This is a genomic window from Pseudomonas sp. GW821-FHT03A09 (genome assembly GCF_059421065.1).
Window position 1 is genome coordinate 56,288 of record NZ_JBWKUX010000011.1, and the last position, 57,671, is coordinate 113,958.

At 59.9% G+C, this 57,671-nt stretch carries 39 protein-coding genes (2 of these 39 running past the window's edge); 22 read left to right on the forward strand and 17 right to left on the reverse strand.

Annotated features, from left to right (window positions below; genetic code table 11):
- Window positions 1-978 carry the 3' portion of a CDP-diacylglycerol--serine O-phosphatidyltransferase gene (gene pssA / locus AC07V4_RS20010; RefSeq protein ID WP_492636638.1) on the forward strand. Its footprint begins 366 nt before the window's first position, so 978 of the gene's 1,344 nt are visible here — the last part of the coding sequence; the start codon falls outside the window, past its left edge; its stop codon occupies window positions 976-978.
- A 69-nt stretch (window positions 979-1,047) separates the two neighbouring features.
- Here pssA and efeO (AC07V4_RS20015) read toward each other — a convergent pair whose 3' ends face one another.
- From efeO (AC07V4_RS20015) to efeU, 4 genes are read right to left on the reverse strand one after another with little or no spacing between them, the layout of a single operon-like run.
- On the reverse strand, window positions 1,048-1,866 hold the full coding sequence (efeO, locus tag AC07V4_RS20015; RefSeq protein ID WP_492636639.1) for an iron uptake system protein EfeO: 819 nt from the start codon (window positions 1,864-1,866) through the stop codon (window positions 1,048-1,050).
- A gap of 30 nt (window positions 1,867-1,896) precedes the next feature.
- Window positions 1,897-3,201 (reverse strand): iron uptake transporter deferrochelatase/peroxidase subunit, encoded by a 1,305-nt coding sequence (gene efeB, locus AC07V4_RS20020; RefSeq protein ID WP_492636640.1) that lies wholly within the window; start codon window positions 3,199-3,201, stop codon window positions 1,897-1,899.
- A 14-nt stretch (window positions 3,202-3,215) separates the two neighbouring features.
- On the reverse strand, window positions 3,216-4,418 hold the full coding sequence (efeO, locus tag AC07V4_RS20025; RefSeq protein ID WP_492636641.1) for an iron uptake system protein EfeO: 1,203 nt from the start codon (window positions 4,416-4,418) through the stop codon (window positions 3,216-3,218).
- A gap of 10 nt (window positions 4,419-4,428) precedes the next feature.
- A complete protein-coding gene (gene efeU / locus AC07V4_RS20030; protein ID WP_492636642.1) occupies window positions 4,429-5,274 on the reverse strand; it encodes an iron uptake transporter permease EfeU in 846 nt (281 codons plus the stop codon).
- 167 nt (window positions 5,275-5,441) lie between these two features.
- On the opposite strand from efeU, the gene AC07V4_RS20035 reads away from it, so the two are divergent.
- The 3 genes from AC07V4_RS20035 (at window position 5,442) to AC07V4_RS20045 (ending at window position 11,941) form a co-directional block, all read left to right on the forward strand.
- Complete coding sequence (locus AC07V4_RS20035; protein ID WP_492636643.1) at window positions 5,442-6,458, forward strand: AraC family transcriptional regulator; 1,017 nt, start codon at window positions 5,442-5,444, stop codon at window positions 6,456-6,458.
- 93 nt (window positions 6,459-6,551) lie between these two features.
- Window positions 6,552-8,990: a hypothetical protein gene (locus tag AC07V4_RS20040; protein ID WP_492636644.1), complete on the forward strand. Its 2,439-nt coding sequence runs from the start codon at window positions 6,552-6,554 to the stop codon at window positions 8,988-8,990.
- The gene (locus tag AC07V4_RS20045) at window positions 8,969-11,941 is read left to right on the forward strand and encodes a hypothetical protein (protein WP_492636645.1); all 2,973 of its coding nucleotides are present in this window, start codon (window positions 8,969-8,971) and stop codon (window positions 11,939-11,941) included. The genes AC07V4_RS20040 and AC07V4_RS20045 overlap by 22 nt, the downstream gene beginning before the upstream one ends.
- 103 nt (window positions 11,942-12,044) lie before the next feature.
- Here the strand turns inward: AC07V4_RS20045 and AC07V4_RS20050 are convergent, their stop codons facing one another.
- The 10 genes from AC07V4_RS20050 to AC07V4_RS20095 form a co-directional block, all read right to left on the reverse strand.
- Complete coding sequence (locus tag AC07V4_RS20050; RefSeq protein WP_431750016.1) at window positions 12,045-13,460, reverse strand: efflux transporter outer membrane subunit; 1,416 nt, start codon at window positions 13,458-13,460, stop codon at window positions 12,045-12,047.
- A complete protein-coding gene (locus AC07V4_RS20055) occupies window positions 13,457-16,636 on the reverse strand; it encodes an efflux RND transporter permease subunit (RefSeq protein WP_492636646.1) in 3,180 nt (1,059 codons plus the stop codon). The genes AC07V4_RS20050 and AC07V4_RS20055 overlap by 4 nt, the downstream gene beginning before the upstream one ends.
- Window positions 16,637-16,651: 15 nt before the next feature.
- Window positions 16,652-17,896, reverse strand: a complete 1,245-nt coding sequence (mexE, locus tag AC07V4_RS20060; RefSeq protein ID WP_492636647.1) for a multidrug efflux RND transporter periplasmic adaptor subunit MexE — start codon at window positions 17,894-17,896, stop codon at window positions 16,652-16,654.
- A 231-nt stretch (window positions 17,897-18,127) separates the two neighbouring features.
- Window positions 18,128-19,759, reverse strand: coding sequence for a dipeptide ABC transporter ATP-binding protein (locus tag AC07V4_RS20065; RefSeq protein WP_492636648.1), 1,632 nt, complete (start codon window positions 19,757-19,759; stop codon window positions 18,128-18,130).
- The gene (locus tag AC07V4_RS20070; RefSeq protein WP_492636649.1) at window positions 19,756-20,646 is read right to left on the reverse strand and encodes an ABC transporter permease; all 891 of its coding nucleotides are present in this window, start codon (window positions 20,644-20,646) and stop codon (window positions 19,756-19,758) included. The genes AC07V4_RS20065 and AC07V4_RS20070 overlap by 4 nt, the downstream gene beginning before the upstream one ends.
- A 3-nt stretch (window positions 20,647-20,649) precedes the next feature.
- Window positions 20,650-21,600, reverse strand: coding sequence for an ABC transporter permease (locus AC07V4_RS20075; RefSeq protein WP_492636650.1), 951 nt, complete (start codon window positions 21,598-21,600; stop codon window positions 20,650-20,652).
- A complete protein-coding gene (locus AC07V4_RS20080; protein WP_492636723.1) occupies window positions 21,597-23,207 on the reverse strand; it encodes an ABC transporter substrate-binding protein in 1,611 nt (536 codons plus the stop codon). The genes AC07V4_RS20075 and AC07V4_RS20080 overlap by 4 nt, the downstream gene beginning before the upstream one ends.
- A gap of 61 nt (window positions 23,208-23,268) precedes the next feature.
- Entirely contained in the window at window positions 23,269-25,683 is a 2,415-nt protein-coding gene (locus tag AC07V4_RS20085; protein ID WP_492636651.1) for a TonB-dependent receptor plug domain-containing protein, read from the reverse strand.
- 150 nt (window positions 25,684-25,833) lie between these two features.
- Window positions 25,834-26,388, reverse strand: a complete 555-nt coding sequence (locus AC07V4_RS20090; protein WP_492636652.1) for a sterol desaturase family protein — start codon at window positions 26,386-26,388, stop codon at window positions 25,834-25,836.
- Window positions 26,389-26,449: 61 nt separating this feature from the next.
- A complete protein-coding gene (locus AC07V4_RS20095; RefSeq protein ID WP_492636653.1) occupies window positions 26,450-27,364 on the reverse strand; it encodes a LysR family transcriptional regulator in 915 nt (304 codons plus the stop codon).
- 247 nt (window positions 27,365-27,611) lie between these two features.
- Here AC07V4_RS20095 and AC07V4_RS20100 point away from each other — a divergent pair, with 247 nt between their 5' ends.
- The 4 genes from AC07V4_RS20100 to pgm all read left to right on the forward strand — a co-directional run bounded on the left by AC07V4_RS20100 (window position 27,612) and on the right by pgm (window position 33,948).
- Window positions 27,612-28,634, forward strand: coding sequence for a zinc-dependent alcohol dehydrogenase family protein (locus AC07V4_RS20100; RefSeq protein WP_492636654.1), 1,023 nt, complete (start codon window positions 27,612-27,614; stop codon window positions 28,632-28,634).
- Window positions 28,635-29,338: 704 nt separating this feature from the next.
- Entirely contained in the window at window positions 29,339-30,757 is a 1,419-nt protein-coding gene (locus AC07V4_RS20105; RefSeq protein ID WP_492636655.1) for a hypothetical protein, read from the forward strand.
- Window positions 30,758-30,793: 36 nt separating this feature from the next.
- The gene (locus AC07V4_RS20110) at window positions 30,794-32,200 is read left to right on the forward strand and encodes an aminotransferase-like domain-containing protein (protein ID WP_492636656.1); all 1,407 of its coding nucleotides are present in this window, start codon (window positions 30,794-30,796) and stop codon (window positions 32,198-32,200) included.
- 104 nt (window positions 32,201-32,304) lie between these two features.
- Window positions 32,305-33,948: a phosphoglucomutase (alpha-D-glucose-1,6-bisphosphate-dependent) gene (gene pgm / locus AC07V4_RS20115; RefSeq protein WP_492636657.1), complete on the forward strand. Its 1,644-nt coding sequence runs from the start codon at window positions 32,305-32,307 to the stop codon at window positions 33,946-33,948.
- A 289-nt stretch (window positions 33,949-34,237) separates the two neighbouring features.
- Here pgm and AC07V4_RS20120 read toward each other — a convergent pair whose 3' ends face one another.
- Complete coding sequence (locus AC07V4_RS20120; protein ID WP_492636658.1) at window positions 34,238-34,933, reverse strand: pirin family protein; 696 nt, start codon at window positions 34,931-34,933, stop codon at window positions 34,238-34,240.
- A 219-nt stretch (window positions 34,934-35,152) separates the two neighbouring features.
- On the opposite strand from AC07V4_RS20120, the gene AC07V4_RS20125 reads away from it, so the two are divergent.
- A complete protein-coding gene (locus AC07V4_RS20125; protein ID WP_492636659.1) occupies window positions 35,153-37,600 on the forward strand; it encodes a UvrD-helicase domain-containing protein in 2,448 nt (815 codons plus the stop codon).
- Window positions 37,601-37,714: 114 nt separating this feature from the next.
- Here AC07V4_RS20125 and AC07V4_RS20130 read toward each other — a convergent pair whose 3' ends face one another.
- Entirely contained in the window at window positions 37,715-37,999 is a 285-nt protein-coding gene (locus AC07V4_RS20130; protein ID WP_431753224.1) for a DUF1652 domain-containing protein, read from the reverse strand.
- 256 nt (window positions 38,000-38,255) lie between these two features.
- Here AC07V4_RS20130 and AC07V4_RS20135 point away from each other — a divergent pair, with 256 nt between their 5' ends.
- The 4 genes from AC07V4_RS20135 to AC07V4_RS20150 are packed head-to-tail and all read left to right on the forward strand — an operon-like array spanning window position 38,256 to window position 42,028.
- Window positions 38,256-39,065 carry a helix-turn-helix transcriptional regulator gene (locus AC07V4_RS20135; RefSeq protein ID WP_492636660.1) on the forward strand — a complete coding sequence of 270 codons (810 nt, stop codon included), beginning with the start codon at window positions 38,256-38,258 and terminating at the stop codon, window positions 39,063-39,065.
- A gap of 49 nt (window positions 39,066-39,114) precedes the next feature.
- Window positions 39,115-40,521: an NAD(P)/FAD-dependent oxidoreductase gene (locus AC07V4_RS20140; protein WP_492636661.1), complete on the forward strand. Its 1,407-nt coding sequence runs from the start codon at window positions 39,115-39,117 to the stop codon at window positions 40,519-40,521.
- Between the two features lie 25 nt (window positions 40,522-40,546).
- On the forward strand, window positions 40,547-40,888 hold the full coding sequence (locus tag AC07V4_RS20145; protein WP_431753227.1) for a cupin domain-containing protein: 342 nt from the start codon (window positions 40,547-40,549) through the stop codon (window positions 40,886-40,888).
- A gap of 60 nt (window positions 40,889-40,948) precedes the next feature.
- Complete coding sequence (locus AC07V4_RS20150; RefSeq protein WP_431753228.1) at window positions 40,949-42,028, forward strand: polyamine ABC transporter substrate-binding protein; 1,080 nt, start codon at window positions 40,949-40,951, stop codon at window positions 42,026-42,028.
- A 200-nt stretch (window positions 42,029-42,228) separates the two neighbouring features.
- Here the strand turns inward: AC07V4_RS20150 and AC07V4_RS20155 are convergent, their stop codons facing one another.
- The gene (locus tag AC07V4_RS20155; protein WP_431750743.1) at window positions 42,229-43,014 is read right to left on the reverse strand and encodes a helix-turn-helix transcriptional regulator; all 786 of its coding nucleotides are present in this window, start codon (window positions 43,012-43,014) and stop codon (window positions 42,229-42,231) included.
- Window positions 43,015-43,215: 201 nt separating this feature from the next.
- On the opposite strand from AC07V4_RS20155, the gene AC07V4_RS20160 reads away from it, so the two are divergent.
- From AC07V4_RS20160 to AC07V4_RS20200, 9 genes are all read left to right on the forward strand, one after another.
- A complete protein-coding gene (locus AC07V4_RS20160; protein WP_431750744.1) occupies window positions 43,216-44,580 on the forward strand; it encodes an APC family permease in 1,365 nt (454 codons plus the stop codon).
- Between the two features lie 9 nt (window positions 44,581-44,589).
- Window positions 44,590-45,693, forward strand: coding sequence for a DmpA family aminopeptidase (locus AC07V4_RS20165; RefSeq protein WP_492636662.1), 1,104 nt, complete (start codon window positions 44,590-44,592; stop codon window positions 45,691-45,693).
- Between the two features lie 367 nt (window positions 45,694-46,060).
- Entirely contained in the window at window positions 46,061-47,494 is a 1,434-nt protein-coding gene (locus AC07V4_RS20170; protein ID WP_492636663.1) for a serralysin family metalloprotease, read from the forward strand.
- A gap of 48 nt (window positions 47,495-47,542) precedes the next feature.
- The gene (locus tag AC07V4_RS20175; RefSeq protein WP_431750747.1) at window positions 47,543-47,911 is read left to right on the forward strand and encodes a protease inhibitor Inh/omp19 family protein; all 369 of its coding nucleotides are present in this window, start codon (window positions 47,543-47,545) and stop codon (window positions 47,909-47,911) included.
- Window positions 47,912-48,015: 104 nt separating this feature from the next.
- Window positions 48,016-49,767: a type I secretion system permease/ATPase gene (locus AC07V4_RS20180; RefSeq protein WP_431750748.1), complete on the forward strand. Its 1,752-nt coding sequence runs from the start codon at window positions 48,016-48,018 to the stop codon at window positions 49,765-49,767.
- Entirely contained in the window at window positions 49,764-51,077 is a 1,314-nt protein-coding gene (locus AC07V4_RS20185; protein ID WP_492636664.1) for an HlyD family type I secretion periplasmic adaptor subunit, read from the forward strand. The genes AC07V4_RS20180 and AC07V4_RS20185 overlap by 4 nt, the downstream gene beginning before the upstream one ends.
- 2 nt (window positions 51,078-51,079) lie before the next feature.
- On the forward strand, window positions 51,080-52,414 hold the full coding sequence (locus AC07V4_RS20190; protein WP_492636665.1) for a TolC family outer membrane protein: 1,335 nt from the start codon (window positions 51,080-51,082) through the stop codon (window positions 52,412-52,414).
- Window positions 52,415-52,444: 30 nt separating this feature from the next.
- The gene (gene eprS / locus AC07V4_RS20195) at window positions 52,445-55,402 is read left to right on the forward strand and encodes an autotransporter serine peptidase EprS (protein ID WP_492636666.1); all 2,958 of its coding nucleotides are present in this window, start codon (window positions 52,445-52,447) and stop codon (window positions 55,400-55,402) included.
- Window positions 55,403-55,595: 193 nt separating this feature from the next.
- On the forward strand, window positions 55,596-57,671 hold the 5' portion of the coding sequence (locus AC07V4_RS20200) for an autotransporter outer membrane beta-barrel domain-containing protein (protein ID WP_492636724.1). It continues 1,005 nt past the right edge of the window; only the first 2,076 of its 3,081 coding nucleotides appear in the window; the start codon lies at window positions 55,596-55,598; its stop codon lies beyond the right edge, outside the window.

Consider the following 57,671-nt stretch of genomic DNA (forward strand, 5'->3'; position numbering starts at 1 on the left):
GTGCAAACCCGTGAACTGTTCGGCGTGCTGCACCTCAAGGGCTTTGTGATCGATGACAGTGTGCTGTACAGCGGCGCGAGCCTGAACAATGTGTACCTGCACAAGTTCGACAAGTACCGTTTCGATCGTTATCACCTGATCCACAGCAAGCCGCTGGCGGATTCGATGCAACACTTGGTCGAGCATGGATTGGTGGCTTCCAAGGCCGTGCACCGCCTGGACCTGCCCAACCCGCCGACCACCCGCAGCCTGCGTAACGATATCGGTGACTTGCGCAGTCGTTTGAAGCACGCGGCGTATGACACCACTGCCGGGCAACTGCCCAACGGCCATCTGTCGGTGAGCCCTCTGCTGGGCGTTGGCAAGAACAACCCCTTGAGTCGAGTGATCCTGGAGTTGATCGCCAGTGCCCAGCATCATCTGACCATCTGCACACCGTATTTCAACCTGCCGCTGCCGGTCACCCGGGAAATCAATCGCGCCCTGGCGCGGGGCGTGAAGATCGACATCATTGTCGGTGACAAAACCGCCAACGACTTCTACATCCCGCCCAGCGAACCGTTCAAGGTGATCGCAGCACTGCCGTATCTGTACGAAATCAGCCTGCGCCGCTTTGCCAAGCGCCATCAGCCGATGATCGACAGCGGCCAGTTGAACCTGCACCTGTGGCGCGACGGCGATAACACCTACCACCTCAAGGGGATGTGGGTCGATCAGCGCTACACCTTGCTGACGGGGAATAATCTCAACCCGCGGGCGTTTCGTCTCGATTTGGAAAACGGCTTGCTGATTGATGACCCGCAGGGTCAATGGCTGGCGCCACGAGGTGCGGAGTTGGCGCAGATTTTCCAGCACACCACGCGAATCGAACGTTATCAGGCTCTGCAAAGCCTGGTGGATTACCCGCAAGCCGTGGGCAAGTTCCTGCGGCGGGTCAGCCGTGTGCGGATTGAACGGTTGCTCTACCGAATCCTGTAATCGAACTGAGTCAACAGGCAAAAAAAGACCCGGGCACCTGCAAAGGCCCCGGGTCTTTTTATGCGCGTTTTAGTTCAGGCCCAGCTTGCCACGCAGGGTAGACAGGTCTTCGGCCAATGTATTGACCGGCCCCACCAAGGCCTTGCGGTCGTTTTCCTTGACCTTGTCGTAGGTCTCAAAGCCGCCATCCTGAGTCTTGTACTTGGCCAGGATCTTGTCCACGGTGGCAAAGTTTTTGTCGACCTTGGTCAGGAACGCCTTGTCTTGCTTCTCGATCTGGCCACGGAACAGGTCGACGATTTTCTTAGCGCCGTCGACGTTGCCCTGGAAGTCATACAGGTCAGTGTGGCTGTAGCGGTCTTCCTCGCCGGAGATCTTGGTGGCCGCAACTTCTTCGAGCAGCGCGGCGGCGCCGCCAACGACTTTCTCTGGTGGGAAGGTCAGGCCCGCGACACGGGTCTGCAGGTCCTTGACGTCGCTATTCAGCTTGTCGGCGAGGGTACCCAGGCCTTCAGTGGTGTTCTTGGAGAACAGCGCGTATTCAATGCGGTGGAAGCCGGTGAAGTCCTCGGCTTCAACACCTTTCTCGTGGTCGTCGACGCGGGAGTCGATGGACGCGTCGAGGTCGCTGAACAGCTCCGCGATCGGCTCGATGGACTCGTAGTGCACACGGGTCGGCGCGTAGAGCTTCTTGGCGGTGGCCAGGTCGCCTTTCTTCACGGCGTCGGTGAACGCCTGGGTTTGGGTGACCAGTTCACCGATTTCTTCGGTGACGTAGATTTTGTAGTCCGATACCGGGCCTACCAAGTCCAGCGGCGCGGTGGCGGCGAAGGCTGCCAGCGGCGAAAGGGTCATTAACAACGACAACGCGATAGACGACTTCTTCATGGGGCTTATCCGCTCTTGGGTTTGTTTTATTCAGGTATTGGCAGTGGTTTGAAGGTGCGAAGCCGTGAGCAGCGTGCGCCCGAGGAAATCCTTGGGCCCGGTGACGCCCGGCAAGGTGAAGAAGTACCCGCCGCCGACCGGCTTGAGGTATTCCTCCAGGGGCTCGCCATTGAGCCGGGTTTGCACGCTGATAAAGCCTTTCTCCAGGTCAGCCTGGTAGCAGATGAACAACAGCCCCATGTCCAGCTGACCGTTTTTATTGACGCCGTTGGAGTAGTTGAACGGCCGGCGCAGGATCAGGTTGGCCTGAGTCTGCGGGGTGCGTGGGTTGGCCAGGCGGATGTGGGCATCGAGCTTGGTCAACTTGCCTTCCGGGTCTTTGCTGTAGTCCGGGACCTGGGTTTCGTGTTGGCCGCCCATGGGTGCGCCGGTGGGTTTGACGCGGCCGATGATGCTCTCTTGCTCTTGCAGCGGGGTGCGGTCCCAGCGCTCGACGAAGTTGCGGATGATCCGCACCGCCTGGTAGCTGCCATTGACGGCCCAGGTGGGTTCGTCGCTGGCGGGCTGCACCCACACGATCTGGTCCATGGCTTTGTCATCGTTGGAGTTCGGGTTGGCCGAGCCATCCCGAAAGCCGAGGAAGTTGCGTGCACTCTGCGCCGGTTCCCCGGGTTTGGCGGGCGCTTGGGGCGGCACGCTGCCTTCCTGTTTCCAGCGCACCAGCAGCAGGTCAGGCAGGTTCTTCACGATGTCGCGCAAGGCGTGGATATTGGTGTCCGGGGTGTTGGAGGAAAACTGCAGGCTCAAATCGCCATGACACTGCGCCGGTTCCAATGCATCGTTGGGGAAACCGACCATGCGGCTCAGGCGCTTGGGCTTTACCGCTGTGAGGCCGAAGCGCTCATCGAACAGTGATTCACCCACCGACACGGTGATGGTCAGGTTGTCTGGTGTCACCACCGGGCCGAGAATGCCGGAGTCTGTCGGCGGCAATTTCGGGTCGACTTGCGGCACCGTGCCGCCGGTCATCAGAAAATGGATGCGCTCGTTCAAGGTGCGGAACAGCCGTTCCAGGTCTTCACGGTCGCTGGCCAGCACGTCAAACGCCACCAGCATGCCGCAGGCCGGGCGCGGGGTGACAATACCGGTCTGGTGCTTGCCGAAGAAATCGTGGTGGTCCTGGGTCTTGTCGCTGCGCGGTGCGGTGGTGACTTGCTCCGCCGCAGCGGCCATGGCCGGGCAGGCCAGGCTGCTGCCGGCAATGGCTGCGCCAGTGGCCGCCATGCCCAACAGAACGCGGCGACGCTGAAGGTTGGTGTGTTCTTTATCACTCATGTGTGCGGTCGTCTTCACTGCAGGCCGGAGAGGCCAAGGGCGGGGTCGATTCCATCGAGTGCAACGGCCAGAGCCTTGGCCTTGTCGGCGATCTGCTTGCGCTGATCGGCCGTGACGCTGTCGTAGCGGCTGAATTGGCCGTCGACTTTGAAACCATTGAGTTCGGTATCGAACGCATCGAGCGCGCTATCGACCTTGGGCAACAGGTCGGGGGCGGACTTGGTCAGCAGTGGGCGCATCAGGTCGGTCACCTTGCGGGCGACCTCCAGGTTGGCGGCAAAGCCGTTCAAATCGACATGGCTGTAGCGTTCTTCCTCACCGCTCAGCGCGCGTACATCCGCCAGGCTGTTGAGGTTGCGCACCACGATGCTCACCAGTTGCTCCGGCGGCAGCGATTGGGCCAGCAATTGTTGCTTGAGGCCGGTGACGTCAGTGACCAGGCGTTGGGCGACCGGAGCCAGCCCATCCAGGCTGCGCTGTTGGAACAGGCTGTACTCCAGGCGGTGGAAGCCGCTGAATGCTGGATCTTGCTCACGCTTTTCAAAGTAATCGGCGCGGGCGTTGATGGCGTTGTCCAGTTCGGCCAGGCGCTGGGAGGCTGGCGCCAGTCGTTGGTAAGCCTCGCGGGCTGGCACATAGAGCGCTTGTGCCTGGGCCAGGTCGCCGGCCTCAATGGCTTGCTGCAGGGCGGTCACGGCCTTGACCAGCGCGCTGCCTTGGCCGCTGAGGTACACGCGGAACTCCGACAGCGGGCCGATAAACGCCACCATCGACGGCTTGGCCTTGGCTTGGGCGTCGGACTCGGCCGTGGGCGTTACGTGCAAGATGCCGCGTGGGTTGCTCAGCAGGCCACAGGTGATCGCGTAGTCACCGGGCAACAGGTTGGCGTTGATCACCTGGCTCAAGCCGGGCGCGATGTTTTCCCGCTCCTCGATCACCAGCACACCGTCGAGGATTTCCCATTCCACCGCCCGGTCGGAACGGTTGATGATACGAAAGCTCGCGCGCCCGGCGGGTACGGTCAGCTCGTTGGGTTCGCAAGCGTGCCCGTGGATAGTCACGGCGATTTCGTTGTGGTTGATCTGGCGCTTGGCAGCGGCCAGCTGTGAGGCGTAGTAGAACAGGCCACCGGCGGCGATCATCACGACCACCGAGCCGGCCACCGCCCAGCGCAAGGCGCGGGAGGGCGGGGTCGGTTGAGGGGTTGGGTTGGACAAGATTGGGCCCTTACTGACTGGAGGCGGAAGAAGGTTTGGCAACAGGTTTGGCGGGGGGCGAGGGCAGGAAGAACATCACTAGGGCCACCACCAGATAAATCAGGTAAGCGCCCAGGGTGCTGACCGTCGGTGCCTCCTGGTAACCGAACATGCCCGCCAGTACCGAGCCCAGCGGGCTGTCCATCGGCAGCGCGGCGCTGAAGTCAAACAGCACGGTTTGCAGGTGGTTCCACACACCGGCTTCATGCAGCGCCTGCACCGAGTTGGCGAGGATGCCAGCGGCGACCACGAGGATGAACAGGCCGGTCCAGCGGAAGAACGCGCCGAGGTTCAGGCGCATGCTGCCGGAATAGATCAGGAAGCCGACCACAATCGCCAGGATCAGGCCGAGCAGGGCACCGATCGGCGCACCGGGGTCTTCGCTCTGCTGGAACACGGCCAGCAGGAAGAACACTGTTTCCAGGCCTTCACGGGCGACTGCGAAAAACACCATGGCGATCAGCGCGAACACCTGGTGTTTGGAGCCGGCCAGTGCATGGTCGAGGGATTCATGCAGGCTGTGCTTGATGGAGCGCGCCACCTTGCGCATCCAGAACACCATGGAACTGAGGATACCCACGGCGATCAGGCCGACGACGCCTTCGAAGAGTTCCTGTTGTTTTTGCGGGAATTCCGCGCTGACCAGCTCCAGGCCACCGCCCACCAGCAGGGCCAGGGCCGCCGCGAGAAACACGCCGATCCATACGGCGGGCATCCATTGGCCTCTACCGGTCTGTTGCAGGTAACTGGCGATGATGCCAACGATCAATGCGGCTTCAATGCCTTCGCGCAGCATGATTAAAAAGGGAACAAGCATTCGGCACCGCATCAAGACTGGAGAGGGTGCTAATTTGTAACATAATGATACTCATTGCTAAACAAGAAATATTGACCTTTGCTGAACTACGGCTGAACGGTGGTGGCGAAGCGCAACCGCCTTTATGATGCTCGCCTCGTTCATGCACAGTTGAATAGCCCATTCCCATGGCGGAAAAAGACACCATCTCCATCCATCTCGTGCGTGAGGCATTGCTGCAGAGCTACGTGCCCGGCATGGCGATTGCCGAAGTATTGAGCAAGGTCGGTATCGATCCGGCATGGCTGGAGCAACCCGATGCCCGTGTGCCAGCGATGGCGTACGCACGGTTGTGGCGATGGCTGGCGAGGTGCATGGACGATGAGTTTTTTGGCATGGACCCGCGCACGCTCAAGTCCGGCAGCCTGGCGTTTCTCTGCCGCGCCGCCATGGCGCAACCGACGCTGGCCGGTGGTCTGGAAACCGGGTTGGGGTTTCTGTCGCTGATGTTGCAGCGCATGCCGGCGCAACTGGTGCGCCAGCAAAGCCTGGCGGAGATTGTGTTGCTTGAGCCCGACGCTGAACCCAATCGAGCGTTCACCTACTTTACCTATTGGATGATTGTCCACGGCGTGGCGTGCTGGCTGGCGGGGCGACGCATTCCGATCCTGGCGATTGAGTTGCGTTGTTCGCAGCCGGATTTTTGCGACGATTACCGGGTGATGTTTTCCGACAACCTGCGTTTTGATCGGCCACGCACGCGCATGATCTTTTCTGCCGACTGCCTCGACCTGCTGATCAAGCGTACCCCGGAAGAACTCAAGCGTTTCCTGGCCCACGCACCTGCCAATATCCTGGTCAAGTACCGCGATCCCGACAGCCTCGCCACCCGCGTCAAGCACGACCTGCGCCAACTTCCCCCCGATACCTGGCCGGAAACCGAAGGCCTCGCCGTCAGCCTGTGCATCTCTGCCTCAACCTTGCGTCGCCGACTGGCAGAAGAAGGGCAGACCTACCAAGGCCTCAAGGACAGCGTGCGCAAGGAGTTGGCGATTATCTGGCTGGCTGAACCGCAGATCAGTTTTGCCGAGATCGCCGCGCGGCTTGGATTCGCCGATACCAGTTCGTTCTACAAAGCCTTTCGTAAGTGGGCTGGTTCCAACCCCGGGCACTACCGTAGCCTGATTTTGGATGGCACTGATTGAGGGAGGGCCCACAAGGCACTGCGACTAATCCGATAGGAGCCAAGCGCTCAATCCGCAATCCTCAGACTCCTTCCTTGCTGAAGAGCCTGTCAGATGCCGCAGTTGATAACCTCTCAAGTCCTCACCGCCGGTGAACAACAGCCAAGTAATGTTGCCGTGGCGCAGTCGCCGGTGACCCCGAATGCAACGCCTCGCAAGGAAAGCGAAACACTCGGCAACGAGCTCAAGCAATTACGCACCCAGATAAAACGTGAGTTCGACGCCTACCAACACCATATGTTGCGAGCGGGCTATGAAGACGTTAGGCCACGCCCGCTCAGCACTGGCCAGAAAATCAAGGACCTGTTGGTCAGTGTGCAAATGGCGGGGTCAGGGCATAAGCCTGGGCATATTCCCAACCGGTCCCTGCAACAGGCGTGGAAAGCCAAAGAGCGGTTAGCGGGCTTGAACAAACGTTATATTCCCCTCGCCAAGGCTGAAGCGCTCGCGCAAATGGGTGAACAGCTGATGGACGCTGAGGACGGCCTGAGTGGGCTCACCGTCGATAAGGCCGCCGCGGTGAACGTCCATATCAATCGCTTGAGAGAGCGTTTCGAGTCCGCCAAGTTTGCCTTCGCCATCGATGTCGGCGAAACCTTGGCAAAGGACACGGCGCCGCTATTGCCACTGTTCAAAGTGCAGACCTATTTGGGGTTACAGCAGGTGGGGCAGGGAATTCTGGATGCCACTGATGCGGTCAAGGGCATGTACCACAACAGATGTGTGCGGCCCAGCCTGTTGCAGGTCAACCAGGCGCAGATGTACCACGAAGATGCGTTGCGGATGGCCGCAGTAGACCACGGCACAAATGTTGTCGACGATCTACGGGAAAAACACGCAGAGATTGCCCCTGCGGATAAACAATGGCTGGAGCGGTTTACTTCCCAAACCCGGCAGGTGCTGAGCCGAATCGATGCCGCGTTGAGCCTGCCGGGCGCCGAAGGCGCAGAGTTGGAGGAAGTCAGAGTCCTGCTCAACGACATGCTCGGCCAAGCCCGTCCGCCGACGTCCGGTGGGTACGCGATGGTCGCCAACGATGTGTACCGTGGAACTACAGCGCCTACCGAGGCGCAAGACTACACCCCCGACATGCAACGTCTGGCCGGTGCTCTGGGCGGCTGGTTGCTTGGGAATGGGGTTTTGCTGACGCAACGGATGAGTGACGTCATTGAGCAAAATCCAGTACAGGCACTGGGGGCACTGGCTGTATATGGCCTTGTCACCACATTCTACAACGACTGGTTTCTACCACCATCACCTGGGCTCAAGGACATAGAGGCACTCTCCCATTCAAGCGACCGTTTGCCTCTATTGGATGCCGAGGTGGACACTGCACTCGATCAGTCGATGCCTGATCACCCTGACGTGTTGATTGGGCAAGTGTTGCTGGATCAGTTTGACGCTGTGAAGTCACGCTCCCCTCGCAGTGCTGATGAGGGTAACTTTTATGGTGCACGGATAGGTTCAGTTGTCTCAATTCTGGAGCGCTCCGTCGAAGGTAAAAATCAGACCTATGGTGAGCTCGTCCGAAACGCTGGAGGCATCGGTGGCGCTGTGGATGACAACACGCTGGCACGGGCGATTGCAACGGGATTGCAGCGTTTCGAAATTCAGGAAACTGAGCTTCAAGCGACCTATGAGAAAAAAATGGCCAGGGGTCTGGAAACGGCCATTAAAGATGCCGTGTTTTGGATGACCAACCTTTATGCGCCCATTGTGGATCCATCTGCTGCATTGGACGAAATCATCATTCAGCGTATCAAGGCATTTGAAACTCAGACGGGAGAGACCCTGAGTCTGCTACCTAACAGCACGATAAGTGTTTGGTACAAGGAAGCGCAGCCGGCTAATCCGAATTATCACCTGACGTCCCCAGTAGCACGGAATAAAGACTTCACTCTCAAGGAAGTCGTCACGGGCACTTACTTGAACGATATAAGGTTAATGCGCGGACAGCACGGTCAGGTCTTCAAGGTTTCCAGTGTTTCCCATCAGCGGGTAGTGGACTTTATCGATAAAGGTTCACTGAAGGACCAATTGGACGCAAACCTCTCCGCTTATAAAGCTCGGCCAGGCTTAGAGGAAAGTTGGGTAAATTACTATGAGGGCAGGGTCAAGAATGCAGCATTGAATTATCTATTGGCGACTCCCGTTAACCACCCCGGCCACGGGTTGATGAGTCGATTCTTGAATGGAGAGCTAAGGGCGTCCGAGGTTAACTTTCATGGCGCGAAGGTCAGCGGCGTGTTTGCTGTAACCCAAGGGCAGACGGCAGTTTTGTGCAGTGTGGATGACGACAAGTGTTTTTACATCAATGAAAAAAATAATGCCTATTGGAAGTTCGGGGCACCTCAAAAAGAAGTCATGCCTGTTTATCCAGCGGATGAAAAATTCAAAAGCTGGATCCGTATAAAATTGAGCAACTCAAGGCAGCCAGGAATCCACAAGCGTATGAAGTCACCCGAACACAGATGTCGACAAATGTTCAAATAGGCATGGGCAGGAACGGTGGCCGTGTCAATATAAAACCACTGACCTTTACGCCCCAAGAAAACCTTCAGCAGTTGAGCACCTCCTTATTCGGGGCAAACATGGCACGTGTCGAATCGGATATCGATACGTTGATTTTTACGGATTGGGAGCACTTCGGGCTCGAAGCGCTGAATACCCTCAAAGAAATTTCGAAGAGCCAAGGTCTTTTATTGATGGTCGGCGCTCCCGGAACCGGCGCCTTACTCAAATCGATGATGTATGCGACTGGCCTGGGGCTTTCCAGCGCAGGCCTCCAAGCGTTGACAGCTGACATCAGCGACGATCCGACGGAGCGAGATGCGGCCGAAAAGGCTGCTTGGATTTCTCTTATTTCAACGGCTGTTTTAAGCAGTGTTCCTTTGGCGATAGCCGGAGTAAAGGGGGCAAATACATTGGCCTCGGTGGTCAATTATCAGCGTTTTACCAAGGATTACATCATTCGGCCTGACACGCTTCGCATGATAAAAGAGGTGCTGGAAAGAAAATACGGGATCCACTTTAGACCCGGATCTTCGGCTTCCCACGCGCCGTCAAATATGCCTGCGTTACACCCTAGTGGTGCGGCCCCGTCTAATACCGGCAGCCATGCTGTTGCATCAGGAGTGGCGACAGGAATTCAAGGGGCCGCAGGAAAACTACCGACCTGGAACCAAATGGCGGATGTACAAAAGGTCAGTTACTTATCGAATAAGTTAATGGCCACCAGCATCGGTAAGAAGTTGATCGTGCAGACCAATGAGCAGGCTGTCAGTCAGTCAATTGCCAATAATCTGCGACGGGATACCACGGGAACGATGAGTTGGAAGAGCGAACGTACTGAAATCAATCTTGCAAAAGCATCGCTTGAAGCTGATTCAAAACGTCTCGATTCAGTAGGCCAGTTTATAAAGCAACTGCGTAAGCGGCCGCCTGTTATTGAGACGCGCGCCGTCAGTGGGCCACCCGAGCAGAGGGCGGCAGGGTGGATTGCGATGTCCAGTAGCATCAGGATACCGGAAGGGCGTTTGCAGCAGGTTATCGCTCAGTTTCAGCAGGCCGATTTGAGTAGGATCAGTGTTATTGATGATATTCACCGGGCAATTACGGGGACTTCCGAAGGAGGGGTTCGCCTCAGTGGAGAAGCCGGTCAGATGGGGTCTGATATCGCTCATGGCGCGTTTGCAAACCACCTGAACATCCCTGACGCTCCAACCGGACTGTCCCGAGCGGAATGGTTGTTTGCGTTGACCCAGAGTTTTCAGCCCATGGCGAAAAATAACGATCCATTGGCAAGGACACTCTATGCGTTGGCGCATCTCCAGGACACCAACAACAACGGGTTCATGGCCCTCGTCAAAACCTCCGAATCACGTTTGTCACCTCATGCGACAATAGTTAAAACGCCACCATCCCGCGTACCTGTGGCGCCCGAAAGTGCGCCTGTTATGGATACCCGAGTCGAGCCATTTCGACAGATTGAGGCCAACCCGCCGCGAGAGCTACCCGTTGAGATGCGCGGTTTCATGGAGAAATTGCGCGCCAATCCGAAGCTGGACAATGCCTTCATGGCCCCCGCAGGTGAGTGCGCAAAAACCTCGGAAATTGTCGCCGAGTTCATGCGGGCGCATGGGTTTGAAAACATCAAGTTTCGAGCGATGCTGATCTGGAGTTCGCGCAACCCGGACGGCGTATTCAACCATTTCTTACCTATAGGCGCGTTCCAGGGCAAGACCTACGCGTTCGACCTGACGGCGCCGCAGTTTGCCAATAAAGGCATGCCCTCGTTGACAGACCCGATGATCCTGCCGGAGCCGGCATTGATGCAGGCCTATCAGTCCGCTATGAGCAAGGCGTTAAGCAAATACAAGGACTTTTCCAATCTCCGTTCGGCAGAGACAGCCTTTTCAGATTTTTCCGCACCCGGACCTAACCAGTTTATCGAAGGCGGCCACATACTTAGTTATGGCTGGAGCAAGCCACCCCTCGCGCAACCCAGTGTAGAGTCCGTCCTTTCGCCTCTGGGCAAAGTGAACACACCACAACGGGAGATTGCTCGCGTGAACGCTCAGGATATTTCGAACCGCCATCGCAGCCTTCCAGTATCCGTGTCCAGCCCTGCACCGGCGCTCCAGGCTATTGATAGTCCAGGACTTCAGTTGCTGGGTCCGAAAACCTGGGGTGCACTGTCGGACAAGGACAAGTTCGACTATCTGGTAAACCGACTGTTGCTAAGTAATGACGCCCAGGCGCTGCTGGGCGCCACCGATAAAGCCACCGTTGTTCAAACCATTCGTGACAACCTCAGGCTGGACGGTCTTGGCGTCCCGCGCCAGCGTTTTGTCTGGGGGGGGCTGCAGGGAGAGGTGGGCCATGGTTTGCGTCGTCTGGCACAGGACCGAACCCGCTTGAGTGCGACCAATGCCGCCATACAATCCTTATTGGACAAACCACCGGTTGTCCCACGCGAGCTCAAACTGGGTAATCCACAAGAAATGGCGGCGAAGTGGATTGTCGGTACGAGTCGCTCCAATGGTTTAACGGCGGATGAGGTTCGTGAGGTGTTGCTGCATCACAGAGACGCCGACCTGACTGACATTCACACGATCGATGAGATCCATACGCAGATCTACAAACCCGGGCCAGGTGAGCCTTATCGTGACTTCCGCTCCAGCAGTGACCCGATCTATATGGCGTCGGGGATCGCGCACGCGGGGTTCGAGAAGCTACTGCCAAAACTTTCTCAGAGTGCACGTGAAGGCAAGCTGCCTCTGGCGGACGGTCTGTTTGCGGCAGCGGTCCGTTTTCATCCCTACGGCGATGGCAATGGCAGGCTCGCACGCGCCTTGTATGCGTTGGCACAAATCAAAGCGGACGGACCGTTTTTCAAGGCGTTGACGCCTGAGGGGGAAGGTATTCTGAACCCGAGAATCTGATTCAACCCTTTACGTCTGCACAGGCCAAAAAAAAGCCCCGCGACCGAATGGACCGCAGGGCTAAAAATTGGCTGGATGCGACCAACCAAAGGAGCTCTTTACATCACTTGGCGCTGGCCACCACCGTATCCGGCTGCCAGCCACCGCCCAGTGCCTTGTAGATCGCGACGATGCCGCGATACAAATCCACTTCGGCCTGGGCCTGGGAGTCTTCGGCGGCCAGGCGTTCGCGTTGGGCGTCGAGCAGTACCAGGAAGTCCACGGTGCCTTCGCGGTAGCGGATCGCGGCGAGGTCGGCGGCGGCGCGGCTGGATTCGCTTTGGCGGATCAGCGAGACCAGACGTTGTTGGCGCTTGCCGTAATCACTGAAGGCATTTTCCGATTCTTCCAGCGCGAGCAACACTTGCTGCTCATAGGTCGCCAGGGCGCCATCGGCCTCGGCGTTCGCGCCGCGCAAACGCGCGCGCACGCTGCCCAGGTCAAACGCGGCCCAGGTAATGCTCGGGCCGAGGGACCAGGCGTTGGCGGCCGCTGAGCCGATCTGCGAACCACGCCCGGCGGTAAAGCCAAGGAAGCCGCTGAGGCTGACCCGTGGGAACAGGTCAGCCTTGGCTACGCCGATGCGCGCGGTGGCGGCAGCCAGTTTGCGTTCGGCGCTGAGGATGTCCGGGCGACGTTGCAGCAGTTGCCCTGGATCGCCAATCGGCAATGCCTTGGCAATCGCCGGTAGGTCTTTCGGGCTCAGGTCCACGGTCAGCTTGTCAGGGCGCTGGCCGAGGAGGGTGGCGATGCGGTTGCGCTCGCGCACTTGCTCGGCCTGCAGTTGCGGCACGCTGGCTTCAACGGCGGCCAGGCGGGCGTCGGCGCGTTCCACATCGAGCTGATCACCCACACCGGCATCCCGCAGGCTGACGGTGATGGTGCGCGATTCCTGTTGGTTCTTCAGGTTGTCCAGGGCGATGCGTTCACGCAGTTGGGCGCCGCGCAGTTGACCGTAGGCATCCACCAACTCGGCAATCATGGTGACTTGCAATTGGTACAGGTCGGCTTCAGCGACCTGTTGGTCAGCGTCACTGGCTTCCAGGTTGCGGCGAATGCGGCCGAACAAATCCACTTCCCAGGCCATATCCAGGCCGAGGTCGTAGCGCTCGCTGTTCACACGTTTGGTGGTCTGGCCCGGGATCTGGCCTTTGCCCACATCGCTGCTGGCCCGCGAAGTCACCACCGGCATGATGTCGGTGGCGACGTCATCACGGATCGCCCGTGCCGCCCGCAGACGGGCGAACGCTACACGCAGGTCACGGTTACCGCTCAACGACTGGGTCACCAGTTGGTTAAGGGTCGGATCGTCGAACTGCTGCCACCAGATGCCTTCGTACTTGGCATGGTCATAACTCTTGGTGTCGGCGGCGGCCGTGATATTGGCCGCCTCCAGTTTCTCGGTCTTGTAGTCCGGGCCCACGGCACAGGCGCTCAGCGCCAGTACCAGCAAGCTCGGCAAAAATACTTTCATGCTCATTGCTGTGTCTCCAGCTTCAAGGCCTTGGCCGCTTTGCGCGCTTCGCCGCGTTCCACATAGCGACGGATCAGTACGTAGAACACTGGCGTCAGCAACAGGCCGAAGAAGGTCACCCCGATCATGCCGGAGAACACCGCCACGCCCATGGCATGACGCATCTCGGCACCGGCACCGCTGGACAACACCAGTGGCACCACACCCATGATGAAGGCGAACGAGGTCATCAGGATTGGTCGCAGACGCAGACGGCAGGCTTCCAATACCGCAGCCAGTGGGTCGAGACCCTCCGCTTGTTTATCCTTGGCAAACTCGACGATCAGAATCGCGTTCTTACAGGCCAGGCCCACCAGTACGATCAGGCCGATCTGGGTGAAGATGTTGTTGTCGCCGCCCGAGATGATCACCCCGGTAATGGCCGACAGCAGTGTCATCGGTACGATCAGGATCACTGCCAACGGCAGGCTCCAGCTTTCGTATTGGGCGGCCAGTACCAGGAACGCCAGCAGTACGCAGAGCGGGAACACGAACAGCGCGGTGTTGCCCGAGAGGATTTGCTGATAAGTCAGGTCGGTCCACTCATAGGTCATGCCGTTGGGCAGTTCCTCTTTCAGCAGTTTTTCAATCGCCGCCTGAGCCTGGCCAGAGCTGTAGCCCGGTGCGGCGTTGCCGTTGATTTCAGCGGTGATAAAGCCGTTGTAGTGCATCACACGGTCCGGGCCCGAGGTGTCGCTGACCTTGATGAAGGTCGCCAACGGAATCATCTCGCCTTTGTTGTTGCGCACTTTCAACTGGCCGATCTGGTCTTCATCCAGGCGGAATTGCTGGTCAGCCTGCACGTTGACCTGGTAGGTCCGGCCAAAGCGGTTGAAGTCGTTGGCATACAGCGAACCCAAGTAAATCTGCAGGGTGTCGAAGATGTCGCTGATCGCCACGCCGTGGGTCTTGGCCTTTTCGCGGTCGATAGCAGCATCGACCTGAGGTACGTTGACCGTGTAGCTGGTGAACAGGCCGAACAACTCAGGCGTGGTACGGCTCTTGGTGATGACGTTTTGCACTTCTTTGTACAGCTCGTCATAACCCAGGTTGCCACGGTCCTCGATCTGCAGACGGAACCCGCCGATCGTACCCAGGCCCTGTACCGGCGGCGGAGGGAAGATCGCCATGTAGGCCTCTTCAATGCTGCTGTACTTGCCGTTCAGTGCACCGGCAATCGCACCAGCGGACATGCTCGGGTCTTTACGTTCATCGAACGGCTTCAAGGTCACGAACACGATGCCGCTGTTCGGGCTGTTGGTGAAACCATTGATCGACAGGCCCGGGAAGGCCACGGCGCTTTCCACGCCCGGTTGTTTCAGGGCGATATCGGACATGCGCTTGATCACGTCTTCGGTACGGTCCAGGCTCGCGGCGTCCGGCAATTGGGCGAAGGCTACGAGGTATTGCTTGTCCTGGGCCGGCACGAAACCGGTCGGCGTATGGGCAAAGCCCAGCCAGGTCAAGACCATCAAACCGGCGTACAGGAACAGCGCGATACCACTGCCGCGAATCACGCGACGCACGGTGCCGACGTAACCATGGCTGGCCTTGTCGAAGAAGCGGTTGAAGGGTTTGAACAACCAGGCACCCAGCAACTTGTCGAGGAACTTGGAGAAACCGTCTTTCGGTGCGTTATGACCTTTGAGCAATACCGCAGCCAGGGCCGGCGACAAGGTCAGCGAGTTGAACGCCGAGATCACGGTGGAGATCGCGATGGTCAGCGCGAACTGCTTATAGAACTGCCCGGTCAAGCCGCTGATAAAGGCCGCAGGAATGAACACCGCACACAGCACCAACGCCGTCGCGATGATCGGGCCGGTCACTTCACTCATGGCTTTTTCGGTGGCCGGGAAGGGGTCCAGGCCCAGCTCGATATTTCGCTCGACGTTCTCCACCACCACGATGGCGTCGTCCACCACGATACCGATGGCCAGTACCAGACCGAACAGCGACAGCGCGTTGAGTGAGAAGCCAAACAGGTGCATCACCGCAAACGTACCGATCAAGGATACCGGTACCGCCACCAATGGAATGATCGAGGCGCGCCAGGTCTGCAGGAACAGGATCACCACCAGCACCACGAGGATCAGTGCTTCGAACAGGGTATGCACGACCGCTTCGATGGAGCCACGCACGAAGATAGTCGGGTCATAGACGATGCTGAAATCCATGCCTTCCGGGAAGTTCTGTTTGAGCTCTTCCATCTTGCTGCGAACTTCGTTGGAGATCTGGATCGCATTGGAACCTGGGCGCTGGAAGATCGGGATCGCCACCGCCGGCTGGTTGTTGAGCAACGAGCGCAAGGCATATTGGTTGGAACCCAGTTCCACCCGTGCGATGTCTCTCAGGCGCGTGATTTCACCGTTATCGCCGGAGCGAATAATGATGTTTTCGAACTCTTCCTCAGTCACCAGGCGGCCCTGAGTGTTCACCGACAATTGGAAGCTGGTAGCCGTCGGTGCAGGTTGCGCACCCAAGGCACCCGCGGCCACTTGGCGGTTCTGCTCGCGAATGGCGGTGACCACATCGGTAGCGGTCAAGTTACGCGAAGCGGTCTTGTTCGGGTCCAGCCACACACGCAGGGAGTAATCGCCCATGCCGAACAACTGCACATCACCTACACCACCCAGGCGGGCCAGCTCGTCTTTCACATTGAGCAAGGCGTAGTTGGACAGGTAGAGCATGTCGTAACGCTTGTCCGGGGAGGTCAAGTGCACAACCATGGTCAGGTCGGGGGAGGCCTTGTCCACGGTGATACCGATGCGCGTCACTTCCTCAGGCAGCTTCGGCTGAGTCCGGGTCACACGGTTCTGCACCTGCACCTGCGCGTTGTCCAGGTCGGTGCCCAGGGCGAAGGTGATGGTCAGGGTCAGCTTGCCGTCGGCGGTCGACTGCGAGGACATGTACAGCATGTTCTCGACGCCAGTGATGGCTTGCTCCAGGGGAGCGGCCACGGTTTCACCGATGACTTTGGGGTTGGCGCCCGGGAAGTTGGCGCGTACCACGACGGTCGGCGGCACCACTTCCGGGTATTCGCTGATCGGCAATTGGAACAGCGAGATCGCACCGGCGATCAGGATCAACAGCGAGAGCACTGCTGCGAAGATCGGCCGCGAAATGAAGAACTTGGAAAAATTCATCTTGAGTTGTATCCCTTAACCGCGTGGAGTCGCGACGGCTGCGAGCTTGGGCGCGGCTTTATTATCCGGCGCCACCTGCTCCAGGTTGCTGGCTTCAAGCGCTTGTCGTTGTTGTGCCAAGGCCGCGAGGGTTTCCTTGCTGGCCATCGGGATGGTTTCCGGTGCAACCGGCGACCCCGGACGGATGCGCTGCAAGCCCTTCACGACAATGGTGTCGTCCTTGTTCAAACCGCTGCGTACGATGCGCAGGCCTTCGATCTTCGGCCCCAGTTCCACCGCTCGATAGGCCGGCTTGTCGCCGTCCATCACCAGCACGAACTTCTTGCCCAGGTCAGTACCGACGGCCTCGTCGTTGATCAGCACGGCGGAGTAGGTGCCGCTGCCGACCAGTTTCAGGCGGGCATACAGGCCAGGGGTGTATTCGCCCTTGCTGTTATCGAACACGGCGCGACCACGGATGGTGCCGGTGGCTGGGTTGACCTGGTTGTCGACGAAGTTCATCTGGCCCAGGTGCGGGTTGCCGGTTTCGTTGGACAGGCCCAGGTACACCGGGGTGGTGGCGCCACGACGGCCTTCACGGGCCAGCTCGGTATATTTGAGATACACGCGCTCATCGGCATCGAAGTAGGCGTAGACCTTGTCGGTGGAGACCACGCTGGTCAGCGCGGTGACATCGGCGGTCACCAGGTTGCCCGCAGTGATTTCGGCACGGCTGACGCGGCCGCTGATCGGTGCGGTCACGCGGGTGAAGCTCAGGTTCAGTTTGGCCAGGTCCAATTGCGCCTGGATGCCGGCGACGGCGGCGCGGGCCTCTTGGGCGGCGGTGGTACGCGAGTCGGCCAGTTCGGCGGAGATCGCATTGCTCTGACGCAGGCGTTCGCCACGTTGCGCTTCGTTATCGCTACGGGTGGCGGCGGCTCTGGTCTGGGCGAGTTGGGCTTCAAGGCGGCGTACTTCGGCCTGGAACGGGCGCGGGTCGATCTGGAACAGCAGGTCGCCTTTCTTCACCAGGGCGCCTTCGGTGAAGGCCACCTGATCGATCTGGCCCGACACGCGTGGACGAATCTGCACGGTTTCCGGGGCTTCCAGACGACCGGTGAACTCATCCCATTCGTTGACCGGTTGTTCCAGCACCTTGGCCACGCTGATTTTCGCGGGTGGCATGGCGGCCGCTTGTTCCGGGGTCTTGCCGCATGCGCTCATCACCACCACGGCCAGGATCGCCAAGGGGAAGCGCAAATGTTTGAGTGTCTGTTCCATGAGGTGCATCCGCCAATGTATTTGAGATGGGCGGATCATGCGCGGCGATGTGCTATGTCACGAATCGAATGAAACAAAGGTAACTATCATTCGGAATGATATAAGCGCGAAGTTAGCCCTCTAGCATGGGGGTTTCGTTAGGTTGCTATCAATGGGCGTGATGACAAAAGACTATTGCGCCGGATGCAAGGAACTTGAGGGTTCGCGAGTGTTCACGCCAGCGCAGCTTGATCATGCGGCCGTCGAGGTGTCGTGGCGGCCGGGAATAGCAGCAATCAGCTCCCGCGTATAATCGCTCGCCGGTTGGCTGAAAATCCGTTCCACCGACCCCTGTTCCACCACCTTGCCATTGCGCAATACCAGTACTTCATGGGCAAAGTTCGCGACCACGGACAGGTCGTGGGACACCAGCACATAGGCAATCCCCATCTCCCGTTGCAGCTCTTTCAGCAGGTCAAGAATGTGGGCCTGTACGGACACATCGAGCGCGCTGACCGGCTCATCGAGCAGCAACAGATCGGGTTTCAAGGCCAGGGCCCTGGCGATAGCCACGCGCTGGCACTGGCCACCGGAGAGTTCGCGGGGCAGGCGGTCCAGGAAGCTGACCGGCAGGTGTACGCGCGCGATCAACTCCCGCGCCGCCTGTTCAAGCGCAGGGCCCTTGAGCAAGCCGAACGAGACCAGTGGCTCGACGATGCTGTCGAATACAGTGAAGCGCGGGTCGAGAGCGGCGAAGGGGTTTTGCTGCACCAGTTGCAGGCGTTGGCGCAGCGGGCGGAAGTCGCGCCAGTTCAGGTGGGTGACGTTCTGTTGGTCGAACCAGACCTGGCCTTGGGTGGGCTTCTCCAGGCCGAGGGCGATGCGCAACGCGGTGCTCTTGCCCGAGCCGGACTCGCCAACGATGGCCAGGGTCTGGCCGGGATAGACCTGCAGGTTGAGACCTTCGAGGGCTAGAAGCGTCGAGTCTTCACCTTTGACCTTGGGCAACGTGAACGTCTTGCCCACGTTTTGCAGGCTCAGGATTGGCGGCTGCGTCGGGTCAATGCGGGCCGAGGGTTCGCGCCGCTTGGCGAACGCAGGCGCGGCGGCAATCAACGCGCGGGTGTAGTCGTGTTGTGGCGCGCCAAGGATCTGGCCTGGCGGACCCTGTTCGACCAGTTCGCCATGCTGCATCACCAGGATCCGATCCGCACGGTCGGCGGCCACGCCCAGGTCATGGGTGATGATGAGCAGCGAAATCCCACGCTCACTGACCAGCCGTTGCAGGTGGTCGAGGATCTTGCGCTGCACGGTGACGTCGAGGGCGCTGGTGGGTTCATCGGCGATGATCAGGCGCGGGTTACCGGCCAGGGCGATGGCAATCAGCACGCGTTGGCGCATGCCACCGGAAAGCTCGTGTGGGTACTGGCGCGCCCGCAGCACCGGTTTGTCGAGGCCCACCTGCTGCAGCAGCTCGATAATGTCGGTATCGACGCCGGGGTAACGTTTGCCCTGGGCCAGCACCAGCGCTTCGCCGATTTGCTGGCCGACGCGCAGGGTGGGATTGAGGCTGACCATCGGGTCTTGAGGCACCAGGCCGACCGTGCGCCCGCGCAGGGTGCGTTTCTGACGCTCGTTGGCGTGGGTCAGATCGTGGCCATCCACCCATAATTGGCCAGTGTTGATCTGCGCGTTGTCCGGCAACAGGCCAAGGATGGCATTGGCCAGGGTCGACTTGCCCGAGCCGGACTCGCCGACAATTGCCACGGTCTCGCCCTGGGCGATGGAGAACGACAGCGTCCGTACCGCTTGATTGAGGTGCTTGCCGGAGCGGTAGCTGACACTGAGTTGGCGAACGTCGACCAGAGGCTGTGGGCTGCTCATCGCTGGATCTCCTCAAAGGTGCGGGCGATATGGTTGAGGCTGAAGACCACGGCGACCAGGAACAGCCCAGGCAGCAGGGACACCCAAGGGGCCGTGATCAGGAAATGCCGTCCGTTGGCGATCAACGTGCCCCATTCCGCGGCCGGTGGGGCGGCACCGAAACCGAGAAAACTCAGGCCCGCCGTGGCCAGGATGGCCGCGCCGAAGTCGAGGGTCGCCAACACGGCGACCGGCCCCCACGCATTGGGCAGAATGTGCCGCACCAAGGTGCGCCTCCAACTGGCACCTCCCAGGCGCGCAGCTTCGACATAAGGCAAGGTCTTGACCCGCAGCACCTCGGCGCGCGTGGTGCGGGCGAACCCTGGAATGATGCCGACGCCCACCGCAATGGCCACCGGCACGGTGCCAAAGCCGATGGCCGTGACGATCGCCAGGGCCAGCAGCAAACCGGGTAGGGCCAGCAGCACATCGACAAGGCGCATGATCAGCGCATCGGTGCGGCCACCGGCAAAGCCCGACAGTATGCCCAGCCCCAGGCCTCCCAACAGTGCGATACCCACGGCCAGGAGCGCCGCCGAAACCGACAGGCGGGCGCCATAGACCACTCGGGTAAACAGGTCGCGGCCCAGTTCGTCGGTGCCGAACCAATGGGTCAGGTTGGGCCCACGCAGTTTGTCGACCGGCGAGGTGGCATAAGGATCGAAGCTGCTGAGCCAATACGGCGCCAGCGCTGCGAGCAATGCAAACAGCACCACCAACAGCGCCAGGCTGAAACCTGGTCGGCGCAACAACGGCAGCACCGCAGCTGTTGCCCGCCTCAAGGGGCTGCGGCGGGACCACGGGGCGGGAATGGTGATGGGGCCCAGGTTCCGTTCAAGGATCGTCATGGTCTAGGACACCTTTGGCGTGTGGGAGATACGCGGGTCGAGCCACGGGTAGAGCAGGTCCACCAGCAGGTTCACCAGCACAAACGCGGCCGCCGACACCGCGACAATCGCCAGCACCACGGGAATGTCCTGGCGCAGCACCGCTTCCTGGGCCAGGCGACCGATGCCGGAGCGGGCAAAGATGGTTTCCACCAGCACAGCGCCGGAAACCGTATTGCCCACCTGCAAGCCGATCAACGTAAGCACTGGTAACGCCGCATTCCTGAACCCATGGCGCGCCTGCACTTGGCTCCGGCTCAGGCCCTTGGCATAAGCGGTGGCGATGTAGCGCTCTTGCCACACGCCCTGGAAACTGCGTTGCAGGACTTGGGCGTACACCGCCGCACTGGGAATCGCCAAGGTGATCGCCGGCAGTACCAGGCTTTCAACGCCCCGGCTGCCGGTGGCAGGAAACCAGCCCAGGCCGAAAGCAAACACCTGGATCAGCAGCAGGCCCATCCAGAACACCGGCACCGAAAATCCCAGGGACGGCAGGCGGGTCAGGGCCTTTTTCAGCGGTTGCCAGCGAAGGTAGGCGGTCAAGTAGGCCAGGCCGATGCCGCCGAGCAACGACAGCACAATAGCCACTCCGGCCAGGGAAAGTGTCTGCGGCAAGCGCTCGGCGAGTAGATCGGCAACCGGACGGTTGAGCGAAAGGGACTGCCCGAAGTCGCCCTGCAGCGCCCCCAACAGCAGATTGAAATATTGCTCGAACACGCCTTTGTCCAGGCCGTAATACGCCCGTGCTTTGGCAAGGTCTTCCACTGACAGTGAATCGGCTTCCATGCCGGCGGCACTGAGCATGATCGACAACGTATCGCCGGGCAGCAGATAAAGAATGAAGTAAGTGACGCTATAGGCGCCCCATAGCACCAGGAGCGCCTGGCCGACACGGCCGATCAGGTAGCGGCTCATGGTGTACCGACCTCGATATCACCCAGCAGCGCGAAGCCCTCGGCGGTCCAGCGAAAGTTTTTCACTTTGGCTGATGTGGCGGCCTGCCAGACCCGCTCGTACACCGGAAATACCGAGCTTTCATCGATCAGCAGATCCTGCAGGTCGCCGTAGGCTGCTGCGCGTTGTGGGCCACGGGTGGCGGTGATGCCTGCATCGAACAGCGCCTTGGCTTTATCCAGCACCGCAGGTTCGTAGAGGTTGGTGGCCAGGGTCGAGCTGTTGGCGGTGCGCGGGTCAAGAATGGTTTGCAGGATGATCGGGTCGGCACGGGTCATGTAGGTGCTGGTCAGGTCGTAATTACCGGCAGAGTTGTTGGCGACCCATTCGGCACGTGTCACCATGCTGAGCTTCAGCTCGATGCCGACCTTGCGCAATTGGTCCTGGATCAGCACGTCGCCAGCGGTTTCGGCCGGGGTGAGGTTGTAGCTCAGGCTCAGGCGTTTGCCGTTTTTCTGGCGATAGCCGTCTGCGCCTTTGGCCCAGCCGGCTTGCTCCAGCAGTTGTTCGGCGCCGGTTGGGTCATAGGTCAATTTTGTCGACTGGCTTTTGAAGTAGGGCGTGGTCACATCGAAGAGGCTGTCCACCACAGGGAACTCGGCGTTGTACACGGTGCTGGCGTAGCTCTTGCGGTCGATGGATTTCTGCACGGCCAGGCGCACTTGTTTATCGGCCAGCACCCGTTCGCCTCGGGTGTTGGGGTAAAGGTTCAAGGCCGGTCCCGGCAGCGAACGGCTCTGAATGGTCGCGCCTCTGGACTGGAGCAGTTTCAGGTCCACTTCCGAGAACGGATTGCGCGGCCACAGAATGTCGGCCTTGCCTTGTAGGAACAGACCGTTGCGCACGCTTTCTTCGGGGATATAGCTGATGTCCACCGCGTCCAGATGCGCTTCGCCCTGGTTTTTCATATTGGCCGAGGCCCAGGCGTAACCTTTACGTTTGGTCAGGTGCGCACCGACTTCCGGTGTGTAGCTGGCCAGCACGAATGGCCCGGTGCCGATGATGTTGCCGAGGGAGCGCTCCTTTGCACTCAACGCGTAAGAAGCCGGTGCAAGGATCGCCAGGTTGGTGGTGGAGGTGGCCTGCAGGAAGCCCGCGTTAGGCTTGGATAGCACCAGTTTGACGGTAAGCTCATCCACCACTTCAGCGTGGTCGTAACCAGCCAGGTAGGTGGCGCCGAAAGTGGCCGGCAGCTCGGCGGCCAGGGCCTTGTCGCTGTCGAACGCGGTTTTCACCGCCTTGGCGTCAAAGCGCTCGCCGTTGCTGAAGGTGACGTTGTCGCGCAGATGGAAGGTGTAGGTCAGCGCGTCGTCACTGACCTCCCAACGGTTGGCCAGCCAGGGAATGATCTTGCCGGTGTCCGGGTCTTGGTCAGTGAGGGACTCGGCAACATTGCGCAGCAGCACCCGATGTTCCAGCCAATAGACCTGGAACGGGTCGACGCTGACCAGGGTGGTGTTGTCGCCGAAGAAGGCGATGTTCAGGGTCTTGCCGACCTGGGCGTCGTGCCCCGGTGAGCAAGCGGCCAGGCTCAATGCCAATGCGCAAGGGGCCAGTAGACGGCTCATCAAGTTGGAGGTGTTCAATGGGGTGCCCTCGTGTGGCGTTGCGGGTGCGTGCAAGTGCGGATCAGAAGTCGTAGGCCAGCTTGGTGTACCAGTAGCCGCCGCCCGGGTAGAACGGCGGGTTGCCGTAGGGCGCCAGGCCCAGGTTGCTGTAGACGGCATGCCGGTCGGGACGCACGTCGAAAATGTTGGTGCCGCCGAGGCTGACGGTGAGGTGGTCGACGAACGTGTAGCTCACGTCCAGGTCCGTTATCCATTTGGCACCGAAGCTGCGATCACCCGTGGGGTTGACGGCCAGGGTCTTGACCGCGCCGTAGCGGCTGGTTTGCAGGTTGATGACCAGGTCCTCGACCTTCCAGTTGGCCCCCAGGATCCACTTGGTCTTGGGGGTGGCGTCGGTAAGGTCGCCTTCGCGGTCGCGGCCCACCAGGGTCACACCCGAGCCGGCCAGTGCGCTCGGTGTGTCGCGAGTGCCTTCTATGGTGGTTTTGTTCCAGTTGAAGCCCAGGCTCCAGCGCACATCGCCCCAGGCATCCAGCGGCGTGGTGTGGTCGGCGACCACATCCAGGCCGCGGGTGCGGGTGTCGAAGGCATTGGTGTAGTAGTTGACCCAGGTGCCGGTGGGCACGCCTTGTGCCGCGAGGATGGCGTTGATCGCGCCGTTGCCACGGTCGTAGATATTGCTGGTCAGGGCGATGCGGTCATCGATGTCGATCAGGTAAGCATCGGCGGTGACGCTGGTGCGCGGTGCCGGTTGCCAGGTCAGGCCGAGGCCGAGGTTGCGGGATTTTTCCGGCTTGAGGTCATCGCCACCCAGGGCCTTGGCCAGGTTACTGCCGGACGGGGTCAGGCGGGTGACGGCGGGCACAACGTTGCCATTCACGTCGGTGGCTACCCGGTTGTCCGCCACGGTATAGCCGATCTGCGTCAGGGACGGCGCACGAAAACCGGTGCCCACGGTGCCGCGTACGGCCACGGTATCGGTCAACTCGTAGCGTGAGTTCACTTTCAGGCCGAAGGTGTTGCCCGAATCATCGTCGTAATGCTCAACCCGCCCGGCCACATCGAGGAACCAGCGCTCGGTCAAGTCAAAGCCCAGGTCCAGGTAGCCCGCATAGTTGTTACGGATCAGGCTGACTTCATCTTCCGGCCGGATTGTCACCGCCGCCTGCGCGCCCGAGGCAGCCGGGTAGCTGCCGGTGATGTACGCCGCCGGCTCGCCGGCGAAGGTGCTGAAATGTTCCCAACGATGCTCCAGGCCTCCCGACACCTGCACCGGCGGCGTCAAGTTGAACAGGCTGGCGTAGCGCCGGGTGAAATCCAGGTTGTTGACCCACTGCTCGAAACGGAAGGTCGCCAGGTTATCGAATTTGGTCGGTGATGCCGTGCCCAGCGACGGGTTGATATTAAGGTCGCTGGAGTGATGGACGTTGTTGCGCCCGTAGGTGGTGCTCAGGTCCCAGTTCCACTCGGCCAGTTGGCCCTTGCCCCCGAAGAGCAACTGATAGTCACGGTCTTTGATGTTGTTGAGCGGGTAGTAGCCGTTGGGGAACACCTCGGGCACGGCAGCGGTACCGGTGGGCAGGCGGAAGTAGTTGGCGGCCTCGGCATCGCGTTCGCCATAGGTGGAGAACGAATACAGTGTCAGGTCTTCCAGCGGTAGTTCGGCGTTGTAGGCCAGGTTGAAGGCCTTGAGGTCAGGATCGCCGTTCTTGATTGCCACGCGATCCCAAGCCGCCTCTTTGGCCGGATCGTTGAACGCCCTGACGCTGCTATCAGCCTTGTCATTCCACGCGGCGCTGCCACGTTTGCGAGCATCGGCCGAGAAGTGGAAAAAACCGCCGTCGCCGAGTTTGAAACCTTCGTCCCCGGCTACCTTGATGGTCTCACCCTGGCCGGAAAACAACTGGCCATAGCTGGTTTCCAGGTGCCCGCCGTTGTCGGTGGCCTTGAGGATGATATTGATCACCCCAGCCACGGCATCCGAACCGTATTGGGCGGCGGCGCTGTCTTTGAGCACCTCGATATGGTCCACCGCGCTGACCGGGATCAGGTCGATGTCCACGGCATTCGCGCCGCTGTTGTCGATAGAGCCACGCTGGCCAACAGCGCCGTTGTGTCGGCGTTTACCGTTGACGAGCACCAAGGTGTAGGCCGGCCCCAGGCTACGGTTGCTCAGGGGGCGCGTGACCGAATTGTAGCCAGCGATATTGGTGCCGAAATTGAACGAGGGCAGCAGTTTGGCAATCGCCTCCGACAGTTCGGCGCGACCGGTCTTGAGCAACTGCTCGCTGTTGATCACATCGATCGGTGCCGGGCTGTCGGCGACGCTGCGTTCCTGACCGCGCAAGCCGGTGGAAATAACGGTGACGGTGTCGAGCTTCGCATCCTCGGCGAAGGAGGGCACCGCTGCCAGCAAGAGGGAACTGGTCAGCAGTGACAGGTGGAACTTATGGGTGGGAAAGGCAATGTCTGGCATATCGAGCGAGGTCCCTTAAGCCTGGTTCAGGCTCCTGATCGTCGGAGGTACGTCCTCCACCAGGTATGGGGTCGGTCTGTGATATGAAGATATTCCTATAAAAAATCTCGGTGAAAGTCTTTTTTGGAATAAGCTAATTATCAGATATTGTTATTTTGTGATTTTAAAAGATTCATTTTTTTCATTATGTGGGGGCGAGTCAGCTCGGATGTAGCTACGAAACACGTGATCCCACAGTGGCGATGAAACCCCGAAGTTTTTCTCGATGCCTTGGCGATGGTGCAGATCGTGATTGGCCACCAACCTGGGAATGAAGGGATAGGCCCAATGCGTCGGACGATGCATCACGTAATGCACCGAGATGTAATAGAAGTACCCGGCGACGGCGCCGATAAACGCTGAGGTCAGCCCGAAGACCCAGGCGACCAGCAACAGGGCGGCGAATGCCGTGCTGGTCTTCCAGCTTGAAACGCCGATATAGGCCAGCACATCGACGTGATGGGTCCAGTGTTCGCGGCGATACCACGCGTGGAACAGAAAACGATGTGCCGAATACTCCACTAAAGTCCAGGCCAGCAGGCCCACGATGAGCTGGATAGGGTCAATGGGTGCCAGGTAGAGCGCGAAGATGATGAACAGAGGAACAGTAAAGAAATCGAGGTAGTACGCGACCGATGACATCAGCCATTTGTTCGAAGCTGCCATGCGCAGAAAGTCCTTTTAGTGCCCCATGGAAAATGCCGATGGGTGTTCCTTTCACCGGATGTTACAGGCTATCCGGATCGCCAAAAAACATCTGAATCCGCGAACGCAACCAGCGCTCTCCCGGATCATTGTCCTGAGATCCACGCCACGCCATATGCAGTTCAAAGGTGCGTACCGGCAACGGCGGGTCTTCGGCGCGCAGGCCGCCAGCGGAGGTCAGTGCTTCGGCCGCGTAATCGGGCACGGTCGCCAGAATGTCGGTGCCGGCCAGCAGTGTGCCCAGTCCATTGAACTGCGGCACGGCCAGCACGACATGGCGTTTGCGATCGAGCTTTTCCAACTCTTCATCGATAAAACCGCTGAGGTCGCCCGCGAATGACACCAGTGCGTGGGGGCGGCTGCAGAAGTCATCCAGGCTCAGGGAGCCCGGTACGCTGTCGGCACGCAGCAGTTTTGGCAGGCTGCGGCGCAATACCTTGCGCTTGGCGTTGGCTGGCAAGTCGGCGGTGTAGCTGACGCCAATGGATATTTCACCGGAGGTCAGCAGGCCAGGCATCAAGATGTAGTTGACCCGACGCACCACCAGCACGATGCCCGGGGCTTCGGCGCGCAGGCGCTTGAGCAGTTGGGGCAGCAAGGCGAATTCGACGTCATCGGAGAGGCCGATACGGAACACTGCAGTGCTGGTGGCCGGGTCGAACTCGGCGGCGCGGCTGACGGCGGTGGAAATCGAGTCCAGGGCCGGGGAGAGCAGGGCGAAGATTTCCACGGCACGGGCCGACGGCTCCATGCTGCGTCCGGTACGCACGAACAGCGGATCATCGAATAGCCCACGCAGACGCGACAAGGCCGCGCTGATGGCCGGCTGGCCAAGGAACAATTTCTCGGCGGCGCGGGTCACACTGCGCTCATGCATCAAGGTTTCGAATACGATCAAGAGGTTAAGGTCGACACGACGCAGGTCGTTACGGTTCATCTTGTGTCCTGGAAGAGTCTGCAAACTTGACGAGAGCGGCCATATAAGAAGAATGACCGGCATGAATCTTACGGGCAAAGGCTGGTACTCTGCACCGAGTAATTGCGTTTTCTTACAAGACCTGAGGTCTATTCCTCAGATGCGGAATCAATGGCAGGCATGTTGACTATTAACGGCGACCGGTGGTCTTGCCCGGAAAGCCCAGATAGAGTTCATGGCATTAGAGGTTACTTTGGCGAGGTTTGCGATGTCCCGCACGATCCGTTTTCACAAGTTTGGTCCGGCCGAGGTGCTCAAGTGCGAAGAGCATGCAGCCGCGCAGCCCGCTCCGGGCGAAGTGCAGGTGCGTGTCGATGCGATCGGCATCAGTTGGTACGACATTCTGTGGCGCCAGAACCTGGCGTCTTCCCATGCTCGTCTGCCCTCGGGCCTTGGTCATGAAATGGCCGGCGTGGTGGTTGCCCTGGGTGACGGTGTGGATGACTTGGCAGTGGGTGATAAGGTGGCCAGTTTTCCGGCCGAGAGCCCCAATGATTATCCGGTGTATGGCGAGCAGATTGTTCTGCCACGCTCGGCCTTGACCCGTTACCCCGACGTATTGAGCCCCATTGAAGCCAGCGTGCACTACACGCCGCTGTTGATTGCCTACTTTGCCTATGTGGACCTGGCGCGAGTCAAACCCGGCCAGTTCGCCTTGGTGACCGACGCTAGCCACTGCGCCGGCCCTTCGTTCGTGCAACTGGGCAAAGCCCTGGGTGTACGGGTGATTGCCGCGACCAAGGACAGTTCGGAGCGTGAGTACCTGCTGTCCCTTGGGGCTGAGAAGGTGATCGCGACTGAAGAGCAAGACTTGCTCATGCAGATCAACAAACTCACCGATAATCGCGGCGTGGATGTGGTGTTCGATGGCCTGGGTGGCCCACAGATGTCGATGCTCGGTGACGTACTGGCACCCCGTGGCAGCCTGGTGCTCTATGGCTTGCAAGGCGGCAACCAGACACCGTTCCCGGCGTGTGCAGCGTTCCAGAAGAACATTCAGTTTTTCGTGCACTGCATCGGTAATTTCACCGGCAAGCCGGAGCTGGGCATTATTCAGGACCAGGTGGCGCTGCAGCGTGCGCTGCGTGACATCAATCAACTGACCGCTGACCGGGTGCTGGTACCGTTGAAAACCACGGTGTTCCCGTTCAACCAGTTCGTCGAAGCACACCGATATATGGACGAATGCCCGTGCCGCGAGCGAGTTGCTTTGCAGGTTGCGGCTGTTTGAGCTGTAGGAGTATTCGCAAATGAGCGCGCTTGAGTCCGAGTGGATGAGGCAAATGCGCCATTTGTCAGGGCTTAACCCGCGTCAGGGTTAAGCCAATGCCGGGCGCCTCTGCCGCGTAAACAATACCTTTTCCCCTTGCGCCGCCCTGAAATACAGCGCGGCGCTGTCGTGTGGGCGCCACTAAAGTACGGTCGGTTGCTCATCTGAACTGGTTTCTGGTGTTGTTCTGTATCTGTTAATCATTATTCGAGTGCCGATAATTGTGCCTTCACCGTCATCTCAAGGATTGAGCCATGATTGAGTATATAAAACTATCGCGTCGCGCCGTCGTAACTAATTTGGTCCTGCCAGTATGTGCAAGAAGTTCACTGAGAATGCCCAGGCTTTTTTTCGGCAATCGAATGAAAGGTGTGTTTGATGTTGGTCGGACACTTCTCTAATTCGTTGATTAAAGTGGTGTAGGGCGCTGTCGGATTATTCCTAAGAGCTGGCGTTTTCGTCGTCACAAGGCCGCAGGCCGCGATTCCAGTACAGGTTTGGTCGAGCAAGGTCTTCAGGGATGCTCCGGTGTATTTGTTGCAAGGTGCTAATGTTGGTTCATCCTCATAACCCTGTAACAAGCCATAAACCTACAGATGTAATAGGTCAGGCAGTTGCTCTTGGCAGTTGCTTGAAACTGATATTCAAACTTGGGTAGTAGAGCAATGAGCGCAATTTACGAACAAGCCATGAACTATGTTTATCAGCAAGTTCTGCAACGTTTGATCGGGTACTTCACTCGCGCAGAGCGTACGGCACTTCAATTGTTGATTCAGCGAATTGTGGTGGCCGCCGGCGGTATGGAACAAGTCGGTAATTACAAGGTGCTCGTCGCTCACGGCGGCGGTGCAGTCAGCAGTTACACCCTGGCGCTGCTTCGGGCGGCGCAATTGACCATTGCCGGGCGTGCGCCCAGGACCTTTCATTTGCGGGTTGCGACCCTGCGGCATGCGGGGATGACCCAGACGACGCTGGATACCCTGCATCAGAGCTACAGCGCGTTGTTTTTCCACGATGACCCTCGCGTCGAACTGCTGCTCGTAGAGAATCAGGAAGTACTGCCGTTCAATCATCGGCGTCCGGCGTCGAGCGCGGGGCGTGCGGTCAGCCAGCGCAACATGCTGATGATCGGGCACATGACGTCAGGTGATATTCGGGCGACATTGTGCAATGACGCCTATCTGAACCTGGGGGATTTCTACCAACGGGCCACGACGTGGAATGGTGGTGTGCATGCCGTGGTCAGTGGCGACTCTGCGCGCAAGCAAAACCAATACCTGGCGTGGCTGAAAAAGACGGCCATGGCCGCGGGCGCCACCATCCCGCCCGGCAGGCCGGTATCGCTCGATGTGTTGTTTACGCGCATGCAGGAGTGGAGTACCGATTGTTATCGGGATCTCTACGGTGAACATTACCTCGCTAACGAAGGGCCGGGGCAGGGCAGCCATCGTCACTTGGCGTATATCGGAGTCGACGACCTGCTCGACGATGTGGGCGTTGACTCGGCAGCGTTGCTCACGCAGTTCCTGGGCCACAAACTAGACCCTTTTGCTTTCCACTTCAGCCATTCGGCCTACCCGAATCCAATGTTGATGGCGCATTTGCATGGGTTACAGGCGCAATGCCTGCGTGAACTTTCCTACGGGGAGGGTGTGAATGGCTTTGTCCGACAGGCGATGGACTGCATGTGCCGCCGTCAGATCCCTGAAGGGCTGATTGCCGAGGCAAGCGGTAGCGAAGGACGTGTTTTGTCAACGACCTATGCCCAGGAGTTTTTTGGCCTGGATGAAGCGCAGTTGACCTGCCTGTTGTTCTCGCCATTTATTCACCATGGCGAGCGGCTGGAGGGCTACCTGCGTCAATGCCACCCGGGCATGCTGGTGGCGCTTCCCGAGCTGCACAACGTGCTGCAAGGCAAACCCGCCGCAGATATGTTGCAGCAATGGGTAGTGGATGCCAGTGGGTTGTCACTACCGTTATTGCAACACCTGTATCGCAAGCGGCCTGTGCAGATCGAGCAGGGTACTCAGTTGCGCAACTGGCGTTTGGCCCAGGCGCATACCTCGCAGTTGTCGGGGCGTTAGCCCCGTGCACCGGCCCGTTAGCCCAGGTAAGTGGCAATGACCCTGCGAGGTGAACGACAAACGGATTTCGCTTACCAGGCGGTGTACCGCTACATGATCAATCTGATCAATGAGGTCAGTCTTGAAGCGCCGGTCAAACTGCCGTCCCTGCGGCAGTTATCGGTGCGGTTGAATGTATCGATCTCGACGATTCAGTACGCTTACTCGCTGCTGGAAAAGGAAGGGCGGGTTTATTCGGTGGCCAAGTCGGGCTATTTTGCCTGGCCGGTGGCCACCAACCTGCAGATGGCGGCGGGTTCGGACCTTCTTGAACGGTTGTATGCCGCGGCACGGCGTCCGGCAATGGCCGTACTCAGTGGTGATGAACCGGCGCTGCTGGGCGCACTCGATGGCGCCTTGCTGATGCTGGAGCGCCAACTGGTGCGCCGGTATCCGCACCAGCTCCAACCCTGGTCGCAACCCTGCGGCGTCTGGGAGCTGCGCACGGCATTGGCGGCCCGTTATACCTCGTCGCCCACACGATACTGGCAGGCTGATGACGTGTATATCGGCGCAGATTTGCAGGGCGTACTGGAAATACTGATTGATGCGCTGGGCCTTAAAGGCAGTGTGGTGGTGGTCGAATCCCCTTGTGATTACTTGATCTTGCGGCTGTTGCAGGCCGCGGGTGTGCGGGTCATCGAATGGCCTTGGCAGGCCGATGGCAGCCTGGACCTGGCGACCCTTGAACACCTGCTTCGTCACGAGCCGGTGCACCTGGTGTTGCTCTCATCGGTGGTCAGTATGCCGTCGGGCAGCGCCCTGTCTGCCGAAGAGCGTCTGCGTGTGGCGCACCTGCTGGACCACTATGGCTGCTGGTTGCTGGAGAACAACACATTCGGCGAACTGAGCTTTGCGCCGCCCCAGACGCCCCTGCGAACCCTGGTCAACCCGGAACGGTTGATCGTGTTCTCCTCGTTCGAAAAGGTACTCGGTCCGGAAGCGCCTTTCGGTTACGTTTTATCGCGCCACCTGAGCAGCGAACTGCAGCGTCAATTTCTACTGCGTTCATTCAGGTTGTCGTCGATCCGCCAGCGCGCTATCGCCCAGCTCTACCAGAGTGGGCGATTCGACCAACACCTGTTGACGCTGCGCCAGCACTTACACGAGCAAGCACAGGCCATGGGGCAGCGCCTGAATGCACGCCTGGAAGGGTGTGTGACCTATCGAATGCCTATCGCCGGGGCCAGCTTTTGGTTGCAGTCGGTAGCACCGGTGGATATGCGTCTAGTGTTCCAGCGAATGATCGCTCAACAGGTGGTAATTGGTCCGGGCGAACTGTTCAGCCTCAGCGGCCTGCACCATCAACATATGCGGCTGAGCCACACCTTCAATGGGTATCTCAACCTGGATATCACCCTGGATACTCTGGCCCAGGCATTGCGACAGGCACAGATCGGATAGCGTGTGAAAATTCTCGAGTGATTGTCGGATCGATACCGTCGCGAAGTGGTCCAACTCTCAGTAAACTGTCATTTTTTCCGAATCCTTCTTTTCGAGGTTTATGCATGACTATCAGTCCTTTTGCGGGCAAGCCGGCGCCAGCCCAGTTGCTGGTGGACATCCCGCGACTGGTCACGGCCTATTACACCGGTCAGCCTGATGCAGGAATCTCCACTCAACGCGTGGCCTTCGGTACCTCCGGGCACCGCGGCAGCTCTTTCGAGCTGAGTTTCAACGAATGGCACGTGCTTGCCATCAGCCAGGCCATCTGCCTGTACCGTGAAGCCCAGGGCATCAACGGCCCGCTGTTTGTCGGCCTGGATACCCATGCCTTGTCGACACCGGCCGGCGCCAGCGCCCTGGAAGTCCTGGCGGCCAACGGCGTACACGTGATGCTGGCCGAAGGTGACGAATACACGCCGACCCCGGCGATTTCCCACGCGATCATCTGCTACAACCGTGGCCGCACCAGTGGCCTGGCGGACGGCATCGTCATTACACCGTCCCACAACCCGCCACAAAGTGGCGGCTACAAGTACAACCCGCCCAATGGCGGCCCGGCTGACACGCATGTCACCAAGTGGATCGAAGCCAAGGCCAACGAGCTGCTGGCCAACAAACTGGCGGGGGTCAAGCGCATCACCCACGCGCAAGCGCTCAAGGTTGACACCACCCATCGCCATGACTACCTCAACAGCTACGTGGCCGACTTGATCAATGTGATCGACATGGACGCCATCCGCAGCGCCAATCTGCGTCTGGGCGTTGACCCGTTGGGCGGAGCAGGGGTGCGCTACTGGTCGGCGATTGCCGAGCACTACCGCTTGAACCTGGACGTGGTGAATACCGAAGTCGATTCCACCTTCCGCTTCATGAGCGTCGACTGGGATGGCCAGATCCGCATGGACCCGTCTTCCAGCTATGCCATGCAAGGCTTGATCGGCCTCAAGGAACGTTTCGACGTGGCCTTTGCCTGCGACCCGGACCACGACCGTCACGGCATCGTTACCCCGTCCGGTGGCTTGTTGGCGCCCAACAATTACTTGGCGGTGTCCATCGACTACCTGTTCCAGAACCGCCCCGACTGGCGCGCCGACGCGGCCGTGGGCAAGACCGTGGTCAGCAGCGGCCTGATCGATCGCGTGGCGGCACGTATTGGCCGTCGCCTGTACGAAGTGCCAGTGGGCTTCAAGTGGTTCGCCGATGGTTTGTTCGAAGGCTCGCTGGGTTTTGGCGGCGAAGAAAGCGCCGGTGCCTCGTTCCTGCGCAAGGACGGCACCGTGTGGAGTACCGACAAGGACGGTCTGATCCCAGCCTTGCTGGCTGCGGAAATGACCTCGCGCAAAGGCCAGGACCCAAGCCAGATCTACCGTGGCCTGACCGATGCCTTGGGCGAGCCGTTCGCCATTCGTGTCGACGCCAAGGCTACCCCGGCGCAGAAAGCGTTGCTGGGCAAGCTGTCGCCGGAGCAAGTCACATCCAAGCAATTGGCTGGGGAAAGCATCCAGCAGATCCTCAGCCATGCGCCGGGCAATAACCAGGCGATCGGTGGCTTGAAAGTGATGACTGAAAATGGCTGGTTCGCCGCGCGCCCATCAGGCACCGAGGACATCTACAAGATCTACGCCGAGAGCTTTATTGGCGAAGATCACCTCAAGCAGTTGGTGGAAGAGGCCCAAGTACTGGTAGACGGTGCAATCTCCCAGTAATCCAGAAAGTCAAAATGTGGGAGCGGGCTTGCCCTCGAAAGCGGTGTGACAGTGACAGATTCAGTGACTGACACTCCGCCTTCGCGGGCAAGCCCGCTCCACCTTTGATCTCTATCGCTGGCGAGTACGTGCCAGACGCGATGGTCCCCAAACACCGCCAATTTCCTGTGGGAGCTGTCGAGCTTTAGCGAGGCTGCGAAGGCGGAGACACAGGCGACCTATCCATCGGCCGTACAGCCGCTTTCGCAGACAAGCCAGCTCCCACACGTTATGAGGGCAATCCCGGGATTCAGGCCAGGTCGACCAGGACAATCTCGCTGTCCTCAATCGCCGTTACCCGCAACACCTGCTCTTGCTCAACCGCGATACCGTCTCGAGCTTGTGCGCGCAAGCCATTGACTTCAATCACACCGGTCGCCGGCACCAGATACGCACGACGCCCGCCGTCCAGCTGATACTCAGCGCTTTCCCCAGCTTTCAGGTTGGCCGCCACCAGGCGCGCATCGGCGCGAATACGCAGGCTTTCATTGTCGCCTGCCTTGCCGCTGGCCAGGGTCACAAAGCCCTCACGATCCCCTTTGGGAAACGGTTTGGCGCCCCAGGAAGGTGGCAGTCCGGCTTCGTTCGGGATAATCCAGATCTGGAAGATTTTGGTCGGCGTGGCTTCCAGGTTGTATTCGCTGTGGGCGATCCCGGTGCCGGCGCTCATGACCTGCACGTCGCCAGCCTCGGTACGGCCCTTGTTGCCCAGATTGTCGGCATGGCTGATAGCACCTTCACGCACATAGGTGATGATTTCCATGTCACGGTGCGGGTGCTGTGGGAAGCCGGTGCCCGGCGCGATGATGTCGTCGTTCCACACCCGCAGGTTACCCCAGTGCATGCGCTTGGGGTCGTGGAACTCGGCGAATGAAAAATGGTGGTGAGCATCAAGCCAGCCGTGATGGGCACCGCCTAGGGTGTTGAAAGGTCGAAGTTCAAGCATGATCGTCTCCTGTGGATGACCCCTATTTTCCGTGAGCGGATGATCGATAAAAAGCGTAAAAAGTGCCTAATTCCTATCAGTTGATTAGATTGGTTTTTAGCGTTTTGACTTTCACTTCATCGCCTAACTGCATGACCATAAAGCAATTGGCTGGAACTGAACGCCAATTCCGGCGACCATGACGCACTTGTCGAAGCTAAGCACATCGCAGGAGTCCGCGTGCCGCAACAAAAGCCCGATCTACCGCCCGAGCTGCGTCCCCTGGCAGAAATGCCCTTGCTCAAGCGCCTGGCGGCGCGTCTGTTTGGGCATGGCCTGACCCGTTTGCGCGCCCAGCATCGATTTTCCTGGTTGCATGGCCAGGCTGATGGTTTCCGCAGTGGGCATGAGGCGGGCGTGGAGTACGGCTACCGCGAAGGCAAGGCCGATGGCATTGAAGAGGGCCGGCAAGTCCTGTTGATTCGCGACTTTCGCCCGCAGGAGCATCGTGCGCCGGGAATAGACGACAGCCTCTTCGATGACTGGCGCCTGCCCCTGACCGCCGATGTGAAAAAGCGCATGAAGGCCGATGTGGCCCGCTTGCTGCCCGAGCATGCCCAGCCCAGCGCGGCGCAGTGGAAGATGATCTTCAGCGATACGCCCTCGACCTCCGTCATTGCTGGAGCAGGTGCCGGTAAATCCACCTCCCTGGTGCTGCGTATCCTGCTGTTGACCCATTACCTGGGCTTCGAACTCAGCTCGATGACAGTGGTGACGTTCACCCGCGAATCACGCAAAGACTTTATCAACAAGCTCATGCAGATTCTCAGCCTGTGGGGCCAACCCCTTGGCAGCAAAGAAGCCCAGGCCGTGGTGCGTACCTTTCATTCGCGCATTCTGCCCATGGTGCGCAGCCTGCCGGGCTTTGAGCGTCTGCAGGCCTTCGAGAACCTCAGCAGTGGTCTAGAGGAGGCCGACAGCAATCCGTTCGACCTGCGTATCAGCGACGCACAGCGTCAGCAGATGAATGCCTGCTACCACCGTTTGCAGGGGCGCCATGAGCGCTTTCGTGAACTCATCGTGCCGTTGGCGCGCCAGGGGCTGCAGCTTAAGGAGCTGGAACACGACCATCCGGATGTGCAAAAACGCATCGCAGTGACCGAGCTGGCGGCCAAGCGCGACGAAGAACTCTGCGATGTGATCGAAGACCTGTGGTTTCGTGCCGGGGCCTGGCCGATCAAGGGCATCGAACCCAGCCGCCAGACCTTTGAAATCAACGGCGCGCAATTTCATTGCCACGGCTACATCCCTGAGCTGGATGCCTGGGTCGTGTTGGGCTTCGATGCTCGGGAGAACGCCCAGATCACTCGCCCCAATGCCAAGCTTTCGGTACGCGCGGAATGGGCAGTAAAGCGTACCTTGTTTCAAGCTTTCTGCCGTAAACCTTTGATATGGCTTGATAGTTATGAGTTATCAAAGCGACTGTTAAGTAGCTTGGCAGGCGACGCAACCGCAGGTCCTGGCTTTGATTACAAGGTGAAGGGCGAACTGGCGTCGGCACCGCTGCTGGACAGTTTTGTCATGGCTGCGGGGTTCATCGAGAACCTTGGCCTGGACGTGCCGACTGCCGTAGGCCAGATGAGCTTCGCCAAGGACGACCCCGACCGGTTGTTCTTCGAAGCCTTGAGTATTTTCTGGAAAGCCCTGGAAGACCATCTGCTCGACCAGTCGCCGCCGATCATGACCTACAACCGCATGTTCTCGCTGTTCGGCGAAAACACTCCCGAGAATCTCAAGTTGCTCAGCGACCCGTTGCTGCGACCGATGTCGCACCTGATGATCGATGAGTTCCAGGATATCTCGCCGCAGATCGTGTCCTGGGTGCGCGCCAGCCTGCGCGAGATCCGCAGCCGTGGTCCGGCGATGCACGTCGGGCGTGGGGCGCAGCGCTCTTCACTATTGTGCGTGGGGGATGACTGGCAGTCGATTTACGGCTGGCGTGGCAGTTCGCCCAAGTACTTCATGGCGTTCAACACGGAGTTTCCATCACCCACCACCACCCGCGTGATGCTCGGCGAGAACTACCGCAGTCACCAGCACATCATCGACGCCGCCGAACATATTGTGCGCAGCGCCCCGGCGATTCCCGGCAAAAAGGCCAAGGCCAGCGGTACACCCAAGCCCTTGGTGCCGGTGGCTGTGCTGGAGCGTGATGAAGCGGCGCTGGGGCGTACGCTGCTGGAGCATTATCAAAGGGGTGAGTCGGTGTTGATGCTGTATCGAAAAAGTAGCGATAAGCTGCTGATTCAAGAGCATATTCAGTCGATTGTTAATGTGGATTCTAGCTTGCCACCACACGCTCGCAGGTTGAAACAGCTGACTTACCACAGCGCCAAGGGCCTGCAGGCGGATGCAGTTTTCCTACTCGGGGATTGCCAACACGTTACCAGCTCACCCTACAAGAATCAGGTTTACCGCATGGCCGGATTGGGCAAGGACGGTGACAGCGAACCCTACGACACCGCGCAAAAAGACGAAGTGCTGCGCCTCGCCTATGTCGGTATCACCCGGGCGGTCAGCCATTGTTATTGGTATGTGGAGAAGCCGGAAGGCCAAGGCGTGAACGTGCCGAGGGCATCGGAGCGGGTCGACGGCAAAAAAGCGTACTTCAATGATCAGCGCAGGTAGTTAGCCGATAAGCACATTGCCCATGTGGGAGCGGGCTTGCCCGCGAATGCGCTAGTCCTGATACAGACTCATCGACTGACACACCGCTATCCGGAGCAAGTCCTTAAATCAGGTTCAAGCGCGCAAAGACAGCGGTGGCACAAAAGACGCCAACTCATCCTCCACCGCCTCGATGATGCGTTCCACGTCGCTGGCATTCATCACGGCGGCGCAGGGGATGCCGGCGATGGCAATCAATGTCTCGCCGCTGGCACGGTCGAACAGGCGCACGATCATACTGCCAGGCGCATCCATGCTGCCTTCGAAACCCATCGGATGAAAATGCCAGCGCATAAGCTGGCAGGCGTTGGGGAACGTCACTTTGTTCATGTTGCCGTTCATGTTGCCCACCTTGTTCATTGAGCGCTTCCTTTTGCTCGCGGCAGGGGCCAAGACCTTCATTGGTCATGGTGTCGAAGACCTTCAAAATAGCATTCGTTCGCAACTGCCAGGTGAATTTTTGCGTCCCGTTCGGCGGTTGTTTTCGGACTCTTTGATATAGGTCATGTCCTACTTCAAACTGGGCAAAATGCCATTAGTGATAAGCTCCGATCAGCCATTGATTGAGCCGCTGAAGTTCGGCAATCTCAACCGTTTACCCGCCGCAGAGTCATACATGCCTGACATCGCCCCAGCCGATGATTGCCAAAACACCCACGCCACCGGTGAACTGGTGATGCGTCACCACCTGTGCTGGCGTCATCGGGACCTGGACGGGGTCATGTCCTACTACCATCCGGATATCCAGTACCACGACTTTTTCCAGAATCGCGTGGTGGGCCACGCCGAACTGCGTGAGTACCTGCAAGCCAGCATGCCTCGTGGGCCGGATGAGGCGATTGAGCACATCGACCGTATTCGCGCTGACGGTGATACGGCCTTCATCCAGTACCGCATCACCTTGCGGGGCGGCCAGGGGCTGGTGTCGTTCCGTACCAGTGAGGCGATAACCGTACGCGATGGGCTGATCTGGCGGGTCAATGAATATGCATCGCTGGTGCATGAACAACCCACCCAGGCCATGCGTCCGACTGTCAGCCGCCTGGGCTTGTCGCCCCAGCAATTGGGGCACATGGCCAACGACCTGCAGCATTACTTCCAGCAGCAACAGCCCTATCTCGATCCGGAGCTGGATTTGCAACGAGTGGCCAAGGAGTGTGGCTACAGCCGTAATCAGATTTCCTACCTGTTGAACCAGGTGCTGGGGCAAAGCTTCTACCGTTACGTCAACCAGGCGCGACTCCAGCATTTGCTGGCCGGATTGGACAAAGCGGTGCCGCCGATAAAGATCGATGACCTGGCGTTCGCTGCCGGTTTCAATTCGCTGTCGGCGTTTTACAGCGCGTTTCGCCAGCACACCGGGCACTCGCCCAAGGCCTACGTCAAGCAAATTTCTCTGCGTGCACGCGCGCAAGACAATTCATAACGGCACGCCCTAGGATCGCCCCTATCGAAACGAGGTTGGGGAGTTGGGCATGCCGGCATGGCGCAATATCAGTTTATGGATGGACCAGTTGGACGACCCGCTGTTGGCGCGGCCGGCACTGGCCCATGACCTGGACGTCAACGTGGCTATTATCGGCGCCGGCTACACCGGGCTATGGACCGCGTATTACCTGAAGCGCCAGGCGCCCGAGCTGAAAATTGCGATCATTGAAGCCCAAACGGCCGGTTTTGGTGCATCTGGCCGCAACGGCGGTTGGTTGATGGGCAACTTGCTGGGCGAAGACCGTTTGTTGGCGGGTCTCGCTGCGCAACAACGCCGTGCCTCTTTCGACTTGTTGCACGGCATCCCCGATGAAGTGGCTCAGGTGCTGGCCCGTGAAGGCATCGATTGCGACTATCGCAAAGGCGGTGTGCTGTACTGCGCCGCTCGCTACCCCGAGCAGGAAGGCAGCCTGCGCCGTTACCTGGACAAGCTCCATGCCCAGGGCCTCACTGAAGACGATTACCGCTGGCTGGACCCCCAACAGTTGGCCGAGCAGATCCGTATCGCCAAGCCCTATGGCGGTATCTATGCGCCCCATGTTGCGACTATCAACCCCGCCAAGCTGGTGCGCGGCCTGGCGCGCGTGGTGGAGAGCATGGGCGTGACGATCTACGAGAACAGCCCAGTGACCCACTGGCAGTCCGGCAGCCTGCGCACCACCCAGGCCAGCGTGCGTGCCGCCTGGGTGGTGCCGGCGGTGGAGGGTTACGCCAACACCTTGCCGCCACTGGGCCGTTATCAACTGCCGGTACAAAGCCTGATCGTCGCCACCGAACCGCTGTCCCCAGCGACCTGGGATGAAATCGGCTTGAGCCATGGCCAGGCGTTTGGCGAAAGCAGCCGTCAGGTCACCTATGGCCAGCGTTCGGCTGACAACCGCCTGGTGTTCGGTGCCCGTGGTGGCTACCAGTTTGCCGGCAAGTTACGGCACAACTTTAATCTGACCGACAGTGAGGTGGAGTTGCGTCGTTATCTGTTCGGCGAACTCTTCCCGCAGCTGAAGAAGGTGCGGATTACCCATTCCTGGGGTGGCAACCTCGGCATGTCACGCCACTTCCGACCGCACATGTTGTGTGACCACCAGACCGGCGTCGCGCTGTCCGGTGGTTATGGCGGGGAGGGCGTCGGTGCCACCAACCTGGGGGGGCGAACCTTGGCTGATCTGATCCTTGGCCTCGACACGCCGTTGACCACTCAGCCCTGGGTCATCCGCGAGCGTGGTCTGGACGCGCTCAAGGCCTGGGAGCCCGAACCCTGCCGCTGGTTGGGCTACAACGCGATCATTCGCAGTTTTGTCCATGAAGACCAGGTGTTGGCCAACCCCAATAGCGCGCCATGGCGGCGCAAGTTGGCCACCGGTGTGGCCGGTTTCATGGAAGGTTTCATGCATTAATCGTTTCACTCACACGGGAAAACCCATGAGCATCACTCAATTCAAAGACACGCTGAACGCCCACTTGCCGGACTCTGCACCAGTGGCCGTGCCCCTGGGCGAGCCCATTGCCGTGGCCTCGACCTTGAGCGTGGAACGCAACGACGGTGTCGAAACCGGCATCTGGGAATGCACCCCGGGCCGCTGGCGTCGGCAGATCAAGTCCCAGGAGTTTTGCCACTTTATCCAGGGGCGCTGCACCTTCACCCCCGACAGCGGTGAAGTGGTTCACATACAAGCCGGCGATGCACTGATGTTGCCAGCCAACAGTACCGGGATCTGGGACATCCAGGAGACCGTGCGCAAGACCTACGTGTTGATTCTGTAACGCTTTGATCCTTGATCGCCTGCCATAAAAACAGCCTTAAAACCGCCAGGAAATCGAACCATGAAAGCCATTGCCCTGTTGCCCTTGATGTTGGTGGCCTCTATCAGCCAGGCCGCCGAAACGGTGAAAATCTACAACTGGTCGGACTACATTGCGCCGGACACCACCAAGAACTTCCAGAAAGAGACCGGCATCGGTTTCACCTACGACGTGTACGACAGCAACGAGACCCTCGACGGTAAGTTGATGACCGGTAAATCGGGCTACGACGTGGTGTTCCCGTCCAACCACTTCATGGCCCGGCAGATCCAGGGCGGTGCGCTTAAAAAGCTCGACAAGAGCCAGTTGCCCAACTGGAAGAACCTCAACCCGGTACTGCTCAAGGCCCTGGAAAACAACGATCCGGGCAACACCCACGGTTTCCCGTACCTGTGGGGCAGCACCGGCATCGGCTACAACATCGACAAGGTCAAGGCCGTACTGGGCGACAATGCGCCGGTGGATTCCTGGGACTTGATCTTCAAGCCGGAAAACATGGCCAAGCTGCAAAAATGTGGGGTAGCGATCCTCGACAACGGCCCGGAACTGCTACCGGCTGCGCTGAACTACCTGGGCTTGCCGCACCACAGCAAGAAGCCTGAGGACTACAAAAAAGCCGAAGACCTGTTGATGAAAGTGCGACCGTATGTGGCGTACTTCCATTCCTCGAAATACACCGCCGACCTGGCCAATGGTGACATCTGCGTGGCCGTCGGCTTCTCCGGCGACATCCTGCAAGCCGAAAGCCGCGCCAAGGAAGCCAAGAACGGCGTGAACATCGGCTACAACATCCCCAAGGAAGGTGCCGCGATCTGGTTCGACATGGTTGCCATGCCCGCCGATGCGCCTGACGAAAAAGCCGGCTACGCGTTCATGAACTACCTGTTGCGCCCGGACGTGATGGCCAGCATCACCAACTACGTGCACTACGCCAATGGCAACAGCGCAGCAGACAGTCTGGTGGACCCGGCGATCAAGGCGGACACCAAGGTGTACCCAAGCCCGGACATGATGGGCAAGCTGTTTGCGCTGGAGGCAATGCCGTTGAATATCGACCGGGTGCGTACGCGGGTGTGGAACACCATTCGTACCGGCCGATAAACTCAGCGAAGAAGCCATGTGGGAGGGGGCCAGCTCCCACATTCGTCGGTAGTATTTCCCCAATCACCACCAATCTCCTGTGGGAGCTGTCGAGCTTTAGCGAGGCTGCGAAGGCAGCGGCACAGGCGACCTATTCATCGGCCGTACCGCCGCTTTCGCAGGCAAGCCCCTCCCACATTTAGACTGAGCAATATCCAGTGTCAGGGGTTTTCCAGGTCATGCCCCAACGACTGGATAAACAACGAAAACAGCTCCGGCTGTGACGAGATATCCAGTTTGGCGTACAGATGTCGCCGGTGCACCTTCACGGTATCCGGCGAGATCTTCAGGCGCTCAGCCATGGCCTTGGACGAGAACCCGCGCAACACCAGGCGGGCGACTTCCAACTCGCGCTCCGACAGCACACCGCTGCCGAAATGGCTCAGCGCATCCCGGATCTGGCTGTCCATCGCCGGCGCTCGTTCGGTGCTTTGTTGCCAATGTTGCTGCATCAACGGCAGCACCCACGCCGCCAGTGTGGTCATCAACCCGCTTTCATCGAAACTGAACCGCCGTTGCATGCCCAGGGACAACGACAGGGTGCCTGCGCCCGGCAGTTGCAGGATGAATTGCATCTCATCTTCCAAGACGTTGTCGTGGAAGTAGTTGAGGAAGTACTCACTCTGGCGAAAATGGTCCGGCGCCACTTCTTCCAGGCGGTACACGCCGCTGGCATACCCTTCGCGGCACGCCTGGAAAAACGGGTCGAGCAAATACAAGCCATTGAGGTACACCAGCATCGACGCCGGTTTGCTGCTGGGCTGGGCGTCGTACTCCTCCAGCGCCTGGGGCGGGCCCTCCAGTGGGTAGAAGATCGCCAGGGCGTTATCGAAGGGCAGGCACTGGTGCAGCAACAGCACCAGCTGTTTCCAGAACCGCTCGGTGCCGATCTGTGAGACGGTGCGCCCCAGCCCCGCATGCATGCCGATTTCCCTGAACAGGCTCATGTAACAGGCTCCCGCCGAACAAAAGATCGGCCAAGGGTTCGGCTTTTGTCGGGGGGCGTCAAGGGGAGTACGCCAATAGGGGAATTGGCTGGCACGACCCTGGCCGATACCTTCGGAATCATTCAGCGGGAAAAATATCCCGCAACCCATCAGATTTTTCGTTTCTGCCTCACACCAAAAACAACGACAGAGGATAACGATATGAGTGCTTCTCCCGCGCCAGATGGCGTGCTCAAGCCCACCTTGAGCGTCTTCGATGTGGTGGCCATCACCGTTTCGGCGGTCACGCCGGCCAGTTCCGTGTTTGTCATCGCGCCCTTTGCTATCCAGCAGGCCGGCAGCGGTGTGTTCCTCGCCTTTGTGATGGCCGCTTTGCTCGCGCTGATGTTCGCCTTCTGTTACGCCGAACTCGGCCGCGCCCACAACAGTGCTGGCGGTGAATATGTCTACGCCAAGCGCGTTTTTGGCGGCATGGCCGGTTATGCGACGTTTTTGACCGTGCTGGTGATGTTGCTGTTTATCCCGCCGGTGCTGGCAACGGGGGCCGCGACGTATCTCAATAACGCCTTGGGAACGAAATTCGATTCGCAAACCGTGGCCCTGGTGATCGTGGTGTGCAGCTACGCCCTGGGCATCCTCAATATCAAGCTCAATGCCTGGATCACCGGCACCTGCCTGCTGCTGGAAGTAGCGGCATTGTTGGTGATCGTGTTTATCGGCTTTGGCAACCCGGTGCAGCCGGCCAGTGTGCTGTTTCAGCCGCAGATCGTCGAAAACGGCATGCTCCATCTGGCCCCCTGGGCCTTGGTGATCGGCGCGGTCGGTATTGGCCTGTTTTCGTTCAATGGCTACGGCCCGGCAGTGCTCCTGGCCGAAGACATGAAGTGCGGCGGCAAAGGCGTACACAAAGCGGTGTTGTGGTCGCTGGGGCTGGTGGTGGTGATTGAGCTGGTGCCGATCACCGCGTTGCTGATCGGCGCGCCGTCGTTGAGTGCGATGATCAGCAGCCCGGACCCCATCGGTTATCTGTTGACCAGTCACGGCAATGAAACCCTGTCACGCCTGGTCAGCGCAGGCATCTTCCTCTCGGTGTTCAATGCCATTGTGGCCATCGTCATCCAGATCGGCCGCGTGGTGTTCAGCAGTGGCCGCGATGCACTGTGGACGCCCACCATCAACAAGCTGTTCACCCGTATTCACCCGCGCTGGGACTCACCCTGGCTGGCGACGCTGTTCCTGGCCGTGCCCTCGGCGTTGTTGAGCTTCAGCTCCAACCTGGCCGATCTCACCTCGTTCAGCGTGTTGCTGATCATGCTGGTGTACCTGGTGGTGGCGTTGAGTGCGCTGATGAGCCGGGTATTGCTGCGTGATCGCGAGCACCCTTACCGCATGCCGTTGTGGCCGCTGCCGGCGCTGTTGGCCGTGCTGGGCGCGGGTTATCTGCTGGTGACGTTGATCTATGCAGCGTCAGTGCGGGACATCATGATCATCATCGGTCTGCTTGCTACGTCGGTGATTCTGTATTGCATCAGTGGCCGGTTGAGTCCGGCGTTCCAGAAACTGTAAGGAGTGGTTATGCGTGCACGTCAATTGGGCATCACGTTGGGGCTGGGCACGCCCGGCGAATTGAATGCCATCACCGATGTTCCGGGCGTCCGGGTCGGCCACACCACGCTCAAGACCCGCATCGACGGCAAGCAGGTGCGCACCGGCGTCAGCGTGATCCAGCCGCGGGCCGGGGAGGCGCGTCATCAACCGTGCTTCGCTGGCTATCACGTGCTCAACGGCAACGGTGATGCCACGGGCCTTGAGTGGATCAGCGAAGCGGGGCTGCTGACCACGCCGTTGGCTATCACCAATACCCACAGCATCGGCATTGTGCGCGACACCCTGATCGCCCTGGAGCGCGAACGCCTGGCGGACCCGGCCGTGTATTGGTGCATGCCGGTGGTGATGGAAACCTATGACGGCCTGCTCAACGATATCTGGGGTCAGCACGTGAAACCCGAACATGTGCGCGACGCGTTGAACGCTGCCGAATCCGGCCCCGTGCAAGAGGGCGCGGTGGGCGGTGGCACCGGGATGATCTGCCACGAGTTCAAGGGCGGCATCGGCACCGCATCGCGGTGCTTGCCGACGGAGCAGGGCGGCTGGACCGTCGGTGTGCTGGTACAGGCCAACCACGGTAAGCGCCAGGAGTTACGCGTGGATGGTTACCCAGCGGGGCGCCATCTGATGGAAATTCCTTCGCCGTTTGCCGAGCGCGGTACGCCTGGCATGGGCTCGATTGTGGTGATCATCGCCACCGACGCGCCGCTGCTGCCACATCAATGCCAGCGTCTGGCGCAGCGCGCCTCCATCGGTATCGCCCGCACCGGTGGCGGCACCGAAGATTCCAGCGGCGACCTGTTCCTGGCCTTCGCCACCGGTAACCAGGATATACCCGCGGCCGATTACGGGCGCAAAGGCTTGCCCCTGAGCACCCCCCTGCACATGGTGAACAACGACCATATTTCGCCGCTGTTCAGCGCAGCGGCAGAAGCCGTGGAAGAGGCGATTATCAACGCTCTGTTGGCCGGTGAGGACATGAGCACCGAGGAGGGCGTCACGGTGCCGGGACTTGCCGGTGAGGTGCTAATTAGCGCATTGAATAAGTCTGGCTGGAGTGTGTCCCGGTAATCAGGGACAACGCACTTTAATAGTGCAAATAGTGGCTCTTTAATGTTGCTTATGACACCGTGTCAATATATTGGATCCATTAATCAAGTAAGCCGCTCAACTTGAGCGGCTTTACCTCTATTTAATATTTAAATAACAGTCGGCGACGAATTGCCGCGCAACGCCAATAGTCCCCAATAAATGCGGGATGCCACTTCCTCAAGTTGAATCTACGTCACATTTTCAGTGCGGAAATATTTGTAGACGAAAGATTTCAAGTTGTGTCAGTTTCGATACGCCTTCAAAAGAGGCGAGTGATAGGACGATCTCGCCCGCGAGGTTCCTATCGAACAAAGACTGATGCACTTGCAAACAAGGAAGTACGTTTATGTCAAAAGTAAAAGACAAAGCTATTGTTTCTGCAGCGCAAACCAGCACCGCGTATTCGCAGATCGATAGCTTCAGCCATCTGTACGACCGTGGCGGTAACCTCACAGTCAATGGCAAACCGTCCTACACCGTGGACCAGGCAGCCACCCAGCTGCTGCGGGATGGTGCCGCGTACAGGGACTTTGATGGCAACGGCAAGATCGATCTGACCTACACCTTCCTCACCTCGGCCACCCAGTCCACCATGAACAAACATGGTATCTCCGGGTTCAGCCAATTCAACGCCCAGCAGAAAGCACAGGCCGCACTGGCCATGCAATCCTGGTCGGATGTCGCCAACGTGACCTTTACCGAAAAGGCCTCCGGTGGTGATGCACACATGACGTTCGGCAACTACAGCAGTGGCCAGGACGGCGCAGCCGCCTTCGCTTACCTGCCCGGCACCGGCGCAGGCTACGACGGCACTTCGTGGTACCTGACCAACAACAGCTATACGCCGAACAAGACTCCGGACCTGAACAACTATGGCCGGCAGACCCTGACCCACGAAATCGGCCACACCCTAGGCCTGGCTCACCCTGGCGACTACAACGCCGGGAATGGCAACCCGACCTATAACGACGCGACCTATGGACAGGACACGCGTGGCTACAGCGTCATGAGTTACTGGAGCGAGAGCAACACCAACCAGAACTTCAGCAAAGGCGGTGTCGAAGCTTATGCTTCCGGCCCGCTGATCGACGACATCGCGGCGATCCAGAAGCTCTACGGCGCCAACTACGCTACCCGCGCCAGCGACACTACCTACGGGTTCAACTCCAACACCGGGCGTGATTTCTACAGCGCCACTTCCAATGCCGACAAGCTGGTGTTCTCGGTATGGGACGGTGGCGGCAACGACACCCTGGACTTCTCCGGTTTTACCCAGAACCAGAAGATCAACCTCAATGAAGCCTCGTTCTCCGACGTTGGCGGCCTGGTGGGCAACGTGTCCATCGCCAAGGGCGTCACCGTCGAGAACGCTTTTGGCGGTTCAGGCAACGACCTGATCATTGGTAACAGCGCAGCCAACATCATCAAGGGCGGTGCCGGCAACGACATCATCTACGGCGGTGGCGGTGCGGACCAACTGTGGGGCGGCGCCGGCAACGACACCTTCGTGTACGGTGCCAGCTCCGACTCCAAGCCAGGGGCGGCGGACAAGATCTTTGACTTCACCTCCGGTTCCGACAAGATCGACCTCACCGGTATTACCAAAGGTGCAGGCTTGAGCTTCGTCAATGCGTTCACCGGCCATGCCGGCGATGCTGTACTGACCTACGCCTCGGGTACCAACCTGGGGACGTTGGCAGTGGACTTCTCCGGGCACGGCGTGGCGGATTTCCTCGTCACCACCGTTGGCCAGGCAGCTGTCACCGACATCGTGGCTTGATGTAAAGCGCGCGGCGCCCCGGCGCCGCGCTCTATGATGGAGCAACTGATGCCACGTTTTTCCCATTTGATCGCCTGTGCTTCGCAGGTGTTGTTCGTATCGGCAGGAGCCCAAGCAATGGCGAGCAGTCTCGTGTTACCCACTACCGCCCAGTTGGCCGGGCATTGGGAGTTGAAGCAACAGGATCAGGTCTGTGCGCTGGACCTGCTGGAGCAGGCCAATGCCCTGGCGGGCGATGTGGCCTGTGTTGAGCAATGGCTGGGTGATAAACCCCTGACGTGGTCACCGACTCCGGACGGAATCTGGCTGATGAATGCCGAAGGCACCGGCATTACCCATTTGAATCGCCAGAAAGAAGGCGAATATAAAGGGCGAACGCCGTCAGGTTCGGAAGTTGTATTGCAACGAACACCTTAGTTAACAGTTATAAGCATATAACTAGATTTTTATAGTTGGCCGTCCCTTGTCTAGGGGCTCGGGCAACTATTGCGCGTAATTCGCTTCAGGGAAGATCAGAAGATATGGCGAAGTCCCATGCGGTTGCGCCCTTATTCAGGGCGCTAGGTGAATACAAGAGTATTTTGATCAGCATCGGCTGTTTCACCGCATTGATTAACCTGTTGATGCTGGTGCCGTCGATTTACATGTTGCAAGTGTATGACCGCGTGCTGTCCTCCCAGAATGAAACCACCCTGGTGATGTTGACGCTGATGGTCGTGGGCTTCTTTGCCTTTATCGGCACCCTGGAAGTCGTGCGCAGTTTTATCGTGATCCGTATCGGCAGCCAGTTGGAGCGGCGTTTCAACTTGCGCGTCTACAAGGCGGCTTTCGAGCGCAACCTGCAGCGCGGCCAAGGGCATGCCGGGCAGTCCCTGGGCGACTTGACGGTGATCCGCCAATTCATCACCGGGCCTGCGCTGTTCGCGTTTTTCGATGCGCCGTGGTTTCCCATCTACCTGTTCGTGATTTTCCTGTTCAACGTATGGCTGGGCGTATTGGCGACAGCGGGCGCGGTAATCTTGATCGCGCTGGCCTGCCTGAATGAATACCTGACCAAGAAGCCTTTGGGTGAGGCGGGCGCCTTTTCCCAGCAGTCGACCCAGTTGGCCACCAGCCATTTGCACAACGCCGAGACGATCCAGGCCATGGGCATGCTCGGTGCCTTGCGCAAGCGCTGGTTCGCCGTGCATTCGCAATTTCTCGGCTATCAGAACAAGGCCAGCGACACCGGTTCGGTGATTACCTCGCTGAGCAAATCATTGCGCCTGTGCCTGCAATCCCTGGTGTTGGGGTTGGGCGCTTTCCTGGTGATCAAAGGTGATATGACCGCCGGCATGATGATCGCCGGTTCCATTCTCATGGGGCGCGTGCTCAGCCCTATCGACCAACTGATTGCCGTGTGGAAGCAGTGGAGTTCGGCCAAGCTGGCCTACCAGCGCCTTGATGACCTGCTGCGCGAGTTTCCCCCAGAAGTCGAACAGATGGCATTGCCGGCACCCCAAGGTCAGGTGAGTTTCGAGCAGGTCAGCGCAGGCCCGCCGGGGCGACGCCTGGCGACCCTGCATCAAGTCAGTTTCAACCTGGGTGCCGGCGAAGTGCTGGGCGTGCTCGGTGCGTCGGGCTCGGGTAAATCCACCCTGGCCCGCGTGCTGGTCGGTGTGTGGCCGACCCTTTCCGGCACTGTGCGCCTCGACGGCGCCGACATTCACCGCTGGGACCGCGACGACCTCGGCCCGCATATCGGCTATTTGCCCCAGGACATCGAGCTGTTCAGCGGCAGCATCGCCGATAACATCGCGCGTTTTCGCGATGCCGATCCGGAACTGGTGGTGAAGGCCGCGCAACAAGCCGGGGTGCACGAGCTGATCCTGCGCTTGCCCCAGGGTTACGACACCCTGTTGGGTGACAACGGCGGCGGTCTGTCCGGCGGCCAGAAGCAACGGGTGGCCCTGGCCCGTGCACTGTACGGCGCACCGCGCTTGATTGTGCTGGATGAACCCAACTCCAATCTCGACACCGTCGGCGAAGCGGCCCTCGCCAGTGCCATCGTGCAAATGAAAGCCCAGGGCTCCAGCGTCGTACTGGTGACGCACCGCTCTTCAGCGTTGGCTCAGGCCGACAAATTAGCGGTACTTAACGAAGGGCGGTTGCAGGCGTTCGGGCCGAGCCAGGAAGTGCTGCGCGCCTTGTCGGGCCAGCAGGAAGCACCACGGGAAAAGGCCGGTGTGAGCCTTAGCCGTCAGTATCAAGCCGGAAGGAACCCAGGCGCATGAGCAGCATGACCTTTGAACCCCGTTTTAAAGAGCGCGACGCCGGATTCTTCGTGAAAATGGGCTGGTGGCTGACGATTGTCGGCGCTGGCGGTTTTTTTCTCTGGGCCAGCCTGGCTCCGCTGGACCAAGGCATTCCGGTGCAAGGCACGGTCGTGGTGTCGGGCAAGCGTAAAGCCGTGCAAACCCTCAGCCCCGGTGTGGTCAGCCGGATTCTGGTGAAGGAGGGCGAGCAAGTGAAACAGGGCCAGCCGCTGTTTCTGCTTGACCAGACCCAGCATCAAGCCGACGTGCAGTCGCTGCAGGCTCAATACCGCATGGCCTGGGCGAGTGTGGCGCGGTGGCAGAGCGAGCGCGATAACCAAGCCAACGTCAGCTTTCCCGCCGAGTTGAGTGCCAACCCCGATGCTGCCCTGGCGTTGGTACTTGAAGGCCAGCGTCAACTCTTCAGCAGTCGCCGTGAAGCATTTGCCCGTGAACAAGCGGGGATTCGCGCGAATATCGAAGGCGCTACCGCGCAGTTGGATGGCATGCGCCGTGCCCGCAGCGACCTGACCGCCCAGGCGCAATCCCTGCGCGAGCAACTGAGCAACCTGCAACCCCTGGCCGACAACGGCTATATCCCGCGCAACCGGCTGATGGACTATCAGCGTCAGCTGTCCCAAGTCCAACAGAACCTGGCGCAAAACACTGGGGAAAGCGGTCGGGTGGAGCAGGGCATCCTCGAGTCCCGGCTCAAGTTGCAGCAGCACAGCGAGGAATATCAAAAGGAAGTGCGCAGCCAACTGGCCGACGCGCAATTGCGCAGCCTGACCCTGGAGCAGCAACTGACTTCGGCGGGTTTCGACCTGCAACACAGCGAAATCAACGCACCCGCCGACGGCATTGCGGTCAACCTCGGCGTGCATACGGAAGGCGCCGTGGTGCGTGCAGGCGAAACCCTGCTGGAAATCGTGCCCCAGGGCACGCGCCTGGAGGTAGAAGGGCACTTGCCGGTGCATCTGGTGGACAAGGTGGGTACCCATCTCCCGGTCGACATCCTCTTCACCGCCTTCAACCAGAGTCGCACCCCACGTGTGCCGGGCGAAGTCAGCCTGATCTCCGCCGACCAGATGCTCGATGAAAAGACTGGCCAGCCTTACTACGTGCTGCGCACCAGCGTCAGCGACGCCGCGCTGGAAAAACTCCACGGCCTGGTGATCAAGCCGGGCATGCCCGCCGAGATGTTCGTGCGTACTGGCGAGCGCTCATTGCTCAATTACCTGTTCAAGCCGCTGCTCGACCGCGCCGGCTCTGCGTTGACCGAGGAATGAGCATGAAGTCAGTGTTCATCACCTTGCTGTTGGCCTGCGGCAGTGCCCAGGCGGCCATGGGGCCGTTCGATGTGTACGAACAGGCCCTGCGCAACGACCCGGTATTTCTCGGCGCGATCAAGGAGCGCGACGCCGGCCTGGAAAACCGCACCATCGGTCGCGCCGGGCTGCTGCCGAGGCTGTCCTACAACTACAACAAAGGCCGCAACAACTCCGAGGCTCACCTGCCGGACGGGCGTGGCGGCAGCTACCGCGATGATCGCAACTACAACAGCTACGGTTCCACCTTCAGCCTGCAACAGCCGTTGTTCGACTACGAAGCCTATGCCAACTACCGCAAGGGCGTGGCCCAGGCGCTGTTTGCCGATGAGAGCTTTCGTGACAAAAGCCAGGCGTTGCTGGTGCGGGTGCTGAGTTATTACACCCAGGCGTTGTTCGCCCAGGACCAGATCGACATCGCCCGCGCCAAGAAGAAAGCCTTCGAACAACAGTTCCAGCAGAACCAGCACCTGTTCCAGCAAGGCGAGGGCACCCGCACCGACATCCTCGAGGCCGAGTCCCGTTATGAACTGGCCACCGCCGAAGAGATCCAGGCGCTGGATGAGCAGGACGCGTCCCTGCGGGAACTGGGGGCGTTGATCGGCGTGCAGAGCGTCAACATCAATGACCTGGCGCCGCTGAACCAGAGCTTTGCCGCCTTCACCTTGACCCCGGCCAACTACGACACCTGGCATGAACTGGCTATCAGCAATAACCCGACGCTCGCGTCCCAGCGCCAGGCCGTCGAGGTCGCCCACTATGAAGTGGAACGCAACCGTGCCGGGCATTTGCCGAAGATCACCGCCTATGCCAGCTCGCGCCGGCAGGAGTCCGACAGCGGCAACACCTACAACCAGCGCTACGACACCAACACCATCGGCGTCGAGTTCAGCCTGCCGTTGTATGCCGGTGGTGCCGTCTCGGCGTCCACCCGCCAGGCCAACCGTGCGATGGAACAGGCCGAGTACGAGCTGGAAGGCAAGACCCGCGAAACCCTGATCGAGTTGCGCCGTCAGTTCAGTGCTTGCCTGTCGGGGGTGAGCAAATTGCGCGCCTATCAAAAGGCCCTGGTGTCGGCCGAGGCGCTGGTGGTGTCGACCAAGCAAAGCATCCTCGGCGGTGAGCGGGTCAACCTCGATGCACTGAACGCCGAGCAGCAGTTGTACAGCACCCGTCGCGACCTGGCCCAGGCGCGTTATGACTACCTGATGGCCTGGACCAAATTGCACTACTACGCAGGCAACTTGCGTGACACCGACCTGGCGAAAGTCGATGAGGCCTTCGGCCCGGTGAAGTGAGCACCTATAAAAACAATAAGGATGGTTTAGATGATCACCGATTCACCACGCTTCAAACCCTTTACCGCAGGCTCATTGCTGCTGTTGTCCGTTGCGGCGCAGGCGGCTTACACCGAGACCGGCCAACCGGGTGACCCCGCCAGTTGGCGTACCGCCGAGTTCCAGAGTGACTGGGGCCTGGGGCGCATGAAGGCTGATGAAGCCTACGCCGCCGGCATCACAGGCAGTGGCGTCAAGATCGGTGCCCTGGACTCGGGCTTCGACCCCAATCACCCGGAAGCTTCCAAGGACCGCTATCACCCGGTCACGGCCACCGGCACCTACGTCAATGGCAGCCCGTTCAGCACCACCGGCGCACTCAACCCCAACAACGACTCCCACGGCACCCACGTCACCGGTACCATGGGCGCGGCCCGTGACGGCGTGGGCATGCATGGCGTGGCCTATAACGCGCAGATCTACGTCGGCAATACCAACGCCAACGACAGTTTCCTGTTCGGCCCGACCCCGGACCCCAAGTACTTCAAGACGGTGTACACCGCCCTGGTGGATTCCGGGGTGCGCGCCATCAACAACAGTTGGGGCAGCCAGCCCAAGGACGTCAGCTACCAGACCCTCGGTGATCTGCACGCCGCCTATGCCCAGCATTACAACCAGGGCACCTGGCTGGATGCAGCGGCAGACGTGGCCAAGGCCGGTGTCATCAACGTGTTCAGTGCCGGCAACAGCGGTTATGCGAATGCCAGCGTGCGCTCGGCACTGCCGTATTTCCAACCGGAACTGGAAGGGCATTGGCTTGCGGTATCGGGCCTGGATAAAGCCAACAACCAGAAGTACAACAAGTGCGGCATCGCCAAATATTGGTGCATTTCCACCCCTGGCGCGCTGATCAACAGCACCATCCCCGACGGTGGCTACGGCGTGAAATCCGGCACGTCGATGTCGGCACCCCATGCCACTGGCGCGCTTGCGCTGGTGATGGAACGCTATCCGTACATGAGCAATGAGCAGGCGTTGCAGGTGTTGCTGACCACCGCTACGCAGCTCGATGGTTCGATCACCCAAGCCCCCAACACCACCGTCGGCTGGGGTGTGCCGGACTTGGGCCGGGCGATGCACGGGCCGGGGCAACTGCTGGGCGCGATGAACGTGAACCTCGCGGCCGGGCAAGGCGATGTGTGGAGTAATGGCATCACGGATCAGGCACTGATCCAGCGACAGGCCGAAGACCGTGCCGAGCACGTTGCCTGGCAGCAAACCCTGATCGACAAGGGCTGGCAAAACGGTGTGGCCGCCAATGCCAGCCAACAGGACAAGACCGATTACGCCATTGGCACCGCACGAGACCAGGCCGCCGCCAACCGCGTGTACGAAGGCAGCCTGATCAAATCCGGTGCGGGCCGATTGGTGCTCAGCGGTGACAGCACCTATCGCGGCGCGACCACGGTCAACGGTGGCTTGTTGGCCGTCAATGGTTCGCTGGCGTCGGCGGTGACCGTCAACGACAGCGGCACCCTCGGCGGCTCGGGGCGGATCGCGGCATTGTCCGTGAACAACGGCGGCAGCGTGGCGCCGGGCAACTCGGTGGGCACCTTGCAGGTGGCGGGGGATGTGAACCTGGGGGCGGGCTCGACGTACGCCGTGGAGCTGACACCCACCAGCAGCGACCGCATTGTCGTGGGCGGCAAAGCCGTATTGGGCGGCGGCACTGTGACCCTGGCGCTGGAAAACAGCCCCACGTTGCTCAGCCAGAGCCAGGTCCAAAGCCTCATCGGCCGTCAATACAACATCCTGCAGGCGGCGGGCGGCGTTCAAGGGCAGTTCGGCCAGGTGCTGCCCAACTACCTGTTCCTCGGCGGCACACTCGACTATGCGGCCAACGGTGTGCGGCTGGATGTAGGGCGCAATAACGCTACGTTCGCCAGCGTGGCTGCCACCCGTAACCAGCGCAATGTTGCCGCTGCGGTCGAGCAATTGGGCGCGGGTAATCCGGTGTATGAAAGCGTGTTGCTCTCGGATTCGGTCGCTGCGGCCCGACAAGGCTTGCAGCAGCTGTCCGGCGAGATCTACCCGGCCATTGGTGCGATGTTGATCAACGACAGCCTGCAACTGCGCGATGCCGTGGGCGAGCGCCTGCGCAATGTGCCAGTGAACGGTGAGCGCAACCTGTGGCTCAAGGCCCTCGGCGCCTGGGGCAAGACCGACAGCCGCAGCGAAACGGCGGGCTCGACCACCTCCATCGGCGGCCTGTTGGCCGGTGTAGACGGCGCGTTGGATGAGCAGACCCGCATCGGTGTGGTCGCCGGCTACAGCGACAGTTCGTTGAACATGGGCAGTGGCACTCACTCATCAGCGTCCATCGACAGTTACCACCTCGGCGCGTATGCCGGGCGTGAGCTGGGCGACTGGCGTGTGAGTGTCGGCGGTGCTTACAGCTGGCATCGCGGCGATGTGAAACGTGACCTGCAATACGGCGCTGTCAGTGGCAAGCAAAAGACCAAGCTGGATGCGCGCACGGCGCAGCTGTTCACCGAAGCGGCCTACCGCATTCACCTGCAACCGTTGGCGCTGGAACCGTTCGCCAACCTGGCCTACGTGCACCTGGACAGTGACTCGTTCCACGAAAAGGGCGACGCCGCCGCACTGAAACGCGGCAGCGATCGGCGTGATGCGGTGCTCAGTACCTTGGGTGTCCGCGCGCTGAAAACCCTGGCGCTGAACGATCACCAACAGCTCGAACTTTCGGGCTCGCTGGGCTGGCAGCACAGCCTCACGGCGGTGGAATCCGAAGAACACTTGGCGTTTGTCGCCGGCGGGCCGTCCTTCGCCGTAGGTAGTTCGCCGTTGCTGCGCGATGCGGCGCTGGTAGGCGTGCAGGCCAGCCTGGCGTTGAGCCCATCGACACGGGTCAACCTGGATTACAACGGCCAATTGGGTGGCCGGGAGAAAACCCAGGGGGTGGGTTTGAGCCTCAACTGGCAGTTTTAGGCACACCACAGATCAAAAGGTGGGAGGGGGCTTGCCCCCGATAGCGGAGTGTCAGACGCCAGATGTGTTGACTGATACACCCTCATCGGGGGCAAGCCCCCTCCCACAGTGGTCGGTGGTGACGGGTTGAGATTTTGATTTCCAAAAAAGTGCAATAAGAAAACTAAGGAAGGTCACCGTGAACAAACGAACTATCGCCACTCACACAGGCCCGGGCTACCCGCTCAAGGCTCTGAGCCGCGTGCCATACGGCGCGTTGCTGTGCTGCCTGGCAAGCTTGGGAACCGCCCAGGCCGCACCCTATGTGGAAACCGGCAAGCTGGGCGACGCCGCCAGTTGGCGCAGCAATGAATTCAAGGCCGACTGGGGCCTGGGGGCTATTAACGCCGACACGGCCTACGCGGCAGGCTACACCGGCAAAGGCGTCAAGCTGGGCATCTTCGACCAGCCGGTGTACGCCCAGCACCCGGAGTTCGCCAGCCCCGACAAAGTGGTGACGATTGTCACCGAGGGCATCCGCCAATACACCGACCCCTACATTCCGGTAAAGGCCGGTGATGCGTTCCGTTATGACGGCACGCCGTCCCAGGACTCTAACGGCAAGTTGGGCAACCACGGCACCCACGTTGGCGGGATTGCCGCCGGCAACCGCGATGGCGGGCCGATGCACGGTGTGGCGTTCAACGCGCAGATCCTCAGTGCGGAAAACGGCGACCCCGGGCCGGAAGACGGCATCATCCTCGGCAACGACGGCGCGGTGTACAAGGCCGGCTGGGATGGGTTGGTCGCCAGTGGCGCACGGATCATCAACAACAGTTGGGGCATCGGGATCGGCGACCAGTACGCCAAGGGCGGCCGCGATCCTGCGTACCCGAACTTCACCGTCAATGAAGCCCAGGCGCAGTTCAACAACATTCGGCCGATTCTCGGCACGTTGGCCGGCGGTGCTTATCAAGGTGCCATCGATGCGGCTCGCAGCGGCGTGCTGACGATCTTCGCGGCCGGTAACGACTACAACCGCAACAACCCGGATGCGATGTCGGGCCTGGCGTACTTTGTGCCGGAGATCGCGCCGAACTGGCTGTCGGTCGCGGCGTTGCAGCAAAATCCGGACACCACCAGTACCACGCCGTATGTGATCAGCACGTTCTCGTCACGCTGTGGCTATGCGGCCAGTTTTTGCGTGTCGGCACCCGGCACCAAGATCTTCAGTTCGATCATCAATGGCACCAACCTGGACAATCTCACCAGCACCTGGGCCAACAAGAATGGCACCTCCATGGCCGCGCCCCATGTGGCCGGCGCGGCGGCGGTGCTGATGGAGCGCTTCCCGTACATGAGCGGCGAGCAAGTCTCCACCGTGCTGAAAACCACCGCCACCGACCTCGGCGCGCCGGGCATCGACTCGCTGTATGGCTGGGGCATGATCAACCTGGGCAAGGCGGTCAACGGGCCAGGCATGTTCATCACGGCGGAGGATATTCCGGCTGAGTTCCGTATCAACGGGGCTTACGGCAGCGGGCAGTTCGTCGCCGATCTACCGGGCGTCGGTGCGGTGGTGGATGCCGGCAAACCCACCCAGCGCCTGTGCACCGACGTGCATTGCGGGCGGGATGTGTGGAGCAATGACATCTCGGGTCACGGCGGCCTGACCAAACAGGGCATCGGCACATTGGTGCTGACCGGCACCAACACCTACAGCGGACCGACGTTGGTCAACCAGGGCTTGCTGGCGATCAATGGCTCAGTCACCTCCGATGTCACCGTCAGCCAGGGTGGCGTTGTTGGCGGCTCCGGGCATGTCGGCTCGTTGGCTGCGAAAAGCGGCGGCACGGTGGCACCGGGTAATTCCATCGGCACCCTGAATGTGGCGGGCAATGTCACGTTCGACGCCGGCTCGACCTACGCGGTGGAGTTGTCGCCGACCAGCAGCGACCGCATTGTCGCGGGTGGCACGGCCACGCTGAATGGCGGCACCGTGACCCTGGCCCTGGAAAACAGCCCGACCTTGTTGAGTGTGGCCCAGGCCGAAAGCCTGGTGGGTCGCCAATACAACATCCTGCAAGCCGCTGGCGGTATCACCGGCAGCTTCGGTGCGGTATTGCCTGACTACCTGTTCATCGGTGGCACCTTGAACTATGCCGCCAATGGCGTGCAGTTGGACGTGGCCCGCACCAACAGCTTCGCCAGCGTCGCCGCGACCCCCAACCAACGTGCGGTGGCCTCGGCTGTCGAGCAATTGGGCGCGGGTAACGCGGTGTATGAAAGC

What these genes read in the sequence shown, in the direction of transcription:
- AC07V4_RS20090 (WP_492636652.1), bottom strand. Translation starts at nt 26,388, where the DNA reads ATGGCAGCTTCGAACAAATGGCTGATGTCATCGGTCGCGTACTACCTC.
- AC07V4_RS20045 (WP_492636645.1), top strand. Translation starts at nt 8,969, where the DNA reads ATGTCGACAAATGTTCAAATAGGCATGGGCAGGAACGGTGGCCGTGTC.
- AC07V4_RS20145 (WP_431753227.1), top strand. Translation starts at nt 40,547, where the DNA reads ATGAGCATCACTCAATTCAAAGACACGCTGAACGCCCACTTGCCGGAC.
- AC07V4_RS20065 (WP_492636648.1), bottom strand. Translation starts at nt 19,759, where the DNA reads ATGAGCAGCCCACAGCCTCTGGTCGACGTTCGCCAACTCAGTGTCAGC.
- AC07V4_RS20085 (WP_492636651.1), bottom strand. Translation starts at nt 25,683, where the DNA reads ATGCCAGACATTGCCTTTCCCACCCATAAGTTCCACCTGTCACTGCTG.
- AC07V4_RS20130 (WP_431753224.1), bottom strand. Translation starts at nt 37,999, where the DNA reads ATGAACAAGGTGGGCAACATGAACGGCAACATGAACAAAGTGACGTTC.
- AC07V4_RS20165 (WP_492636662.1), top strand. Translation starts at nt 44,590, where the DNA reads ATGCGTGCACGTCAATTGGGCATCACGTTGGGGCTGGGCACGCCCGGC.
- AC07V4_RS20095 (WP_492636653.1), bottom strand. Translation starts at nt 27,364, where the DNA reads ATGAACCGTAACGACCTGCGTCGTGTCGACCTTAACCTCTTGATCGTA.
- mexE (WP_492636647.1), bottom strand. Translation starts at nt 17,896, where the DNA reads ATGGAACAGACACTCAAACATTTGCGCTTCCCCTTGGCGATCCTGGCC.
- AC07V4_RS20150 (WP_431753228.1), top strand. Translation starts at nt 40,949, where the DNA reads ATGAAAGCCATTGCCCTGTTGCCCTTGATGTTGGTGGCCTCTATCAGC.
- AC07V4_RS20190 (WP_492636665.1), top strand. Translation starts at nt 51,080, where the DNA reads ATGAAGTCAGTGTTCATCACCTTGCTGTTGGCCTGCGGCAGTGCCCAG.
- AC07V4_RS20185 (WP_492636664.1), top strand. Translation starts at nt 49,764, where the DNA reads ATGAGCAGCATGACCTTTGAACCCCGTTTTAAAGAGCGCGACGCCGGA.
- efeB (WP_492636640.1), bottom strand. Translation starts at nt 3,201, where the DNA reads ATGAGTGATAAAGAACACACCAACCTTCAGCGTCGCCGCGTTCTGTTG.
- efeU (WP_492636642.1), bottom strand. Translation starts at nt 5,274, where the DNA reads ATGCTTGTTCCCTTTTTAATCATGCTGCGCGAAGGCATTGAAGCCGCA.
- eprS (WP_492636666.1), top strand. Translation starts at nt 52,445, where the DNA reads ATGATCACCGATTCACCACGCTTCAAACCCTTTACCGCAGGCTCATTG.
- AC07V4_RS20140 (WP_492636661.1), top strand. Translation starts at nt 39,115, where the DNA reads ATGCCGGCATGGCGCAATATCAGTTTATGGATGGACCAGTTGGACGAC.
- AC07V4_RS20050 (WP_431750016.1), bottom strand. Translation starts at nt 13,460, where the DNA reads ATGAGCATGAAAGTATTTTTGCCGAGCTTGCTGGTACTGGCGCTGAGC.
- AC07V4_RS20105 (WP_492636655.1), top strand. Translation starts at nt 29,339, where the DNA reads ATGAGCGCAATTTACGAACAAGCCATGAACTATGTTTATCAGCAAGTT.
- pgm (WP_492636657.1), top strand. Translation starts at nt 32,305, where the DNA reads ATGACTATCAGTCCTTTTGCGGGCAAGCCGGCGCCAGCCCAGTTGCTG.
- AC07V4_RS20160 (WP_431750744.1), top strand. Translation starts at nt 43,216, where the DNA reads ATGAGTGCTTCTCCCGCGCCAGATGGCGTGCTCAAGCCCACCTTGAGC.
- AC07V4_RS20100 (WP_492636654.1), top strand. Translation starts at nt 27,612, where the DNA reads ATGTCCCGCACGATCCGTTTTCACAAGTTTGGTCCGGCCGAGGTGCTC.
- AC07V4_RS20135 (WP_492636660.1), top strand. Translation starts at nt 38,256, where the DNA reads ATGCCTGACATCGCCCCAGCCGATGATTGCCAAAACACCCACGCCACC.
- AC07V4_RS20080 (WP_492636723.1), bottom strand. Translation starts at nt 23,207, where the DNA reads ATGAGCCGTCTACTGGCCCCTTGCGCATTGGCATTGAGCCTGGCCGCT.
- AC07V4_RS20075 (WP_492636650.1), bottom strand. Translation starts at nt 21,600, where the DNA reads ATGAGCCGCTACCTGATCGGCCGTGTCGGCCAGGCGCTCCTGGTGCTA.
- efeO (WP_492636639.1), bottom strand. Translation starts at nt 1,866, where the DNA reads ATGAAGAAGTCGTCTATCGCGTTGTCGTTGTTAATGACCCTTTCGCCG.
- AC07V4_RS20175 (WP_431750747.1), top strand. Translation starts at nt 47,543, where the DNA reads ATGCCACGTTTTTCCCATTTGATCGCCTGTGCTTCGCAGGTGTTGTTC.
- AC07V4_RS20070 (WP_492636649.1), bottom strand. Translation starts at nt 20,646, where the DNA reads ATGACGATCCTTGAACGGAACCTGGGCCCCATCACCATTCCCGCCCCG.
- AC07V4_RS20180 (WP_431750748.1), top strand. Translation starts at nt 48,016, where the DNA reads ATGGCGAAGTCCCATGCGGTTGCGCCCTTATTCAGGGCGCTAGGTGAA.
- AC07V4_RS20120 (WP_492636658.1), bottom strand. Translation starts at nt 34,933, where the DNA reads ATGCTTGAACTTCGACCTTTCAACACCCTAGGCGGTGCCCATCACGGC.
- AC07V4_RS20055 (WP_492636646.1), bottom strand. Translation starts at nt 16,636, where the DNA reads ATGAATTTTTCCAAGTTCTTCATTTCGCGGCCGATCTTCGCAGCAGTG.
- AC07V4_RS20170 (WP_492636663.1), top strand. Translation starts at nt 46,061, where the DNA reads ATGTCAAAAGTAAAAGACAAAGCTATTGTTTCTGCAGCGCAAACCAGC.
- AC07V4_RS20035 (WP_492636643.1), top strand. Translation starts at nt 5,442, where the DNA reads ATGGCGGAAAAAGACACCATCTCCATCCATCTCGTGCGTGAGGCATTG.
- AC07V4_RS20110 (WP_492636656.1), top strand. Translation starts at nt 30,794, where the DNA reads ATGACCCTGCGAGGTGAACGACAAACGGATTTCGCTTACCAGGCGGTG.
- AC07V4_RS20040 (WP_492636644.1), top strand. Translation starts at nt 6,552, where the DNA reads ATGCCGCAGTTGATAACCTCTCAAGTCCTCACCGCCGGTGAACAACAG.
- AC07V4_RS20155 (WP_431750743.1), bottom strand. Translation starts at nt 43,014, where the DNA reads ATGAGCCTGTTCAGGGAAATCGGCATGCATGCGGGGCTGGGGCGCACC.